Below are 55,897 nucleotides of genomic sequence, written 5' to 3'. Positions count from 1 at the left end.
CGCCGGTTACGTCTGCTGGCGCGGCAACTTCGACGCGCGGCTGCTGGCCGGCCCAGGCGAGGGGCCCTGGCCCTCCGACACGGTGGCGACGGTCTGCTTCCCCGGCGGCAGCTGCGTGGTCTACCGCATCCCGGGCCCCGACGGCCCCCGCGTGAACTGGGTCCTGTACGCGGTGCCCCCGCCCGGTTCGGGGCTCCGGCTGGACGACCCGACGAGCTTCCCGCCCGGCCGGCTCACCGAGGCCCTCTCCGGCGCCCTGGCAGGCCTCCTGGAACGCCGCTTCCCGCCCTACTGGGCCCGGGTCCTCTCGCTCACCCCGGCGCGGGACACCCTCGTCCAGCCGATCTACGACCTGGAGACCGCCCGGGTGGCAGGCGACGGCCTGCTGCTGGCGGGCGACGCGGCCAGCGTGGTGCGCCCGCACAACACCAGCGGGGCCGCCAAGGCGCTCCAGGACGCCGGCGCCTTCGAGGCGGCCTGGCGGGCGGCCGGCACCTGGGCCGAGCTCCAGGCCCGCTACGACGCCGCCCGCGGCCCGGCCGGCCGCGAACTGGTCGCGCTGGCCCGCCGGCTCGGCCGCGCCCAGGTGGAGCGCACCCCCGCCTGGACCGACCTGACCGCGGCGGACACGGCCGCGTGGTGGCGGCACCAGTTGGGCGGCGCGGCCGGCATCGGCGGCGGCACCCTGCGCACATGAGCCCGTGCGTTCGGCTCACCGACGCCCACCGGCGGGAGCCGACGGCCGCCGACGCCCACCCCCTGGAGGAGAAGTGAAACGCCGTGTCCTGAGCGCCGTGCTGCACGTCCCGCTCCCGCCCGAGGCGGCCTTCCGGCTCTTCACCGCGCGGGGCGAACGGGACTGGGTGCCCGGCTGGGAACCCGTCTTCCCGGTCGAGGCGCCGGACGACACCGCCCCGGGAACCGTCTGGCTCACCTCCTCGCACGAAGAGGAGACGACCTGGGTGGTCGTCGCCCGCGACGTCCCGCACACGGTGTCCTACGCCCGGATCACCCCGGGCGTACGCGCCGGGACGGTCACCGTCGCCCTGGCCGCGGCCGGAGCGGGCAGCGAGGTGACGGTCACCTACGACATGACGCCCCTCACGCAGGCGGCGGACGAGGCGCTCGGGGAGTTCGCCCGCGACTACCCGTCGTTCATCCGCTCCTGGGCGGAACTCCTCACCGCCCACCTCGCCTGACCGCAAGAGCGGTGTTTGGGACCGGACTCGCCGGTCATACGCGCCGAGTCAGGCTGCCCGGGCGCAAGGGCCCGGGCGCCGGAGCGGGGGGCCGCCCCGCGCGACGCGATCCGACGAGGAGGCTACGCACATGGCCGGCATAGGCGGCTGCATCGCCCTGATCGTGGTGGGGGCCGTCCTCACCTTCGCGAGCGACTGGCAGATGGAGAGCGTGAACCTCGACGTGGTCGGACTGATCATGATGGGCGCCGGTCTGCTCGGCCTCGGCGTGTACGGGAGCGTCCTGCGCCGGCGGCGCGTGCCGGCCGCCCTCCCGGTGGTCGACGAGACCCGCGACCGGACCTGACGCCCGCCCGCCCCACCCCGTCCAGTGAAGACCAGGAGGCAAACGGAGATGACGAACGTGACGCGGCTGCCGGGCCCCGCCGAGTACCTGTGGCAGTGGCAGACGCAGGCGGCGTGCCGCGGGCTGGAGCCGGAACGCTTCTTCCACCCCGAGGGCGAGCGCGGCGACGACCGCGCCGCCCGCGACCGCGCGGCCAAGCGGGTGTGCGAGCGGTGCCCGGTTCGCACCCAGTGCCTGCGGCACGCCCTGCGCGTCCGGGAGCCCTACGGCGTGTGGGGCGGCCTGACCGAGGAAGAGCGCCGGTCCCTGGCCTCACCGCTGCGCGCCACCGCCTGAGCGAGCTTTTAACAGGGTCGTTCCCGCACGTCAAGCCACGTATTGCAGTGGCGTGACCGGGATTCCCGTTCGGGGTTTATTTGAAGCACGCCCCCACCGGGGGAAACGGATCCCCGGAAATCCGGGGAGCGTTTGCCGAATGGCCTTTGTTTCGAATGGAGAATTCCGATGTTCCAGCGTTTCCTGACCCGCCGTGTCGTTCTGTCCGCCTCTTCGCTGGCCCTGGTGGGCGGCGGCATCGCCCTCCCGGCGACCGCGATGGCCGCGCCGGCTCCGCAGGCGGTGGTGACCCTGGCCCCGGCGGACAGCGCCGACGGCATCGGCACCGGCGGCGACGCCAACGCCGAGAACACCACGGTCGGCGGCACCGCCACCGGCGGCAACGCCAACTCCGGCGTCGGCGAGTGCAAGGGCAAGTGCACGATCACCACGGGCAACGCCACGGGCGGCGACGCCAGCGCCGACGCCGTGAACACCGGTGACGCGACCGCGGTCGGCGGCGACGGCACCGGCACCGGCGGCACCGTCACCAAGAAGGACATCAAGAAGGAAGTCAAGGAGCAGGTGAAGAAGAAGCTCGGGAAGTGATCCCGGGCGGACCCCCTGCGGACCCCCTGCGGACCCCCTGCGGACCCCGCGGGTGCGGGAAAGGCCGAGCGGCCTTTCCCGCACCCGCGGGGTCTGCGGCGTCAGGTGCCCAGCGGGCTGCCGGTCCACTGCTGGTTGGTGTGCGTCGGGGTGCAGTCCCAGATGCCCAGGCGCGCACCGTTGCCCGTGGCCCAGCCCAGCGCGTCGAGGCACTTGCCGGAGTGCAGGCTGCGCAGCAGACCGCCCGGGAGCACCTCCCACTTCTGGTTCAGGCCCTGGTGACAGGAGTTGAGGCCGAGCAGCGAGCCGTTCTCGGTCTTCGCGTACTGCACGTCCATGCACCGGCCGAGCGCACGGAGCGTACCGTCGGCCTCCAGCCGCCACATCTGCGCGTCGGTGCCGTTGCAGTCGTACAGCTGGATCGGGGCGCCGTCCTTGAGGCTGGCCCCCTTCACGTCGACGCACTTGCCGGAGTGGACCCCGACGATCCGGCCGGAGCCGGGCGGCGGCGGTGCGGAGCAGTAGATCTCCACGAGCACCTGGTAGTAGTCGCCGCTGCCGATCTGCTGGGCCCGCGGGCCGGCCGAGCGGCTGCACCGGTTGGTGTCGTAGCCCTCGTTCACGGCCTGCGAGTAGGCCGAGTTCCAGGCCGCCTGGACGGCGATGTTGTACGGGCCGTAGCCGGTGCCCAGGAAGTACTTCGGGCCGGTCGGCGCCAGGGCCGCCGAGGCCGCGGCACTCGACGCGGTGTCCGCGGCGCCGGACACGGACGCGGAGGCCGCGCCGGACGCCGACGCCGTTCCGGCGAAGAGCGCCGTCGCGGCGAGGAAGGCCATGGTCGTGGTCGACAGCCATCGAACCAGCTTCACACCAGGCTCCTTTCAAAGGTGTGGGTGACCGTGCAGGTGGGTGTGTGCCGCCGGGGCCCCGCGGACGGCTCGACCCTAGCCGCGGCACGCGGACCCGGAGTCTCACGTGAGTATCAACTCCGGCCACAGATCGGCCGGTTGTGTGCTGACCCGGTCGGACGGCGGGTGGGTATCGTCCCGGATCCGTGAAGATCACCCATGGCCTCGACGCCCTGCTCGCCGCGGTGGCGGCGCACCCCGTCGTCAACCTCTGCGGCGGGCTCGGCACGGGCAAGAGCACCCTGGCGCGCCGGCTGCCGGCGACGGCGGCCGTCGACCTCTCCGGCCTGCCCGCGGACCGGGCGCGGGAGCGGACCGCCGGGCTCGCGGCGGCGCCCGGCGACGGGCTGCTGCTGGTCGACGGCGTGGACGGCCCGGGGCACGCGGAGGCCGTCGCCGAGGCGCTGGACGGGCGTGCCCGGCCGGTCCTGCTGGTCAGCCGGCGCCCGCTGCGAGCCGCCCCCGGCTGGGCGCGGCACGACCCCGCCACCGTGCCGCTCGGCCCCCGCCCCGCGGCGGCCGTCGAGGAACAGGTACGGGCCGCCGGCCTGACCGACCCCGAGGCGGTGGCCCTCGCGGTCCGCCTCGCCGGCGGACTGCCCCTGCTGGCCGAACTCGCCTGCCGGGAGCTGCTGTCGGGCACGCCGGCCGACGCGCCCGGGGCGGTCGCCGATGCCGTGGCCGAGGAGGTCGTACGCCGGCTCGACCGGGAACACGCCAGGCCCGGCGGCCGCCACCGGCACGCGCTGCGCCTGCTGGCGACCGTACGGGCCGGGGACGAGCGGCTGCTCTCCGGCGGCCCGGACCTCTTCTCCGCGCTGGCCGGGCTGAGCGTGGTGCGCCGCGAGCCGCTCGGGCTGGCGGTGCGCGAGCCGTACCGGAGCCTGCTCGAACTGGCCTACGCCTGGCGGCGTCCGGGCGCCCACGAAGGCGTGCGCAAGCGTGCCGCCGACTACCGCCGGGCGCTGCTCACCGAGCGCGCGGAGCCCCGGGAGCAGGCCCGGCTGGTGGAGCAGGGACTGTTCCTCTCCGGCGACCCGGTGCTCCGCGACGCGCTGTTCCCGCCCGTGGACGACGCGGCGCTGGTCGGCCCCGCACGGCCGGGTGAGGCCGACGCCATCGGGCGGCTGATGCGCAGCTGGGCGGTGCGCAGCGGCTTCGACACCCGGCGCGCGGAGCGCGTCACGGAGCGCTGGCTGGAGGACGGTGCGTCGTCGTTCCACCTGGCCAGGGACCGGGACGGCGCCCCGGTGGCGCTCGCCGCGCTGCTGCCGGTCGGGTCGGAGACGGCGGACGGGATCGAGCCGCTGCTCCAGCAGCACGCGGCCGGCACGGTGCCCGCCGGCGGGCTCTTCCTGGGCGCGGCCTTCGGCACCGATGCGGGCGCGCACGCCCAGATCCTGCGGCACGTGCTGGTCCGGTCCGTCTTCGCCGGGCACCTCGTGGTCTCCACCGCGAGCCCCGACTACCAGCTCCTGCTGCGCACCCTGAGCTTCCGCCCGCACGGCGCGGTGCGGGACGACGTCTACCGCTGCGGGCGGCCCCCGGAGGTGTACAGCCACGACTTCGCGGCCGCCGGTCTGCCGGGGTGGATGCGCCGGCTGGCCCCCGGCGCGGGACCGGGCCCGGCGCCGGACCTGCCCGCGCTGGTCGCGGCGGCGCTGGCCCGGGTACGGGAGCCGGACCGGCTGGCGGACAGCCCGCTGCTCACCCGGCCGGGGCTGGCCACCCCGGGATCGCTGTGCGACTGGCTGTACGCGGCGGTACGAGCCCTCGCCGCCTCGGGGGACGCCGCCGACGCGGAGGCAGGCGCCATCCTCGCCGCGTACTACCTCGGGCGGCCCCGTACGCACCACCAGGTCGCCCGGAGCCTCCACCTGAGCCGGGCCACGTACTTCCGCCGGCTGCGCCGGGGCCTGGCCCTGCTGGCCGGCCGGCTGCCGGTCACCCCGGGCGCCGTACCCGCGCCGGGGCCCGCGACGCACGGGAGCTGAGCGGTGCGTGCCCAGGCGCGGGCCCTTCCGCGCCCGGGCGCGTGCCGACCGGCGCGGGAGGCAGGTCGGTGAGGGCCGGGCACCGGTCGGTCAGCGCGGTGCGCGGGCCTCCCCGGCGCCGCGTCCCGCCCGGCGCCGTGGCCGGGACTCCGGCCGGCCGTGCCCGCTCAGCGCGGCACGCCGACCGCCGGGCGGCTGGCGAAGTACCCGGCCGCCATGTCCTTCTCGCCGTGCCCGGCCTCCGCCGCGCGCCGGAACCGGGCGCCCGCCGCCTCCGCCATGTCGACGAAGACGCCCGCGCCCGCCGCGGCCTCGGCGATCAGCCGGGTGTTCTCCGCCGCGTGCCGCACGGTGAAGCTCGGCTGGTAGTCGCCCTCCAGCACGGCCTTCGACTTGGTCTGCACGTACACGTTGTCCATCGGCCCGCCGGTGACGGCGGTCAGGAACAGCGAGGGCTCCACCCCGAGCCCCTCGGTCAGGGCCAGGGCCTCGCCGAGCGCGGCGGTGAGGTTGAGGGCGAAGCCGACGGTCGCCAGCTTCAGCCGGGTCGCGGCGCCGGCCTCGTCGCCCACCCGGACGGTCCGGCTGCCGACGGCGTCGAAGACGGGGTCGAGCCGCGGGTCGGCGGGCCCGGCGGCCAGCACCACCAGGGTGCCCGCCTCGGCCGGCGCCCGGGTGCCCTGCACCGGGGCGTCCACGAAGACCAGCCCGTGGTCCCGGGCGAAGGCGGCCAGCTCGTCGAGCGTGCCGACGCCCACCGTGCCCATCTGCGCCCACACCTGACCGGCCGTCAGGGCGTCGGCGGCGGACTCCATCACCGCGCGGACGGCGCCGCCGTCGCCGAGCATCGTGATCAGTACGTCCGCGCCCGCGACGGTCTCGACGGGCGTCCCGCAGACGACGGCGCCGTGTTCGGCGAGCGGGAGCGCCTTGTCCTGCGTCCTGTTCCAGACCCGGACGGTGAGGCCCGCGGCCAGCAGGTTGCGCCCCATGCCCGCGCCCATGATCCCGGTACCCAGCAGTGCGATGGTGGTCATGCCCACCAGCGTAGGGGCGGCCGCGCCGGCGGCCCCCGCACCGTGCGGGCCCCCGGCGTGTTGGCGGCACGACCGCGCCGCCCGGATCCGGGCGGCGCGATCGAAGGGGTGCGGCGGAGGGAGGAGGGGCGGCTCACCGGGCCGGGGTGACGTGCCGCGGCGTGGTGAGCACGACGGAGGGGACGTGCTCGGCGGGCCGGTTGGCCATCAGCCGGGCGTACGCCTGCCGGAGCTCCGCACCGCGTACGGGCCGCCGGGCGGCCAGCGCCGACAGGTCGCCGGGACACTGGAGTTCCCACCGGGGGAAGCGCCGGCGGTCGCCGGCCACGCGCGCGTTGGGCGCGAAGTAGAACATCGTGGTGTTCTCGTGGGGGTTGTGGGCGGAGCCCTCGAAGAGGAACTGGCCGGCTGTCTCCAGTCCGTCGATCAGCCCGCCGATCACCTCTTCGTCCGGGGTCTCCAGGAACAGCCCCACGTGGTTCTCGAAACCGTGCGCGCGCTCCTGCGCGCCCACCTCGTCCCGGTAGCCCGGGCCGGTGGTGGGGAAGAGGAAGACCTCGACCTCGGGGCCGGGGCCGGGCGTGACCCGGAGCCGGGTCACCCACACCTCGACGTCGTCCGGAAGTCCGTGGCGTTCCACCAGGCGCCGTTTCACCAGGACGCTCGGTATTATCGCCGCAGCGGACCAGCCCTTTTCCTCGAAGTGGTCGAGCGCGGAATCCGCGGTCTGCGGGAAGAGCAGTGTCGCGCAATGCGAGACAATGCAGCGGAAGCGTATTTCCCGTTTCAGCCCGCCCGGTATCCAGGGTGGCAGGAGATTGTCCAGGGAACTCTCGGACGCATGGTGCGCGTAATCGACAGCATGCTGGAGGCGTTGGATGTCGCGCGCGTCGAATGCCACGTGTTGCATGTCGCAGCCTTTCTGTTGCCGACACCCGATTAAAGGCATGTCACCCGAGAGGAGGCGCGCAGTTGTAGGCTGGTCGGGTGAACGCGCCGGGGCTGTCCTGGGCCGATGCCGGGACCGTGGCGGGCCCCGCTTGTGGCATCCGGCCGAGTGGCGCATTTTCGGGAAGGGGTCCTTTCCCGGAAGGTGCGGAATATGCCGCCGTACAGCGGAAGAAATACCCCGAGGATTCTGGTCGCCGGAGCCGGAATAGGCGGTCTCACGGTGGCACTCAGCCTCCACGCCGCGGGCTTCGACGACGTCCTGCTCGTGGAGGCCTGCCCCCGGCTGCGGCCCGTCGGCGCGGGCATCAACCTCCAGCCGGCCGCCGTACGGGAACTCACCGAACTCGGCCTGGGGGACGCCCTCGACGCCGCGGCGGTGGCGACCTCACGTCTCCAGTACCACCACCGCTACGGCGGCCTCATATGGTCGGAACCGCGCGGGCGTGCCGCCGGCTACCACTGGCCGCAGTTCTCGATCCACCGGGCGCGGCTCCAGGAACTGCTGCTGGCCGCGGTGCGCGAACGGCTCGGCCCCGGAGCGGTCGTCACCGGCCGCCGCCTCACCGGGTACCGGCAGACCCGTACCGGGGGAGTGCCGGCCGTACGGGCCCTCGCCGCCGGGGAGTCCACCCCGTACACCGGTGACCTGCTGATCGCGGCGGACGGCGTCAACTCGGCGGTGCGCGCCACCATGTACCCCGGCGAGGGGCCGCCGGTCTCCAACGGCATCTGCATGTGGCGGGGCGTCACGGAGGGACCGGCCTACCTGGACGCGCGGACGATGACCATCTTCGGCTGCAACTCCCGCGTGAAGGCCGTGGTCTACCCCGTCACCCGGCCCGACGCCGCCGGGCGCTGCCTGCTCAACTGGGTGGTCGAGACCCGGGAGGACAGCGGCCCGTCGGACGGCGGCCCGTCGGACGGCGGCCCGTCGGACGGCGCCCGGCCCGACGGCTCGTCCGAGGCCGACTGGGACTCCGCCGCCTCCCCCGACCGGGTCCTGGCCCATCTGGACGGCTGGCGGACCGGGTTCCTCGACCTGCACGCCATCGTCGGCGCCGCCCCGCGCATCCTCCGCTACCCGATGATCGACCGGGACCCGCTGCCCAGCTGGGTCGACGGCAGGGTCGTGCTGCTCGGCGACGCCGCCCACCCCATGTACCCGACCGGGTCCAACGGCGCCTCGCAGGCCATCGTGGACGCCCGCGTGCTCGCGTACGAGCTCGCCCACCACGACGTCGACGAGGCCCTCGCCCGCTACGACGCCGCACGCCGCCCCGAGACCTCCCGGCTGCTGGCCGCGCACCGGCGCCTGGAGCCGGACCCGCTGCTCCATCAGGTGGAGCTCCTCGCCCCGAACGGCTTCTCCGACATTCGGGAAGTCCTACCGGCGCACAGACTGGCCGACATCAGGTCCTGCACGCGCCAGGTGACGGGCGTGGACGCGGCGGGGCTCAACGCACGTCCCTCGTGGAACGTCCCGGCACGAACGGCTCCGGTATGCGCCTGGTCCACGCCGCAGGGCTGACCTCCGCGGCCCTGCTGGCCGCCCTGCTCCCCGCGGCGGCGGCGTTCCCCACGCCGTCCGCCGCCCGTCCGCCGTCCGCCGCGGCGGTCCCGGAGGACTGCGGGCCCGGCGCGTCCGGGACGTGCCTCCGCCGGGGTCCGGCGCAGCGGCTCGGCGACGGCCTGGTCCGCGTCTACACCGAGTACGCCGACGACCGGCCCCGCACCGTCGGCGTCGAACTCTCCGCCGGAGCCCTCGACCGGCTGCCGTCCACCCCCACGGACGGCGCGCACTGCCACGACGCGGACGGCGACGGCGTCCGCGACCCCGCCCACGAGTGCGTCGGCGGCCACGGCCGCGAGCTGGCGCTGCCCGCCACCCCGCCGGACCGGCCCCCGCTGCCCTTCGACTGGGTGCTGTTCAACTGGAACCCGCACGGCCACACCCCGCACGGCCGGTACGACGTCCCGCACTTCGACGTGCATTTCTACCTGGTGCCCCCGGAGGAGCGCGCGGCCATCCGGGTCGGCGGCTGCGCACTGATGATCGACTGCGGCCAGCTGGCCACCGCCTCGCGGCCGGTGCCCGCCGCCCACCTGCCGGCCGGGTACCCCGCGTCCAGCCCGCAGACCGCGGAGGGCGCGATGGGCTCCCACCTGGACAGCAGACCCCCCAGCACGGGGACGCTGGCCGGACAGACGCTGATCTACGGGGCGTACGGCGGGCGGCTGATCTTCATCGAGCCGATGCTCACCAAGGTGTTCCTGGAGCGGCAGCGGACCGTGCCCGGCCACCGGACCTGCGAGCCGGTGCCCCAGCCGGCCGTCTGGCAGACCCCCGGCTGGTACCCGACGCGCTACTGCACCGCCTACCGGCCGGAGACCGGCGCCCACACGGTCTCGCTCACGGACTTCGTCCGCAGCCCCGCGCACTCCGCGGCGGGCGGCGGCTGGTCCGCGCCGTACGGGGCCTGGCCGGCGGCGTACGCGCGGACGCGCTAGCCGCCGCCGGGCCGCCGCCCCGGGGGGAACGGCGTCGTCCACCCCTCAGTCCGCGCGCGGAACGGCGTCGTCCACCCCACCGCCCCGGGCGGAACGGCCTACTCCGCCGGCTGCCCCGCGCGTCGCGCGGCGGGGTCCGCGCCGCCCCTCCTACGGTGCCGGTATGTCAGACCTTCCGGCCGACCGGCCGGCGGCCGGGGTCCGCGCCCCCTCGCCCGAGATGCTCGAAGCCCTGCGCGAACGCCTCAAGGAACGCATCTACGCGGCCATCACGATGCTGGCCGTCGTCGTCGGACTGGCCCAGAACCCGCACACCGGGCACGCCACCGCCGCGGTGTACGTGACGTGCACCGCCGTGGGGCTGTGGCTGGCGACGCTGGTCGCCGACGCGCAGGCGCACCGCGTCGTCCACCAGCGCCTGCCCGACCGGCGGGAGGTGCGGCACTTCCTCTTCGTCAGCAGCCCCCTGCTGGGCAGCGCCCTCGGACCGCTGGTGATGGTGGCCCTGTCGGCGGCGGGGGCGCTCGGCCTGGAGACCGCGCTGTGGGTGGCGGTCGGCGTGGACGTCGCCTCGCTCGCGGCCTGGGGATACACCGGAGGCCGCCGCATGGGCGGCGGCCTCCTCGTGTCGGCCCTGGCGGGTCTGGTCGACGCGGCCATCGGCCTCGGGGTGGTGACGGTCAAGCTCGTCGCGGGTCACTGACCGGCGGGCGCGGGCCCGCGGCCACCCGGCCCGAAGTCAGCAGGCGCGGACGGGCTTGAGGTTGTGCACGTAGCGGGCCGAGACCCAGCCGTTGACGTTCTGCAGCCGGTACCAGACCGGGTTGCCCTGCACCCAGCCGCCGCGCTTCTGGCAGTTGAGCAGCACCTTCTGGTGGGGCTTGAGGGTCTTGACCGTCTTCGAGTACACGGTGGGCTTGCTGCGGACGTTCAGGCCGCTCTTGGAGAGGACCACGCCCTCGGGGTACCCGGCCTTGGCGGCGACGTGCCCGGACCGCTGTTCTCCGGCCGCCCGGCCGTCGGCCGTCCGGCCGGGCGCGGCCGCCTGGTCGCCGGCCGCCCAGCCCGCCGCCCCGAGCACCAGTCCGGCCGCCACCACGGGTGCCAACGCTGCCGTCTTCATCGTCATCTCATCGCTCCAGCCTCGTGTGCCCGGCCGGTGCACCGGCCGGGTCCGCCTGCCCGACTATCCGGTCCCGCCCCGCGCGCGCGGCGAGGACACGCGCGGGTAGGCCCGTACGGGGGAGCGCCGCCACCCGCGGCGGGCAGGCGTACCGCGCCGGTGCGGTCCTCAGCCGCGGAGGCTGCGCGCGCCGCGGCCCAGCCGGTCCCGCAGGAGCGCGCGGAGCGGGCCGGGGCTCTCGTAACCGACCCGGCGGGCCACGGCCGCCAGCGGCAGCGAGGTCGTGCGCAGCAGGTGCTCGGCCTGCTCGACCCGGAGGTTCTGCACGAGGCGGATGGGGGAGCAGCCGACGGTACGGGTGACCGTGCGCTGGAGGGTGCGCTCGCTGACCCCGAGCGCCCGGGCGGCCTCCGCGATCGACAACGGCTCGCCCATCCGCTCCCGCACCCACCGCTCGAACGCCGAGACCAGCGGGTCGTGTTCGGCGAGCGCGCTCGGGATCGCGTACGCGGCCTGGGCGGCCCGGTCGTCGACGACCAGGTAGCGCCGCACCAGGTCGGCGAGGGCGGGACTGCGCGTCCCGACGATGGCCAGCGCCAGGTCGAGGTGGCTGAACGCGGCGCCGGCGGTGGTGATCCCGTCGCTGGTCGTGACCATCCGGCTCTCGTCCACGTGCACCCGGTGGTACCGCTCCCGGAACACCGGCGCCAGCCACCAGCTCGTCGTGGCGCGCTGCCCGTCCAGCACACCGGACTCGGCCAGCAGGAACGTCCCGGTACAGGCCGTGGCGAGCGGGGTGCGCCGCTCCCGGGCGCGTACCACCGCCTGCCGGGCCTTCCGGTGACCGGCCGACGCCACCAGCCCGACCAGGTCCTCGGGCCGGCGCTCCATCAGCGCGGGCACCACCAGCACGTCGGCGTCCTCGGCGGCCGCGAGGTCCTCGGTGTCGATCCGGTGGCCGAGGCCGGTGCGGACGCGCCGCCGTACGCCGACCGTGCGGATGTCGAAGGGCGGGGGCGTGGCCCCGGCCAGGCGGCCGCGCAGGGCGTCGGCGGTGTGCAGGACGTCGAGGACCCCGGTCACTCCGGAGTCGAACGCCCCGTCAAGGACGAGTACGGCTGCTTTCACCCCGCCCACCCTAGCGGTCCCACCGGTGTCGGAATCCATGCGCAAGGTGCCGGTTCCGCCACTTCCGGGGCCGGGCCTGAGCTTCGTACGGTCGGGCCATGACCACGCACCAGACGATCACCACCGGCCCCGTCCGCACCCGTACCCACAGCTGGCAGCCGCGGCCCGAGGCCACGCCCGAGCTGCTCTCGATGAGCGGACTGGACATCCTCCGGGCGGCGCTGAAGGGGGAGCTGCCCGCGGCCTCGATGACGAGCACGCTCGGCTTCCGGCTGACGGAGGTGGGCGACGGCCTCGCGGTCTTCGAGGGCGACCCGGGCGACCACCTGCTCAACCCGATGGGCACCGTGCACGGCGGCTTCCTCGCCACGCTGCTGGACTCCGCGCTCGGCTCGGCCGTGATGACGCGCCTGCCCGCCGGCACCACGTACACCACCGTCCAGCTGGGCGTGCACATGATCCGCCCCGTCCTGGCCGGCACCCCGGCCCTGCGCTGCGAGGGCGTGGCCCTCCACGTGGGCCGCACCACGGCCACCGCGGAAGCCCGCGTCACCGGCACCCACGACGGCAGGCTCTACGCCCACGGCACCACCACCTGCGCCATCCTGCGCGCCTGATCCCCGGAGCCGAGCAGGGCGACCGCCGTCGCGCCCGGCGGGGTCCGGCCTCCCGACGCCCGACGGGTGATGTTCGTGCGGGTCGCCGTCCGCACGACCGGTCCCCGGGGGCACCCTGCCGATACTGCGGGCATGAGAGCCACCCGCCCGTCCTCCCTGCCGCGGCTCGCCGCGGCCACCGCGGTGACCGCGGTCAGCGCCCTGCTCGCCCTCACCGTGCCGGCCGCGGCCGCCGGCGGCGCGGGCGGCGGTGACGGAGGCGGCCACCGTCGCCCCTGTGCCACGTCCCGGATCCCGGACCGCGGCCCCGCCCGCGACATCCTGCGGATCGCCGAGCAGGCCAAGGCCGAGATGGGCCTCAAGTCCGTGATCCTCAAGGTGACCGCGGACGGCCGCGAGGTGGTCACCTCCGCCATCGGCGAGTCGATGACCGGCGTCCCCGCCGACCCCGCCATGCACTTCCGCAACGGCAACATCGCCATCAGCTACATGGGCACGGCGCTCCTGCGCCTCGTCGACCAGGGCAAGGCCGGCCTCGACGACCCCATCGCGCGCTGGCTGCCCGACGTGCCGGACGCCGAGCGGATCACCCTGCGCATGCTGGCCGCCTCCACCACCGGGCTGGTCGACTACGTCCGGCTCCCCGAGTTCCAGCAGGCCGTCTACGCGAACCCGTTCCGCCAGTGGACGGCGCAGGAACTGGTGGCCCTCTCGACGAGCAAGGACCGCTGGTACGACCCCGGCACCAACTGGAGCTACTCGCACGCCAACTTCGTCCTCCTCGGCGCCGCCCTGGAGAAGATCACCGGCACCCGGCTGGACATCCTGCTCAAGCGCCAGATCCTCGGCCCGCTCGGACTGCACGAGACCCGCAACAGCTTCACGCCCGACATCCCGGCCCCCGTCCTGCACGCCTTCACCGACGACCGCGGGACGTACGAGGAATCCACCTTCTGGAACCCCTCGTGGACCACCGCGCCCGGCGCCGTCGAGACCACCGACATCTGCGACCTGGCCCGCTCGGCCTCCGGCATCGGCTCGGGCGAGCTGCTCTCCCCGGCCTCGTACCGGCAGCTGCTGAACCCCGGGACGGTCGGCCTGGGCCACGCCACCGAGAAGTGCCCCGCGACGGTCTGCATCGCCCAGACCGAGAAGACCCACTACGGCTTGGGCGTGCTCATCCTCGGCGACTGGATCTCCCAGCACCCGCTGTTCTTCGGCTACTCCGCCTCCATGGACTACCTGCCGTCCGAGCGGCTGTCCATCGCGGTGTCGACCACGCAGGGCCCCACGGCCGTGGACGGCCACAGCGCCCACACGATCGCCCAGCGCATCGCGGCGCACCTCACGCCCGAGCACCCCATCCCCGACTTCGGCTGACCCGGCGGCCCCGCGGCGCACGGCGCCGGCCGCGCGTCCCCGCGCCCGGCCCCCGGCTCGCCCCGGTCCACCCCTCCGGCTCCACCCCTCCGGCTTCCCCCTCGCCTCCACCCCCTCTGGAGACACACCCGTGCCCACCCCTCGCCATCCCGCACCCGCGACCCGTTCCACCGGCGGCCGTCGCCTGCGCGCCGGGCTGACCGCCGCGGCCCTGGCCGCCGTCACGCTCGGTACGCTCCTCCAGCCCGCCCGGGCGGCCGCCGGCGGACCCGACCCCGCGGGGGGCAAGCCGTACGACGACGCCCGCCTCCAGCGCCAGCTGGAGCAGCTCGTCGCCCAGGACGACGGCCCGCCCGGCGTGATCGCCGCCCTCACCAGGGGCGGCCGGACGAAGACCTACACGGCCGGCGTGGGCGACATCGCCACCGGCCGCCCGCCCCGGCTCGACGACCACATGCGCGTCGCCAGCGTCGCCAAGGCGTACAGCGGGGCCGTCGCCCTCCGGCTCGTCGACCGGGGCGAGCTCTCCCTCGACGACACCATCGGCGAGGTGCTGCCCGGCCAGCCCGCCGCCTGGCACGAGGTGACGCTGCGCCAGCTGCTCCAGCACACCAGCGGCCTGCCGGACTTCTCGGCGTCGCCGGAGTTCCGGGCGATCCTGATCGCCGACCCCCACCACGTCTTCGACTCGCGCAGGCTGCTCGACTTCGTGGCGGACCAGCCGCTGCTCTTCCGTCCGGGGGCGCTGTACGAGTACTCCAACTCCGACAACATCGCCGTCGCGCTGATGGCCGAGGCCGTCACCGGCCGCCGCTACGAGGACCTGCTCAGGGAGCTGGTGTACCGCCCGCTGGGGCTGCGCCGGACCAGCCTGCCCGAGGGCTTCCGGCTCCCGCAGCCGTACATCCACGGCTACGAGACCACCGTCGAGCCGCCCGAGGACGTCAGCGAGCTGTTCGGCACCTCCGGCTCCTGGGCCTCGGGCGGCGTCGTCTCCACGCCCAGGGAGCTGGGCGTCTTCATCCGCGCCTACGGCGGGCCCACCCTGCTGTCCGAGAAGACCCGCAAGGAGCAGCTCACCTTCCGCCCCGGCGACTCCTCGGAACCCGCGGGCCCCGGCACCAACGCCGCCGGCCTGGCGATCTTCCAGTACACGACCCGCTGCGGCGTGCTGTACGGCCACACCGGCAACACCGCCGGCTACACGCAGCTCGCCGCCACCACGCCCGACGGCACCCGGTCGCTGACGTTCTCCGTCAACACCCAGACCAGCAAGAGCAACAAGCCCGCCCTGCTCGCCCGGCTCCGCACGGTCCAGGAGAACTTCGCCTGCGCCCTGCTGAAGGGGCACTGACCGCGTCCCGCTCCCCCTCCGGCAGGACGCACCACACCCGGTTCCGCCCGGGCGGCGGTGCGTCTTGACGGAGGACGGGGGGTGGGCGAGCGTGACAGGAGGCCGCGCCCGCCCGCCGGACGCGCCGGACCGGAGGTCGCCCGTGGGCGAGAACAAACGCCGGATGCTGGCCGGTGACTGGTACCTGCCCGACGATCCCGAACTCGGTGCCGACGCACGCCGCGCCGCCGGGCTGTGTGCCGCCTACAACGCGCCGGACCCGCCGCCCGAGCGGCGCGACGCCCTCCTGCGGGAGCTGCTCGGCTCGGTCGGCGAGGGCGTCCGCGTCCGGCCGCCGTTCCACTGCGACTTCGGCCGGCTGATCACGATCGGCGCCGGCACGTTCGTCAACTTCGGAGCCGTCTTCCTCGACACCGCTCCGATCACCCTGGGCGCGGACGTGCAGCTCGGCCCGTACGTCCAGCTCCTCACCCCCGCCCACCCCCTGGAGGCCGGGCGCCGGCGGGCCGGCTGGGAGCGGGGCCTGCCCGTCACCCTGGGCGACAACGTCTGGCTGGGTGGCGGCGTGATCGTCTGCCCCGGCGTCACGATCGGCGAGAACACCGTGGTCGGCGCCGGATCCGTCGTCGTCGGGGACCTCCCGCCGGGCGTGCTGGCCGTGGGGAACCCGGCGCGCGTCGTCCGGACCCTCGAACCCTCTCCACCACCCTCATCCGCCTGACCCCGGAGTGACCCGGAGGCCGGCCGTCGCGGCGTTGCGGATGCGCCGGGTGCGGCCGTGGACCGCGAGGAACGCCAGGGCGCGGGGCGAGCCGGACTCGGCGGACACCTTGCGCTGGAGCCAGTCGGACGCCCCGTCCAGGTCTTCCGCGCGCCAGTCGAGGGCCAGGGCGACCGACCGGAACAGGTCCCACTCGCGCAGCCGGCGGGTCAGGAAGGGGTCCCCGCCGACGGCTCCGGCCATCGACGCGGACCACGCGTCGAAGCCCGGGTCCGGCAGCAGGCCGGCCGCCCGGTGGTCCAGGTGGCGGACGACGGCCGACCGGGCCATCACCGGGTCCGGGTCCGTCAGCACCTCGCGCACCGTGCCGGCTTCGCCGGCCGGACCCGTCGCCGCGAGGGATCGCAGGTGGGCCCTGAACCTCAGGTGCTCCGGGGGCTCGTCGTCGGGATCGCCGGACAGGGCGGCGTCCGGTTCCGGGGTACGGATCATGGGTCCGATCCTCGCGGCCGGGGGCCGGTCCGCCAACGGAATTGACGGAATCCCGCCGGCCGCCGAGCGAGGTCAGGGTCCCCGCCAGATACGGCGGTAGGCCTCCTGGTAGCCCGGCGGGTCCCAGGACGTGGCGCCGCCGCTGTTCCGCACCGTCGCCACGTGGACCGGGGCGACGTAGCCGCTGGGCGGGCGGCCGGCCAAGGCGCGGTTGAGTTCGTCGACGATCTGCCAGCCCTGCTGGGCCAGCGGTTCCGGCACCGTGGCGGCCTGGTACGCGCGGCTGTTGATCCGCTGGAACGCCGACGGGTCGCCGTCGCCCGCCCCGATGTTCACCGGCGGCCCCTCGCCCGGCAGCCCCGCCGCCCGCAGCGCCGGGGCCGCGTCGGCGAAGTACAGGTCGTTGATCGCCACGGAGTGCGTCCACCGGTCCCCGAAGCGCGAGACCAGCGACGAGACCTCCTGCGGGGTGCGCTGGGTGGCGTCCGGGATGGGGATGTTCTCGGTCGCCAGCAGCCGCAGCCCGGGGCAGTCCGCCAGCCGGCGCTTGATCAGCTCGGACTTGGTGCGCGCGAACGGGATGGAGTCGTCGGTGAACACGACGACCCCGCCGCCGCCCCCGGACTCCGCGATCACCCAGTCCGCACTGATCCGCGCCACCTCCGCCACCCGGGTCGTGATGTTGGTGAAGAGCGGCGGCCGGGTGCTCGGCCCGGGGGTGCTGACGGCGTGCCAGCCGACCACCGGGATCCCGGCCGCCCCGGCCCGCCCCATCTGCCGGGCCGTCAGCTGCGGGTCGAAGCCGCCGATCACGATGCCCGAGGGCCGCAGCGTCACCGCCTGGCTGAGCGCGGCCTGGAGGCCCGCCGGGGTGCCCTCCCCGTCGATCACCCGGACCTGCCAGCCCACGACCGCCGCGGCCTCCCGCACCCCGGCCGCCACGCCGGCCACCCCGGGGTTGGTCATGGTCTGCGCCACGTACACCAGGCTCCTGCCCGGTGCCGCCGGGGGGCCGGTCGTGGGACCGCTCCAGGCGGGGTCCGTACGCTCGGCCCGCGCCACGGCCGCCCTCGCCGCCTCCAGCGCCGCAGGGCAGCCCGCGGCCGCCCGGGAGGCGCCGGTGTCCGGGCCGCCGGACGTGCCGCCGCCCCCGCAGCCCGCCACCAGAGCGGCGGTGGCCACGGCGGCGACGGCGGCCCGTCGGCCCGGGGAGCGGAAGGCGCTGCGGTCCGGTTTCACGGTGCTCCTGTCCGGGTCGGGGGCGCGGCGACGTCCGGCGCCCGACTGCGCAGCCGCCGCCGGGCCGCGTACCCGGCCAATCCGACCGCCAGCAGCAGCGTGGCGCCGTTGAACAGCGGGGTGGCCCAGAACTGCGCCCCCAGCTGGCCGATCCCGGCGAGCCCGACGGCCAGCAGGGTGACGGCCACCAGCGTGCCCAGCGCGTTCGCGCGGCCCGGCCGGACGGTCGTGGAGCCGAGCAGCGCGCCGACGAACGCGGGCAGCAGGTAGTCCAGGCCCACGCTCGGGTTGCCGATCTGCTGCTGCGCGGCGAGCAGCACCCCCGCGACGCCCACCACCAGGCCGGACGCGGTGAAGGCGTACACCGAGTACCGCCGGGTGGGGATGCCGAGCATGCGGGCGGCGCGGGGGCTGGAGCCGACGACGTACAGGTACCTGCCCAGCGGCAGCCGCTCCAGCGCCACCCAGATCACGAGCGTGGCCGCCAGGACGTAGTACGCCGGCACCGGCAGACCGAGGAGGTCCGCGTCGTACAGGGCGGTGAACGAGGGCGGCAGGCCCTCCGGGCCGGGCACGATCCGGCCGCCGTCGGTGAGCCATCCCGTGAGCGCGTACATGATGCTGCCGGTGCCGAGCGTGGCGATCAGGGAGTCGATCCTGGCGAACTCGACCACGACCCCGTTCAGGGCGCCGACCAGCGCGCCCCCGCCGACCACGGCCAGGCAGGCCAGCGGCCAGGGCGTGCCCTCGACCACGATCAGGTGCAGCACCAGTACGTGCGCCAGCCCCAGCCCGTAGCCGATGGACAGGTCGAACCTGCCGGCCGCGATGGGGACCGTCGCGCCCAGGGCGAGCAGCGCGGGGATCGACTGGTTGGACAGGATCGAGGACACGTTGTCCCGGGTCGGGAAGGTGTCCGGCAGGGCGGCCGAGAAGGCCAGGAACAGCACGGCCGTCAGCGCCGGCAGCCCGTAGCCGCCGATGAGGTGGTGCCCGCGCGGCGACCAGCGCGTCACGGGGCGGTGCCTCCGGTGACCGCGGGCACGGCCGACGCCGCGCGGGTCAGCGCGGCGGGCGTCAGCGCCGCCCCCGCCAGCTCCACCGCGACCGTCCCGCGGACGAACACCAGCGCCCGGTGGCAGAGGTCCGCGACCTCCTCGAAGTCGGTGGACACCAGCAGCACCGCCAGACCGTCCGCGGCCGCCTCGTCCAGCAGCCGGTGCACGGACGCCTTGGCGCCCACGTCCACGCTGGCGGTCGGCTCCTCCAGGATCAGCAGCCGCGGCCGCCCGCGCAGCCACCGGCCCAGGACGACCTTCTGCTGGTTGCCGCCCGACAGGGTGGCGAACGGCACCTCGCCGTCGCGGGGGCGCACGCCGAAGCGGTCGATCAGCGCCGCCGCCTCGCGCCGCTCCCGGCGCGGGGACAGCCACCGCCAGGCCGGCACCCCGGCCGCCCTGGGGTTGGCCAGGAAGTTCTCCCGGACCGTCAGGTCGGGCGCGGAGCCCTCCTCCTGACGGTCGACGGCGACGAAACCGACCCCCCGCCCCACGGCGGCGGCCACGGAGCGCGGGTCGTAGGGCCGGCCGTCGAGCAGCACCCGCCCGCCGCGCCGCGGGAGGGCACCGGCGAGCGCGCGCCCCAGGTCCATGTGCCCGGCGCCGGTCAGGCCCACCATGCCGAGGATCTCCCCGGGCGCCAGCTGCAGGCTGACGGGTCCGGTACGTCCGGTCCGTACGGCGTCCAGGCGCAGTACGGGCCGCCCGCCGCCCGGCACGGCGGCCGCGGGCCCCCGGCCGGCCGGCATCCCGCCGGCGGCCGCCCGCCCGGCCGGGGTCCCGCCCACGGCGGTCCGGCCGGCCGGCAGGCCGCCCGCGATGTCCCGGACCAGCCGGTCGGGCCCGTACCCGGCCAGCGGCCCCCGGCTGACCAGCCGGCCGTCGCGCAGTACGGCGAACGCGTCGGCGACCCGGTACACCTCGTCCAGCCGGTGGGTGACGTACAGGACGCCGTGCCCCCGGTCGCGCAGCGCGTGCAGGACGCCGAAGAGCCGGGCGCAGTCGGCGGCGGGCAGCGTGGCCGTCGGCTCGTCGAGGACGAACAGCTCGGCCCGGCGCGCGAGCGCGCGGGCGAGGGCGACCAGGGAGCGCTCGGCGGGGGCGAGGTCCGCGATCCGCGCCCCGGGGTCGAGGTGTCCGGCGACGATCCCGAGGGCCTCGGCGCAGCGCTCCCGGGTGCGCCGCCAGGAGATCAGGCCGCGGCGGCGGGCGTAGCCCGTGCCCAGCGCGATGTTCTCGGCGACCGTCATCCACTCCACCAGCCCCGGGTCCTGGTGGATGAACGACATCCGCGCGGTGGCGGCCTCCGACCCGAGCGGGTGCCCGGCCACCGTCACCGAGCCCGCGTCGGCCCGGTGGACCCCGGCCAGCACCTTGATGAGGGTGGACTTCCCGGCGCCGTTGGGCCCCAGCAGGGCGAGCACGCTGCCGCGGTGCACGTCGAGGCTGACCGCCTCCAGCGCCACCGTGCCGCCGAAGCGCTTGCCGAGACCTCTCGTCCGCACGAGCGGTTCCTCGCCCGCGGGCCCGGGCGGCCGGCCCTGCGGGGTGTCGGAAGGGTCAGGGGCGTCGGTCACGGGACGTCTCCGGGGCCGGTCTCGGATCTGCCTGGGGGAGTGCGGGTCAGGCAGATGCTACTGGCCGTTCCCGTACATTCCGGGATGCAAGGGGCGTCAGGCGGCGTCCAGGGCGCATTCGGCCCAGATGACCTTGCCGCGTGGCGTGTACCGGGTTCCCCAGGACTGGGCCAGCTGGGCGACGAGGAACAGGCCGCGCCCGCCCTCGTCCGTGGTGGCGGCCCGCCGCAGGTGCGGGGCGGTGCTGCTGCCGTCGGAGACCTCGCAGATCAGGGTGCGGTCGTGGATCAGCCGCACCCGGATGGGTTCGGTGCCGTAGCGCATCGCGTTGGTGACCAGCTCGCTCAGCATCAGTTCGGCCGCGAAGCCGAGTTCCTCCAGACCCCATGCGGCGAGCCGGGCGGTGACGGCGGTCCGGACGTCGCAGACGCGCGCCGGGTCGGCCGGCACGTCCCAGCCGGCGATCCGGTCCGCGGGCAGGGTGTGCGTACGGGCCACGAGCAGCGCGATGTCGTCGGCGGGGTGCTGGGGCGCCATGTCCTCCATGACGGCCCGGCAGGTGTCCTCGGGGGTCCGGCCCGGGTGGGCCAGGACGGACCGCAGCCGGTCCAGGGCGAGGTCGACGTCCTGGCGTCGGCCTTCCACGAGCCCGTCGGTGTACAGCACCAGCGTGCTGTCCTCGGGGAGTTCGAACTCGGCCGTCTCGAAGGGCAGCCCGCCCAGGCCCAGGGGAGGCCCGGCGGGCAGGTCCGGGAAGGTCACCTCCCCGTCGGGGCGGACCAGTGCGGGCGGGAGGTGGCCGGCCCGCGCCATGGTGCACTGCCGGGTCGTGGGGTCGTAGACGGCGTACAGGCAGGTGGCGCCGGCGATGCCCGTGCTGCCCGCGGCGCCGTCGTCCCCCTCCTCGCGGTCCAGCCGGACGAGCAGGTTGTCCAGGTGGGTGAGGAGCTCGTCGGGGGCGAGTTCGAGCTCGGCGTACGTGCGCGCCGCGGTCCGCAGCCGGCCCATGGTGGCCGCGGCGTGCAGCCCGTGGCCGACGACGTCGCCGACCAGCAGGGCGACCCGGGCGCCGGACAGGGGGATGACGTCGAACCAGTCGCCGCCCACCCCGGATTCGGCCGGCAGGTAGCGGTGCGCCACCTCGACGGCTCCCTGCTCGGGGAGGCCGCGCGGCAGCAGGCTGCGCTGGAGCGCCAGGGCGAGGGTGTGCTCCCGCGTGTACCGGCGGGCGTTGTCGATGCAGAGGGCGGCCCGGGCCGCCAGCTCCTGGGCCAGCCGCCGGTCGTCGTCGCCGTACGGTACGGGGTCCCGGGCGCGGTAGAAGCTCGCGATGCCCAGCACCACCCCGCGGGCGAGCAGCGGTACGGCGATCAGCGAGTGCACCCCGTACGCGAAGACCCGGCGGGCGCGGTCGGGGCTCTGGGCGATCCAGCCGGTCGCCGCCTTGAGGTCGGGCTCCAGCACGGCCTCCCGGGTGGTCAGGCAGCCGAGCAGGGGGGTGCCGGGGTGGAGGTCCAGGCGCTGCCCCGCCGGGAAGAACGGGCAGTCGTCGCGGATGCCGTGGACCACGGTGCGGTGCAGGTCGGCGCCGGGGTCGGCGGCCTCGTCGCCGCGCAGCACGGCCTCGGGCAGGTCGACGGTGACGTAGTCCGCCAGTCGCGGGACCGCGATCTCGGCGAGTTCCCGGGCGGTCCGGCCCACGTCCAGGGTGGTGCCGATCCGGGTGCTCGCCTCGGCCAGCAGCTCCAGGCGCCGCCGCGCCTCGACGGCGTACTTGCCGACCTCGGGCTCGCCCACCAGGACCAGCCCGCGGACGGTGCCGGGGCCGTCGGGGGCCGAGGGCGGGGCGGCGGCCGGTGCCGGCCCGGCGGATGTGCCGGGCGGGGACGGGACGTGGGCGGCGGGTCCGGCCGGAGCGGTTCCGGCGGCGGGGGCGCCGTCCGCCCCGGCCGGCGCCACGCCCGGCGGGTGCGGGAGGGAGAGGTGGTGGACCGGTGGGGTGTCGCTGCCGATCACGGCCTCGACGACCATCCCGCGCACGCCCGAAGGGCTCGTCACCGGCCGGCTGAGCAGCGTGGCCCGCCGGCCGTGGGGGAGCGCGACGCCGACCGCGGCGCGCCGGGACGCGGAGATCAGCTCGGTCGCCTTCTCCTTGAGGACGTCCCGGTCGTGCGGGTCCAGCTCCAGCTCGACGGTCTCGACCAGTTCGTCGAGCCCGGCCGCCCCGCCCGCGACCGGGGAGCCGACGTGCAGGCCGTTCGGGGCGGCCCGGCCGGTACGGGCCAGCCGCTCGGCGTCGGCGTACGCGTGCAGCAGCCCCCGCTCCCGGGCCGAGCTCTGCTCCATCAGCCGCCGCTCGATCCGCCCGGCCGCCCGGCGGGCCAGGGCGGTCAGGGCCGGCCGCTCGCAGGCGTGCGGGTAGCCGAAGCAGAGCACGCCCTCGATGCGCCCGCTGAGCGGGTCGCGGATCGGCACGGCGCAGCAGGCGTTCCGCTGGGCGCGTTCGGCGAAGTGCTCGGCGCCGTACACCTGGACGACGCGCCGCTCGGCCAGTGCCAGGCCGATGCCGTTGGTCCCGCCGTACCGCTCCGCGAAGACGAAGCCCGGCACGGTCTGGATGGCGGGCAGGGTGCGGGCCATCGAGGGCTCGCCGAAACGGCGTTGCAGCACCATGCCCTCGGCGTCGGCGACCGAGATGTTGATCTCGCTGCCGGCGAACCGCTGCTGGAGCCGGTCGAGCACCGGCGCGGCCGCCCGGACCAGCCGCCCGTCGGGGTCGAAGTCCTGCCGGAAGGGCAGGTCGGACCGGTCGGGCGAGAGCCCCAGCAGCCGGCAGCGCAGCCACGAGTCCAGGATCGGGCGGCGGACACCGGTCCTGACCGGTTCGCCGACCAGGAAGCGCTCACGGGAGCGTGCGGGGCCGATCTGGTCTCCCGTGACCGCCATCTGCATCACTTCCCTCGCCGGTGCGGCTCCGGCCGGGACGGCCGGCCGTGGCCCCGTGCGTGAAGTTGAATCGGATCGCTTTGAGTATATTCCTGGTGTTTTACGGCTTCACAGCACGGCGACGGGATTGACCGGCGAGCCCGTCCCGCCCGGCACGTTCAGGGGCGTGACCACGAGCAGGAACTCGTACCGTCCCGCGCCGGCGCAGGCGACCGCCAGCGCCTCCAGGTCCAGGTTGTCCAGCAGCGGCACCCCCATGGCCGCGACGGCGAGGGCGTGGACGGGCGAGTGGACCCCCTCCACCGGCGAGGGCCGCAGGTCGTTGTCCCCGTCCGCGCCGAGCAGCGCGATGCCGCGCTCCGCCAGCAGCGGCACCGCGTCCACGTGCAGCCCGGCACCGGCCGCGGCCACGTCCCAGGGACCCAGCTCGCGCCGGCGCCGGAACCTGCCGGTGCGCACCAGCACGGCGCAGCCCTCGTCGATCCGGACGCCGAGCGACCGCTCGGCCCCGGCCAGGTCCCGCGCGTGGACCGGCCGCCCGGGTTCCAGCCAGTCGGCGCCGACGACGGCGGGCAGATCCAGCAGCACGCCCCGGGTGACCAGCGGGCCGAGTGCCGCGACCGCCCCGAACCGGGCGCCGGCCGCGCCGATCACGTCCCGGGCCGGGTGGCCCCCGTACAGCTGCCCGCGGTAGGCCACGTGCGACAGCGCGTCGAGGTGGCTGACGCCTTTGCCGTGGTAGTCCGCGCCCAGGAAGTCCTTGTGGGTGGCCGGCTCCGGCGGTTCGACGTCGCCGAGGTCGGACATGTAGTGCAGGGCCGGCCTCGGGTTCTCGGGGCCGGGCCGGGTGTCCCAGGGGAGGCCCAGCTGCACCGGCGTGCCGTCCCGTACGAGGGCAGCGGCCCGGCGCACGTGGTCGGGGGTGACGCGGTTCCAGGCGCCCCGGCCGGCGGGGGACCAGCGGCCCCACGTGCGGAGCGCGGCGAACAGGGCGTCGAACTCCCGGCGGGAGACCGGGGGAACCGCGGGGTCGGTGCTCATCGGGTACGGACTCCAGGGGCGGCGTTGACGGGCTCGGGGGTGGTGGTCACGGCGCGGACGGCGCCGGAACCCCCTTCCGCATCGCTACCCCCCGGCCGGGCCGTGCCCGGCACCCGTCGGAGCGACGGCCGGCGCGCGCAGGGCCCGGGGAACGGGGTGGCGGGTGGAAGTGCAGGTGGGCGGCCGGTCCGCGGCCCGCCGGCCCGTTCGGAGGGGCCCGGCGCAAGTGGCGGCCGTCCGCCGGATGGAGGCACGCTTGTAGTCATGAGAGCGCCGTTGCGCTCGCCCCCGGGCCCGGGAGCCGGCCACCACCAGGTCCTCTACTTCCTCGCGGAGTGCGTCCCCTTCGCGATCGCCCTGGTGGTGCTCGCCATCGAGCTGACCCCCGCGCACGTCGTGTACACCGGACCGCTGCTGGTCGCGACGCCCGCGCTGGCGGCGGTGACGATGGGCCCCAAGGGCACGCTCGCAGCCCTCGGGGTGGCCGTGGTCGTCAGCGTGATCACCGCGACCCACAACGACGCATGGGGCGGCCAGCAGGTATACACCAATCTGGTCGCCCTCTGCCTGGTGGGTGCCGCCAGCGTCGTCACCAGCCGGGCCGTCCAGACCCGCCGGGAGAGCGAGCTCGCCCAGGTGCGCCGGATCGCCGCGGCCGCCCAGGAGGTCCTGCTGCGCCCGGTGCCGGCCCGGCTGGGCCCCGTCCGCGCGGCCAGCATGTACCTGGCGGCCGAGACCGGGGCGCAGATCGGCGGCGACCTGTACGACGCGGTGCAGACCCGGTACGGGGTGCGGATGATCGTCGGCGACGTCCGGGGCAAGGGGCTGCCGGCCGTACGGGCCGCGGCGGTCGTGCTCGGCGCGTTCCGGGAGGCGGTGCACTACGAGGACGACCTGGTGGAGGTCATCAGCCACTGCGGGGAGGCGCTGCGGCGGGACGCGGCCCTCGCCGGGGCGGGAGCCGCCGGCGACGACGCGTTCCGCGAGGCCTTCGTGACCGCCGTGGTGGCGCAGATCCGGGAGGACGGCACCGTCGAACTGATCAACCGCGGCCATCCGCCGCCGCTGCTGATCGGCGAGGGCTCGGCGCGCTGCCTCACGCCGGCCGTCCCGCTGCCGCCGCTCGGTCTGGAGGAGTTCATCGGCGGTCCGCCCGGGCGCCTGGAGAGCTATCCGTTCGTCCCGGGGGACCGGCTGCTGCTGCACACCGACGGCGTGATCGAGGCCCGGGACGGACACAACGTCTTCTTCGACCTGGCCACCGCGATGGAGACGATGCGCGGCCGCACCCGCCAGGCCTTCCTGGAGGACCTCCGGGACGCCCTGCTGGCCCACACCAAGGGCAGCCTCTCGGACGACGTGGCGCTCATCGTGGTCGACCGCGTGGACCGCTCCGACCCGGTCAAGGGCCGCTGACGCCCGGACCGGCCCCGGCCCCGCGGTGCCGCCACCCCGCCCAGGCCCCGGCCGCGCCATGCCCCCGCGCGCCGCACGTGCCCTGGCAGCGGGCCCCGGTCCTGCGCACACCGGACCGCCGGTCCGCCGGGGCCGGGCCCGGGCCTAGGACCTGTCCGGACGATCATCTGGTAAGGCAGCTCGGTGATACTTTGGCCGGAATCGTGGGAGGGGTAGGCGAATCCGTGGACAGTGACCTGCGGCGTGCGGTCGTCGTGACGCTTGGCGAACTTGGGCGAAGCGACGACTGGCGTGACCGGGCGGATGCCGGTCACAGCCTGGCAGGGTTCGCCGAAATGCAGGAGGCCGTAGCGCCGCTCCTGGAGCTTGTGCTCGATCCTGGTGACACCTTCGTCACCCGACGGACCGCTGAAGGCTTGCTTCGGCGAAAGGACAGGGCCGGACTGACGATAGTCGCGTCCGCATTGGCAGTCGCCGACGACAATCATGCCGATTGGATCCACACCGCGCTTGTCGATGTCTTCAGCATCTTCTCGCAGGACCTGGACGAGGCTCTACGGCTCTGCGAGGAGATGTCGGGCGACGCTGACGCTCGTGTTGCTCAGGGGGCCCGCCGACTGCACGAGGGGCTTGCAGTGATCGATCCCGTTCTTCGCCCCGCATAGCAGGGGGCAATCGCTGTTGTGAGGGTGCAGATCCTCAACGGCAGGGGCAGCGCGGGGCACGTTGTCGGCGATCATGTTCGGAGTCAGATCGTGAGAGGAGCCAGATCGTGAGAGCTGCCACGGTGGCGGTGCCGAGGAAGATGTAGCCGCGCTTGTCGTAGCGAATGGCGACCGCCCGGGACTGCTTGAGGCGGTTGATCGCCCGCTCGATGGTGTTGCGCTTCTTGTAGCGGTCCTCGTCGAAGCCGGGCGGCCGTCCACCGCGGGCGCCTTTGCGCAGGCGGGCCGCCTGGCTGTCGGTCTTCTCCGGGATGGTGTGGCGGATTCCCCGCCGTCGCAGGTACTCGCGGATGGGGCCGTTGCTGTAGGCCCTGTCGGCCGCGAGGCTGTCGGGCTTCTTGCGTGGTCGTCCCAGGCCCGGTCTGGGCACTCGGATCTTCTTCAGGACCGGCTTGAACTGGGTGCAGTCTGCTCGCTGACCAGGGGTGACGATCAGGGACAACGGGCGGCAGCGGCCGTCCGCGCTCAGGTGGAGCTTGCTGGTGAACCCGCCCCGCGAGCGGCCCAGGCCCTCACCTCCCGCACCACCTCCACCAGGCGGGCGAGAAGGCTCTGCCACGGCATCTCGTCCTGGTGTTCCATGCCTGCGGCCCCCTTTTGTCCCGGGACCGGCGGTGGGTCGGTGCGGGCACCGGCCGCGTGCTGATGCGCGCGGACGATGGTGGATTCGACCGAGATGTCCCAGTCGATCTCGCCTGCGGCGTCGGCCGCGGCCTGGACCTGCTGGAGGAGACGTTCCCAGGTGCCATCGGCCGACCACAGGCGGTGGCGTTCGTAGACGGTCTTCCACGGTCCTAACCGTTCGGGCAGGTCACGCCACTGCACCCCGGTCCGCACCCGGTGCAGAATCCCGTCGATCACCTGCCGGTGATTCCGCCACCTGCCACAGCGCCCGTTAGAGACCGGCAGGAACGGCCTTAGCCGTTCCCACTCGGCATCACTCAGATCACCCCGCCCCATGCCCACAGGAACGACTCGGGCACGGAGCAGTCACATGATCGGCCGGACAAGTCCTAGGTGCGCCCCGGGACCGTCCCGGCCCGTCAGCCGGGCACGCCTTCGCCGCCCTCCGCCCGCAGGGCCAGGATGCGGCCCGCGCGGACGCCCGCGGCGGCGCAGCCGAGGGCCGCCACGGCGAATGCCAGGATCGGCAGGACCGCGGCTGCCGAGTCGTACGAGTTCGACTCGACCATCCGGTGGAACTCGACCGGCGTGGTCCGCAGCAGGTGGGAGTCCGCCTTTCCGCCCCCGGAGCGAGTGGTCCAGTCTCCGGCAACCAGCCAGAACCCCGCCAGCACCGCGGCTTCCGCCAGGGCCGGTACGAGGGGCGGCAGCCACGCCGAAGGGGAACGCAGCGACGGCCGGTAGGCGCCGCCCAGAGCGTAGGCGCGCCGCGCCAGGACCGCCCCGGTGCCCGCACTCGCCAGGCCCGCCAGCTGGGTCAGCGAGACCGCCGCGTCGTACTCGTAGCTGGAGTTCCACCATGTGATCCAGACGAGGGCCACCGGTACGACCGCCCAGGCGGCCGGAACCGCGAGCGCCCGCAACACGGCCGTCCACCGGGCTCGCGGGCCCAGCCGGACCGCCTCGGCCGCCAGGCGCGCCCGTTCCTGCGCGTCCGCGCGCTCCCGTGCTGCCTGCCGCTCCAGGTCCCGCTGCCGCGCCGCGTCGTCCAGCCGCCTCGCCCGCTCGGCGGCGAGCCGCGAGGCCCGGGCCTCCTCCTGGACCAGGGGGACCAGGTCCGCCGCGAGCAGCCGGCCCGGGGGCGCGTCCGGGCCGCCGGCCGCCCGCAGCAGGGACTCGTACCAGTACGGGGGTTCCGGCGGGGGCGTCGCGTCGGGCAGGCCGGTGAGGGCGTCGGCGACCGCGTCCGCCGGCAGCAGCCCCGCCAGCAGCGCGCCCGGGGCCACCTCCTCGGCCCAGCCGCGTGCCTCCGCCGGCCACCACCGGTCCGGGCGCACCGCCGTCGCCCAGTCGTCGAGGGCGGCCCGCCACCGGGCCCGCACCTCCCGGAGCGCGGCGAGCCCGTCGAACCCGGCCAGCACGTCCAGGAGGGGCGTGCCGGCGAGTTCGGCCACCAGTGCCCGCTCGGCGGCCGACCCGTGCCGGCCCGCGAGACAGGCACGGGCGAGGGACCCGTACGTGACCTCGCGGCCGCGGTGGACCACCGGGCCGGCGGGGTCGAGCCAGCGGAGCAGGCACAGCAGCTTCAGCTCCGGGGACAGCCCGTCACCGGTCAGGTGGTGGTCGACCAGGGCGATCCGGCCCTCGATGTCGTCCGTGTGCGGATTGCCGAACTGCTTCAGCCAGGAGAGGAGGTCGGACCAGCCCTCCGAGGGTGCGGCGGGGGTGCCCATCCGCACGAAGAAGCGGTGGGCGGCGTCCGGGCCGTGCCGGCGGAGCGCATTGGCCAGTTCCCGCCGGTCGGAGTACAGGGCTCCGCCCAGTGCGAGCGGTCGCGCGACCCCGACCGGGGCGGGCACGGGCACGGGCACGGGCGGCGCCGGCGGCAGGGGCGGCGGAGGCGGCACGGGCGGGCCGGAACGCGCGCCCCCGGCCGTGCCCGGCGCCGCCGCGTTCCGGGTCAGCGCCAGCAGCCCCGCCGACCCGCCGGCCCGTACCTCCGGCAGGGGCAGGCCCCGCAGCAGGGCGCGCCGCCGGACCGCCCGCGTCACGTCGTCCAGCGGCAGCAGCGCCCCCGCCTCCGCGACCCCGCTCCGCAGGACGTAGAGCAGTTCACCCGTGAAGCTGGTGTGCAGCGCCCCCTCCGGCGCCAGGGCCGTCGCGGTCGCGGGCGTGGCCGTCAGGACGTAACTGCCCTCGATCTCCAGCTCCTCCGGGGAGGCCACGGGCCCGCCGCCCATCCCCTGGACCGCCCAGCCGCTGAAGCAGCAGTCCAGGATGACCACCTTGTTGGCGGCCGTGGACCCGCCCACGACCTCCCGCAGCAGGTCGTACGCGAAGCCGGTGACGGCGAGGTCGGTGCGGCGGGTGGCCGGCAGGCCGAGGTACAGCTCGCCCGCCCGCCGCACCATGCCGTGCCCCGCGAAGTACACCAGCAGCGTGTCCAGCGCCTCGTCCGCGTGCCGGCGCAGCTCGTGGAAGACGTCGACGGTGCCGGCCGGGTCCAGGTGCGTGGTGCAGTGCTCCGGGGCGAAGCCGCCCGACGGGCCGGTCAGGAGGGCGCCGAGGTCCCGTACGTTGTGGGCGACGGCCGGCAGGTCCGGCACCTCTTCGTGCGCGTACGTGGCCGCGCCGAAGAGGTAGGCGCGGGACAGCGCCGGGTCAGGCAGCCGGCTCATCGTCACCGTCGGCGGAGCCGGATGCGGCAGTGCCCGTGCCGGTCGTACCCGCACCGCCCGGCCCGTCTCCGAGGTGCTCGGAGAGGGCCGCGACCAGGCGTGCCACCTCGTCCGGACCGCCGTTGAAGTCGAAGCTCACCCCGTCCGGCCGGGTGACGCGCACCGCGGGCGCACCGCCGCCCCGCCGGGCCGGCCGCTGGCCCAGCCACAGGTCGACGGCCGCCACCACGGAACCGAGCACCGCGACGCCCAACTCGGCTATCGACAGCACGAGTTCGACGTCGGCCCCCATGGTCCCCGGCTGCGGCTCCGCGGCCCGGAGCTGTACCCGCCCCCGCAGGGCCCGCTCCGCCCGCAGCCACGCGCCGAGGTCCTCCAGCGCGACCGCGTCCCCCGGGACGTCAATCCGTACGTACATCCTGCCGGTGCTCCCTTCCCCCGATGTGCGCGCGGCAGGGGCGGTCCCCCAGCCGCGTGATCATCGTAGGACCGGCGCCTCGGCCGGGGGTCGGGAACCGGCCGCGCCGCCCGCACGGCCCCCGGGGGCGGTGCGGACGGCGCGGCGGTGCGGGGCGCGGGACCGGAGCCGGGGCCCCGGCCCGGGCTCAGCGCCCCGTGGACGACCAGTGGTTGGCGTCCTTCTCCGGCGGCGAGAAGTGGATGACGCCGTACGTGGCGCCCACCGCGATCAGCTTGGCGTTCAGCCCGCTGCGCGGGGTGGTCGTGATCCTGACGCGCTCGCCGGACGCCTTGGCGACGGTCACGCCGGGCGCCGTCCAGGTCGTGTTCATGTCGATGGCCAGGCCCCGCGTGTGCAGGCTGTTCAGGGCCGGCGCCACCTTCAGCTTCGGGTCGATGCCGAACGCGGTGACCAGACGCTGGGCGGCGGCCACCGACGCGGCCGGGTCGAAGGCGCCGTTCGCGTCGGTGTGCTGCCAGCACACGTCGACGCGGTCCTGCCCCTGCGCGGGCTTGAAGGCCGGCACCTTGCCGGCGGACATCTTCTTCTTGGCGACCAGCCAGGCGTAGTGCATCAGGTACGCGCGCTGCGGCGGCCGGAGCGTCGCGACCGGCGTCACGCTGATCCCGCCGTTCCGCATGGCCTTCACGAAGGCGTTGACGTCGCCCCGGAAGCCGTCCGCCAGGTCGGCGGTCCGCGTGCTGGTCGGGAAGCGGGCGGCCCAGGCCCTGCCGCTCAGCGCGGTGGAGGCGCAGGTGCGGACGAAGGTGAGGGTGCCCGAGCTGGGCAGGCAGGTGGTGCCCGTCAGGACGGTGACGGCCCAGGTGATGGCGTACGTCCTGGGCGCGGTGAACGGGCTCGGCTTCGTGTACTTGTGCTTCACCGGCAGCAGTTCGGTCCCGTTCGGACCCCCGCTGAACTCGCGCGTGCTGCTCGTCCCGTCGCCCCAGGTGGTCTTGAGGGAGAAGGTGCAGGCGCTGGTGTCGCCCCGGCTGACGAGCCGGAAGGACACGTTCGGGTCCGCACTCGTGCAGTGCGGATAGGACTTCTTGAAGCAGTTGGGGTCGTCCGCCGTGAGCCTCAGGTCCTGGTCGGTCAGGCTGACGGTGCCGGGCGGCGCGGTGTCCGTGCGTACGGCCGCGGACGCGGTCCCGGCGGTCACGGCGAGTGCGGTGACCGCCAGCGCGGCGGCCCAGCGGCGCATGGCTGAGCGCAGGGTCAAGGGAGTCCCCCCAAGGGTGTGCGTGGACGTACGGGTGCCAGGGCTCCGGCATCCCCCCACAGCGGTGAAATCCGGTCAGCCGGAGCCGCGGGAAGCGTAACGGCCCTTCCGGTGTGCGGGGTTGGCCGTCCACGCGGAGCCGGAGCCCGTACGGCGTACCCGGCCCCGGTACCGGGCCGGTGTCCGCCCCCGCCCCACCCCGCCGGCCGCTCCGGCCCGGACCCGGAGCGGCGCGGTGCGCCCCTGCTCAGCGTGCCGAAGTGCGTCCTGCCGGCCCGCGCGTGGCTCCGGTCCGCCGCGCTCCCGCAAGGGCCCGGCACGCACTCCCGTCGCCCTAACGGGCAGCCCCGCCTACGCCATTGGACGGACCCCCCGACGCGCACGATTCGCGCCACACCACCCACCGGCGTCCACCCCGGACACCCGTGCGACGGGCCAGGGGTACGAGAGGGAACGGAGGTGCGGGCCCGAGCCGGCGGGCCCCGGAGTCTCAGCCCGCCGGGTGCCACTCGGTGAGGAGGATGGTGGCGTCGTCCCGCAGCCGGTGTCCCTGGTGGACCAGGACGTCCCGGACGAGCCGCCGGAGCGCCTCCGGGGCGCTCTCGCCGGACGCCGTGGACCGGATCACGCTGTCGGTGAGCCGCCGCTCGCCGAACAGGTCTCCGTCGGGGGAGCGGGCCTCGGTGATGCCGTCGCTGTGCACCAGGACCCGGTCCCCGGGCTGCAGCCGGGCCCGGTCCACGGCGGGCGGTTCCGGGCCGTGGAACCCGAAGCCGAGCGGAAGGCGGGCCGGGCGCTCCAGCGCGCCGGGCACGACGCGGCCCGCGCGGATCAGCAGCGGCGGCGGGTGTCCGCAGTTGACCCAGGCGAAGTCCCCGTGTTCCGTGTCGAGTTCGGCGATCACCGCGGTCATCAGCCGGTCGGGGATCCAGCGCACCAGCGCCCGGTCGATGGCCGTGACGATGTCGGGGATCGATCCACCGGCGCGGCGGGTGGACCGGCACGCGGCCAGCCCGGCGGCGCTCATGCCGCCCGAGGCGAGGTCGTGCCCCATCGCGTCCAGCAGCGTGAGGTGCAGCGTTCCGTCGATGAAGCAGTGGTCGAACGCGTCCCCGCCGATGTCGTACGCGGGTTCCAGCACCGCGGCCGACGTGGCGTGCCGGGTGCCGATGGTCCGCGGGGGCAGGAACGCCCACAGCAGCTCGGCCTGCAGGGTCATCGGGCGGACGCGCTGCCGCCGCACCAGCAGTTCGTGGTGCGAGGACTTCGACACCACCAGGAGGGTGGCCAGGCTCGCCAGGGCCCGTGCGGCCGCGGTCAGCCGCGGGTCCTGGCCCGCGCCGGTTAGCCGCAGCAGACCCACCCGCTCGACACCGTCGACCATCGGGAACCAGGCCACCGCCTCGTCGCGGGCCTGCTGGACGCGCTGACCGCGGTACGCCAGCCCCGCCAGCGACCCGTCGATGTCGATGCCGTCCCCGTCCTCCGCGGCCAGGCCCGGCTGGGGGAGGGGCACCAGCCGGCGCTGCTGTACGTCCACCAGGTACAGGCGGCTGCCGCCCGCGCCCAGCATCCGGGCGGCCTCGTCGATCAGACCGGCCATCTCGACGGCCGACGCGCCGTGCGACCGCTCCAGCACTCCGGCCAGGACCGCCCCGAGACGGTCCGGGACCGCGGCCGACTCGTACCCGGTCACCGGACGCTCCCTCCGTGACCCCCATGGGCCCCCGCGCTCCTCATCACCGCCCGCCCTTCACACGGCGGCCGGTACGGCGCGGCCGCCGGGCGTGAACGCACGGTCCACGGCGGCCAGCCGCAGGCCCTCCAGCAGCGCGATCTGCCGCTCGGCGCGGGCGGCGAGCCGGTGCATGGCCGCCCGGTCGACCCGGCTGTCGGTCCGCGCGACGTTCCCCAGGGAGCGCCACAGCGCCAGTTTTCCCTGCACGCCCAGCAGCATGGCCTCCAGCTCCAGCACGTCGCTCAGGGGCGAACGCGCGACGAGGCGGCCGTTCGGCTTGGCCCGGCCGGCCTTCTCGGCCAGCCGCATGAGCAGCGACTTCACGTGCCCGACCGGCACGTCGAAGGCCTCCATGACCTCCATGAGGCTGTCCTGGTCCTCCTCGACGTCCCGGAGGAGGGCGACCAGCCGGGCCGCCGCCGGGGTGCCGCGATGGGCACGGACCATGCGGCGGAGCAGCGCCACCCCGGCGGCCGAGCCGGCCCGGTGGTCGTTGAGGTAGACGCCGAGAAGGCGTTCCGGGCCGGGGGAAGGTGCGGAACGGCCGGTGTCCGGTGCCATGTCACCATCTCCGATCGCGTCGTGCGGGCCGGCCCCGCCCCCCGCCGCCGGTTCCGGCGCTCCTCCCCGCGGAGGAGCCACGGGCACAGCGCCCCTACCCGCACGCGCCGGGATCATGGCGCCCCGCCCGGCACCGGGCCCGCGTCGCGGACCGCAGGTTTCGTCCGGCCCCCGCCGGTTAGGCGCGGGGCACGGCCCGCACCGGCACCGCGCTCCGCGCGTGTCCGGCCGGGCACCGCGCACGACCGACCAGTGCGGAGGCACCCATGCGCGCGCTGACCTGGCAGGGCCGCGAGGACGTCCGGGTGGAGACGGTCCCCGATCCCCGCATCGAGGACCCCACCGACATCGTGGTCAAGGTGACCACCACCGGCATCTGCGGTTCCGACCTGCACCTGTACTCCGTGCTCGGCGCCTACCTCGACCCCGGTGACGTGCTGGGCCACGAGCCGATGGGCACCGTGGTGGAGACCGGCCCCGAGGTGCGGACGCTCGCGCCCGGCGACCGGGTGGTCGTGCCGTTCAACATCTCCTGCGGCAGCTGCTACATGTGCGACCGGAACCTCCAGTCCCAGTGCGAGACCACCCAGGTCCGCGCCCACGGCAAGGGTGCGGCCCTCTTCGGCTACACCAAGCTGTACGGGCAGGTGCCCGGCGGCCAGGCCGAGTACCTGCGGGTCCCGTTCGGGGACACGCTGCCGGTCAAGGTCCCCGAGGGACCGCCCGACGAACGCTTCGTCTACCTCTCCGACGTGCTCCCCACCGCCTGGCAGGCCGTGGAGTACGCCGGCCTGGCCCCGGGCGGCTCCCTCACGGTCCTCGGCCTCGGCCCCATCGGGCAGATGGCGGCCCGCATCGCCCTGCACCGCGGCGCCGGCCTCGTCATCGGCGTCGACCTCGTGGACGCCCGGCTCGCACGGGCCCGCAACGCCGGCGTGCACACCCTCGACCTGCGGCAGTACGACGGCGACCTCGGCGACGCGGTCCGCGACCTCACCGACGGCCGCGGCACGGACGCCGTCATCGACGCCGTCGGCATGGAGGCCCACGGCAGCACCAGCGCCTCCCTCGCCCAGAAGATGACGGCCAGGCTGCCCGACGCCCTCGCCCGCCCCCTGATGGAACGCGCCGGGATCGACCGCCTGGCGGCCCTGCACACCGGCATCGACCTCGTCCGCCGCGGCGGCACGCTCTCCGTCTCCGGCGTCTACGGCGGCGCCGTCGACCCGATGCCGCTGCTCACCATGTTCGACAAGCAGCTCCAGATCCGGATGGGCCAGGCCAACGTACGCGCCTGGACGGACGACATCCTGCCCCTGCTGACCGACGAGGACCCGCTCGGCGTGGAGGGCTTCGCCACCCACACCGTGCCCCTGGACCAGGCCCCCGACGCGTACGCGCGCTTCCAGGCCAAGGACGACGGCATGATCAAGACGCTCCTGGTGCCGTGAGCGGACCGCGCCTGCGCACCAGCGACCCGCACCGCCCCGGCTGGCGGCGGGTCAGGCACGGCAAGGGGTTCCGCTACCTCGACGCGGACGGACGCCCGCTGGACCGGGAGCAGCGCGACCGGATCCGGGGACTGGTCATCCCGCCGGCCTGGGAGGACGTGTGGATCTGTCCGTGGCCCAACGGCCACATCCAGGCCGTCGGGACCGATGCCGCCGGACGGCGCCAGTACCTGTACCACGCGAAGTTCCGGGAGCGGCAGGACGCGGCCAAGCACGAACACGTCCGCAGCGTCGCCCGCGGACTGCCCCGGCTGCGCCGGGCCGTGGCCGAGGACCTCGCGGGGCGCGGGCTCGGCCGGGACCGGGTACTCGCCTGCGCCGCCCGCCTGCTCGACCTCGGCTTCTTCCGGATCGGCGGCGAGCGCTACGCCCGCGACCACGACAGCTACGGACTGACCACCCTGCTGCGCGAACACGTCACCTGCCGCCGCGGCGAGGTCTGCCTCGACTTCCCCGCCAAGTCCGGCCGCCGGCAGAACCGGACGCTCGTCGACGACGACGCGCTGGCCGTCGTCCGCGCCCTGCTCCGCAGGAAGGATCCGGGACCGCGGCTGTTCGCCTACTGGGAGGGGCGCGCGTGGCACGAGGTGCGCGCCGCGGACCTCAACGCCTACCTGCGGGAACGCTCCGGGCAGGACATCACGGCCAAGGACTTCCGCACCTGGCACGCCACCGTCCTGGCGGCGGTGGCGCTCGCCGTCTCCGCCCGCGCGGCCCGGGCGGCCCCGTCCGCGCGCAAGCGGGCCGCCGCCCGCGCGGTGCGCGAGGTCAGCGAGTACCTCGGCAACACGCCCGCCGTCTGCCGCGCCTCCTACATCGACCCCCTGGTCTTCGAGCAGTTCGAGGACGGCACCACCATCGCCCCCGCCCTGGACCGGCTGGGCGAGGACACCCCGATGGGCACCCCCGCCACCCGGGGCCCGACCGAACGCGCGGTCCTGCGGCTCCTGGAGGAGTAGGCCCTGTCTTTCGGATCACGCCGGGCTCGCGGGGCCCAGGCGCCCCCGCCCTCAGCCGGTGTGCAGGACCCGGAAGCCGTCTCCCGCGGAGCCCGCCGGGTCCCGGTCGACGACCTGGACCGGCGGCCGCCCCCACTGCCACACGCCGGTGCCCGGGGTACGGGAGAACGTGATCCGGCCGCGGGTCCCCTCGACGTCGACGGCCGGCCAGGCCGCGGCGACGCGCGACCGGTCCGTACCGTGCGCGCGCAGCACCGAGGCGAGGACGGCGACCGCGTCGTAGCCCTCGAAGGCGACGAACGACGGCGCCCCGCCCAGCCGGGCGCGCAGGGCGGCCCCGACGCGCTCCCCGAGGGGGCCGGGGCGCTCGGGGAGGTAGCGCAGGAACGGGATCCCGGCGCCGTCCCGGCCGAGCGCCGCCGCCCACTCCGCGAACTCGGGCTGCCCGGCCGGGGCGCCCACCAGGACCTGGGCGAGTCGCGGGTCGGCGCGCACGGCCTTGACGAGCGGGACGGAGGGCTCCGGGGAACCGGCCAGGAGCAGCAGGGCCGTGGCCCCCAGCGCGGCGAGCTCGTCGCACAGGGCGGAGGGGTCGAGCGCGCGCACGTCGAGTGCGGTGACGGCGCCGCCGTGGGCGGCGAGGTGGTCCCGGAGGATGCGGATGCCCGACTCCCAGTACACGCTCGGCTGGACGGCCGCGGCGATCCGGCGGTGACCCGCGCCGAGGAGGAAGTCGGCGTACACCCGCCAGCCCCGGGACTGGGGCGGGGGAAGCCGCGCGACCCACTCCGCCGGTTCGTCGACCAGCGCGTCGATCACCGCGGACGAGCAGAGGAACGGCAGCCCGAGGGCATCGGCGCGGGCGGCGGCCGCCCGGGCCACGACGCTGTGGTACTCGCCGGTCACGGCCACCACACCGAGGCCGGCCAGCTCGTCCACGGCGGTGACGGCCCGCTCCGGGTCGGCGGCGGTGTCCCGCACCAGCAGCTCGACCGGCCGGCCGCCGATCCCCCCGCCGTCGTTGACCTCGTGCACGCCGAGCTCCAGGCCCGCGAGCAACTGCCGCCCCGCCTCGGCCCATCCGGGCCGGCTCAACGGCACGAGCGCCCCGACCCGCACGGCCCCGCCCCCGGTCCGCGGCCCGGCTCCGGCTGTCGATGTCGGCGTACTCATGCGCGCGTGTCTCCTGTGGTCGGTCCGGGCTCCGGTGCTGGTGCGGATGCTGGTCCAGAAGGGGTGCGCGGGGCAACCGAATTGACCCTCCGCAGGCGTCAGGCGTCAGGCGTCAGGCGTCCGGCGTCCGGCGTCAGGCGCCCGTGCGGCTGCGGACCGCCGACTGCCAGTCCGGGACCGGGGTTTCGGGCCGGGCTTCGGGGCGCCGGCCGCCGCGGGCGAAGAAGTCCGCCAGCGGCTGGATCGCGGCGCCGATGGTGACCGCGTCCGGGCCCAGCGTGCCCAGGCCGATGGAGGCGCGGGAGGCCGGGTAGCGCAGCGCGTTGGCCGCGGCGTACTCCTTCACCCGGTCCAGGAAGCGGGTGCCGAGCTGGAGGCCCGCCCAGCCGCCGACCAGGATGCGGTCCGGCTGGAAGAGGTTGATCAGGTCCGCGAAGCCGGCCCCCAGGTACTCGGCCGTCTCCTCCAGTACGGCGGCCGCCGCGGAGTCCGGCCCGCCGCCGGCCGTGGCCGAGGGCTCCGGCCCGGCTTCGGCGTCCTCCGGATACGCTGCCGCCAGCAGTGCCGCCAGGGCCGTCTCCTGGTTCGCGCCGGCCGGGGGGTTGCCGCCCGCCTCGCGCCAGCGCTCCAGCAGCGCCTCGGCACCGGCGTACGCCTCCAGGCAGCCGCGGGCACCGCAGCGGCAGCGCCGCCCCCGTACGCGTACGGTCAGGTGGCCCCACTCGACGGCCCGCCCCGGGCCCATGTCCTCGGTGACGACGCACGCGCCCACGCCCGACCCGAACAGCACGAACACCGCGTTGCCCGCACCGCGCCCGGCGCCGAACCACATCTCGGCCTGGCCGAGCGTCTTCGCGCCGTTGTCGATGCAGTACGGCACCTCCGGCGGCAGCTCCACCGCCTCCCGGAGCAGCCGTTCCAGGGGTACGGCGTCCCAGCCGACGGTCTGGCCGTGCACCACGGCGCCGTCCTGCGCGGTGTGCTCGACGATGCCGGGCACGCCGACGCCCACGCCCAGCAGCCGCCCGGCCGGCACCCCGGCCGTCGCCAGCACCTCGGCGATGCCCTCGCGGATGTGGTCCACGACCACCGACACCTCGTACGGGTCGTGCGCACCCGGCCCGGCGGCGGCGAGCGGGCGCTCCACCCGGGCCAGCTCGGTGAGCGCGAGGTCGAACAGCTCGATCCGGATGCGGGTCTCGCCGACGTCCACCCCGATCATGCAGCCGCTGTCGGGGCTGATCCGGAGGAGGGTCCGGGGCCGGCCGCCCGCGGAGTCCACGCTGCCGGCCTCCTCCACCAGCCCCTCGGCCACCAGCTCGGCGACCACGTTGCTCACGGAGCCCGAACTCAGCCCGGTGGCGGGTCCGAGGGAGAAGCGGCTCAGCGGACCGTCGAAGTACAGCCGCCGGAGCACCTCCGTGCGGTTCTCCCGGCGCAGGTCACGAACCGTCCGCCCGCTTCTCGCTTCCAAGCCTGCCCCCTGAATCGCCCTCGGCCGCCCTTGGCCGACGCTGCCCTGCTTGCACGATACCGCTGTCAGGACCCTTGACGCGACCTTCTCTTGCGATTTAACTCACGTCCTAAATTAAGTCGCCGTCCGGCACCCGCACCCCCGTCACCCACGTTCCGAAAGGTTCCGACGAGCCATGCGCAGAAGCAGGAACAGAGCCGCCCTCACCGGCGCCGTCGCCCTCTCCCTCACCCTCGCCGCCACCGCCTGCGGAGGCGGGACCACCGGCGCCTCCGGGTCCGGCGGGAGCGGGAAGAAGACCCTGACCTACTGGGCCTCGAACCAGGGCGCGAGCATCGAGGCCGACAAGAAGGTCCTCCAGCCCGAGCTCGACCGCTTCGAGAAGGAGACCGGCATCGAGGTGAAGCTGGAGGTCGTGCCCTGGTCCGACCTGCTCAACCGGATCCTCACCGCCACCACCTCCGGCCAGGGCCCCGACGTGCTCAACATCGGCAACACCTGGAGCGCCTCCCTCCAGGCCGGCGGCGCCCTGCTGCCCTGGGACGCGAAGGCCTTCGGGAAGATTGGCGGCCGCGACCGCTTCGTCGAGTCGGCACTCGGCTCGACCGGCGCCCCGGGCAAGGACCCCGCGGCCGTCCCGCTCTACTCCATGGCCTACGCCCTCTACTACAACAAGGAGATGTTCCGGCAGGCCGGCATCACCAAGCCGCCCGCCACCTGGGACGAGCTCGTCGCCACCGGCAAGCGGCTGACCGCGAAGGGCGGCTCCGCCATCGGCGTCGAGGGCGGCAACCTCTCGAACAACATCCACCAGGTGTACGTCCTCGGCAAGCAGCACGGAGCCGACTTCTTCACCCCCGACGGCAAGGCCGACTTCACCTCCGACGGCGCCGTCGCCGCGGTGAAGCAGTACGTCGACCTGATGGCCGCGCACAAGCTGGTCGCCCCCGGCAACGCCGAGTACGCCCAGAACCAGTCCCTCAGCGACTTCGCCAAGGACCGCACCGCCATGGTCCTGTGGCGGACCCCCTCGGCCACCTTCGCCTCCCAGGGGATGACCGAGGACGAGTGGGGCGTGGCCCCCGCACCCGTCCCGTCCGGCAGCCCCGGCCAGGGCACCTCGGTCAACTCCATGGTCGCGGGCATCAACATGGCCGTCTTCCGCAACACCAAGAACCTCGACGGCGCCTTCCGGTTCGTCAAGTTCATGACCAGCGACGAGGAGCAGAAGACCCTCAACAAGGCCTACGGATCGATGCCGCCGGTCAAGGGCGCCCAGGCGGACCCCGCCTTCGCCACCCCCTCCCTGGCCGTCATCCGCGACACCCTGGCCACCAGCGCCGTCCCGCTCCCGCAGATCCCCGAGGAGTCGCAGTTCGAGACCGTCGTGGGCACCGCGGTCAAGGAACTCTTCGCCGACGCCGCGGCCGGCCGCCCCGTCACCACCGCGTCGGTCCGGGCCAAGCTCGACAAGGCCCAGCAGCAGATGCCGAACCAGTGACGGACACCGCGATGACCACCACCGCCACCCCACCCGCCGGCGGGCCGGCGGTGCGGGCGGGCGGGCCCCGGGCGGCGCACACCGCGCGCCGCCCCCGGCGCCGCGTACCGCTGCCCCACCTGCTCCTGCTGCCTGCCCTGCTGCTCGAACTCCTCGTCCACCTCGTGCCGATGCTCATCGGCATCGTCATGAGCTTCAAGGAACTGACCCAGTTCCACATCGCGCACTGGAACGGCGCGCCCTGGGCCGGCCTCGACAACTACGCCGTCTCCGTGGACTTCGACGCCCCCGTCGGCGCCGCGCTCCTCCGGTCCTTCGCCACGACGTGCGTGTTCGCCGTGTCCTCGGTCGCCCTCTGCTGGCTGCTGGGCACCGCCGCCGCGCTGTTCCTCCAGGACTCCTTCCGGGGCCGGGGCCTGCTGCGCACCCTGTTCCTCGTCCCGTACGCCCTGCCCGTGTACGCCGCCGTGATCACCTGGGCCTTCATGTTCCAGCGGGACAACGGCCTGGTGAACCACGTGCTGCACGACCAGCTCGGCCTCGGCGAAAGCCCCGCCTTCTGGCTGATCGGCGACAACAGCTTCTGGGCCCTGCTGGCCGTCTCGGTCTGGAAGGGCTGGCCCTTCGCCTTCCTGATCGTCATGGCCGGCCTGCAGAACATCCCCCGCGAGCTGTACGAGGCGGCCGCCCTGGACGGGGCCGGCGTGTGGCGGCAGGTCCGGCACGTCACCCTGCCCGCCCTCAGGCCGGTCAACCAGGTCCTCGTCCTCGTCCTCTTCCTCTGGACCTTCAACGACTTCAACACGCCGTTCGTGCTCTTCGGCAGGGCCGCCCCGGAGGCCGCCGACCTGATCTCCCTGCACATCTACCAGTCCTCGTTCCAGACCTGGAACTTCGGCACCGGATCGGCCATGTCCGTGCTGCTCCTGCTCTTCCTCCTGCTCGTCACGGGCGGGTACCTGCTGCTCACCACCCGGGGGAGGAACTCCGCCGATGTCTAGCCCGCCGACGTCCACCCGGCCGGTGACCCGTCCGCCGACGTCCGTCCCCGCTCCCCGCACCGCCCGGTCGCCCATGGCGCCGCCCCGCGGCTTCCTCCGGGCCCGCCGGGTCTTCCTCACCCTGCTCACCGGCTTCGTGCTCCTGCCGGTCTACGTCATGGTCTCCAGCTCCCTCAAGCCGCTGGAGGACGTCTCGGGGAAGTTCCGCTGGCTGCCCTCCGGGCTCACCGTCCGCCCGTACCTCGACATCTGGCGGACCGTGCCGCTCGCCGACTACTTCGTGAACTCCCTGGTGGTGGCGGGGCTGGCGACCGTCTGCTCGGTGACGGTCGCGGTCCTCGCCGCGTACGCCGTCAGCCGCCACGCCTTCCGGGGCCGGCGGGTGTTCACGGTCACCGTCCTGTCGACGCAGATGTTCCCCGGCATCCTCTTCCTGCTGCCGCTCTTCCTCCTCTACGTCAACATCGGCAACGCCACCGGGATCGCCCTGTTCGGCTCCCGCGGCGGCCTGGTCCTCACCTACCTGACGTTCTCGCTGCCCTTCTCCATCTGGATGCTCATCGGCTACTTCGACTCCATCCCGCGCGACCTCGACGAGGCCGCCAGGGTCGACGGCTGCGGCCCGCTCGGCGCCCTGTTCCGGGTGATCGTGCCGGCGGCCGTCCCCGGGATCGTCGCCGTCGCCGTGTACGCCTTCATGACCGCCTGGGGCGAGGTGCTGTTCGCCTCCGTGATGACCAACGACACCACCCGCACCCTCGCCGTCGGCCTCCAGGGCTACGCCACCCAGAACGACGTCTACTGGAACCAGATCATGGCCGCCTCGCTGGTCGTCAGCGTGCCCGTCGTCGCCGGCTTCCTGCTGCTCCAGCGCTACCTCGTCACCGGCCTGACCGCCGGTGCCGTCAAATGACCCCCGCCGACCGCCCCGTCACCCGAGAGGCCACCGTGACCGCACCCGCCACCGTCCCTTCACCCGACCTCGCGGCCTTCCCGCCCGGCTTCTCCTGGGGCACCGCCACCTCCGCGTACCAGATCGAGGGCGCCGTCACCGCCGACGGCCGGGGCCCGTCGATCTGGGACACCTTCTCCCACACGCCCGGCGCCGTCGACAACGGCGACCACGGGGACACCGCCTGCGACCACTACCACCGCTGGCCCGAGGACATCGCCCTGATGCGCCGCCTCGGCACCGACGCCTACCGCTTCTCGATCGCCTGGCCCCGCATCCTGCCCTCCGGCGACGGCCCGCTGAACCCCGCCGGGCTCGACTTCTACGACCGGCTGGTGGACGCACTCCTCGACGCGGGCATCACGCCCTCCGCCACCCTCTACCACTGGGACCTGCCCCAGGCCCTCCAGGACCGCGGCGGCTGGACCGTCCGGGAGACCGCCGAGCGCTTCGCCGCCTACGCCGGCCGCGTCGCGGCCCGCCTCGGCGACCGCGTCACGCAGTGGGCCACGCTCAACGAGCCCCTCTGCTCCGCCTGGATCGGCCACCTGGAGGGCCGGATGGCCCCCGGTCTCACCGACCTCACCGCCGCGGTGCGCGCCTCCTACCACCTGCTCCTCGGGCACGGCCTGGCCGTCGCCGCGGTCCGCGCGGCCGCACCGGCAGCGACCATCGGCCTGGTCACCAACCACTCCACCGTGACCCCCGCCTCCTCCCGCCCCGAGGACGTGGCCGCCGCGGCCCGGGTGGACGGCCACGTCAACCGCTGGTTCCTCGACCCGGTGTACGGCCGGGGCTTCCCGGCCGACATGCGCGAGCTGTACCGCGTCGACCTGCCGGAACGGCCCGGCGACGAGGCCGTCGTCGCGGCACCGCTGGACTGGCACGGCGTCAACTACTACTTCCCGGTGACCGTCGAGGACGACCCCGCGGGCCCGGTCCCGTACGCCCGCGACGTCCGGCAGCCCGGCCTGCCGCGCACCGCCATGGACTGGCCGGTGGACCCCGCGGGCCTGGAGTCGCTGCTGCTCCGGCTCACCGAGGAGTACGGGGTCCGCCGCCTGTACGTCACCGAGAACGGCTCCGCCTTCGACGACCGCCCCGCCCCGGACGGCTCGGTCGACGACCCGGAGCGCGCCGCCTACCTGGAGGACCACATCGCGGCCTGTGCCCGCGCGGTCCGCAGGGGCGCCCCCCTGGCCGGCTACTACGCCTGGTCCCTGCTGGACAACTTCGAGTGGGCGTACGGGTACGCCAAGCGCTTCGGCCTGGTCCACGTGGACTACGCCACCCAGCGCCGCACCGTGAAGTCCAGCGGCCTCAGGTACGCCGACATCGTCCGCCGGCACCGCGCACAGGCGGACTGACCGCACATCCCCCCACCTCCGAGAAGGAGAGCCGCAGTGTCATCTGTCATGCGCATGCTAGAAATCTCGCCCCCACCGGGTGGCCGCCGCCCCCGCTCGCGGTCCCCCCGCCCCGCCCGCCGTTCCCTCGCCGCGGGCCTGGTCACCGCCCTCCTCGGCGCCCTGCTGGCCCTGGCCCCGGCCGCCCCGGCCGCGGCCGCTCCCGTCCTGCTCTCCCAGGGGAAGCCGGTCACCGCCTCCAGCACCGAGAACGCCGGCACCCCGGCGGCCGCCGCCGTGGACGGCGATCCGGGCACCCGCTGGTCCAGCGCCTTCGCCGACCCCCAGTGGCTCCAGGTGGACCTCGGCGCCCCCGCCCTCCTCGACCACGCGGCCCTGCGCTGGGAGACCGCGTACGGGAAGGCGTACCGCATCGAGACCTCCCTCAACGGCACCGACTGGAGCACCGCCTACAGCACCACCACCGGCCCCGGCGGCACCGAGACCGTCTCCCTGTCCGGAACGGCCCGCCACATCCGCCTCACCGGCACCACCCGCGCCACCGGATGGGGCTACTCGCTCTGGGAGTTCCAGGTGTACGGCACCCCCGACGGCGGCCCGACGCTGCCCGGTGGCGGCGACCTCGGCCCCAACGTGCACGTCATCGACCCCGCGACCCCCGACATCCAGGGCAGGCTCGACGCCGTCTTCCGGCAGCAGGAGTCGGCCCAGTTCGGCACCGGACGGCACGCCTTCCTCTTCAAGCCCGGCACCTACAACGGCCTCAACGCCCAGATCGGCTTCTACACCCAGATCGCCGGCCTCGGCCTGCGCCCCGACGACACCCTCATCAACGGCGACGTCACCGTCGACGCCGGCTGGTTCGGCGGCAACGCCACGCAGAACTTCTGGCGCTCCGCCGAGAACCTCGCCCTCAACCCGGTCAACGGCACCGACCGGTGGGCCGTCTCCCAGGCCTCGTCCTTCCGCCGGATGCACGTCAGGGGCGGCCTGAACCTCTCGCCCGACGGGTACGGCTGGGCCAGCGGCGGCTACATCGCCGACTCCCGGATCGACGGCCAGGTCGGCAACTACTCGCAGCAGCAGTGGTACACCCGCGACAGCTCCATCGGCGGCTGGTCCAACAGCGTGTGGAACCAGGTCTTCTCCGGCGTCCAGGGCGCTCCCGCGAACTCCTTCCCCGAGCCCCGCTACACCACCCTCGACACCACGCCGGTCTCCCGCGAGAAGCCGTTCCTCCACTACGAGGGCGGCGAGTTCAAGGTGTTCGTCCCCGCCAAGCGCACCAGCGCCCGCGGCGTGAGCTGGGCCGGCGGCACCCTCGCGGGCACCTCGGTCCCGCTGACCCGGTTCTACGTCGTGCGGCCCGGCACCACCGCGGCGACCATGAACCAGGCCGTCGCCCAGGGCCTCCACCTGCTCTTCACCCCCGGCGTCTACCACGTGGACCGCACGGTCGAGATCAACCGCCCCGGCACCGTCGTGCTCGGCCTCGGCCTCGCGACGATCATCCCGGACAACGGGGTCACCGCGATGCGCGTCGCCGACGTCGACGGCGTCCGGCTGGCCGGGTTCCTCATCGACGCGGGCCCCGTCAACTCGCCGACCCTGCTGGAGATCGGCCCGCAGGGCGCCTCCGCCGACCACTCCGCCGACCCGGTCACCGTCCAGGACGTCTACATCCGCATCGGCGGTGCCGGACCCGGCAAGGCCACCACCTCGATGGTGGTCAACAGCGACGACACGATCATCGACCACACCTGGGTCTGGCGCGCGGACCACGGCGACGGCGTCGGCTGGGAGACCAACCGGGCCGACTACGGGGTGCGCGTCAACGGCGACGACGTCCTGGCCACCGGCCTGTTCGTCGAGCACTTCAACAAGTACGACGTCGAGTGGTACGGCGAGCGCGGCCGCACGGTCTTCTTCCAGAACGAGAAGGCCTACGACGCCCCCAACCAGGCCGCCATCCAGAACGGCTCCGTCAGGGGCTACGCCGCCTACCGCGTCGACGACTCGGTGACCACCCACGAGGGCTGGGGCCTCGGCAGCTACTGCTACTACAACGTCGACCCGACGATCCGGCAGGCCCACGGCTTCCGCGCCCCGGTCAGGCCCGGCGTCCGCTTCCACAGCCTGCTGACCGTCTCCCTCGGCGGCAACGGCCAGTACGACCACGTCGTCAACGACACCGGCGCCCCCACCTCCGGCACCTCCACCGTCCCCTCGACGGTCGTCTCCTACCCCTGACGGCCCGGGCCCGGACAGACGGACACCCCGCCGGCCGCCGCTGCGGCCGGCGGGGTGTCCCGCGGTCACGAGGTGCGCTTGAGCGTCCAGGTGTTGGCGCTGAAGCTGGGCACCGAGGAGTAGCGGCAGCCGCTGGAGTAGTACGAGCTGGTGATCGTCCAGCCGGCGGGCGGCCAGGTGGAGGCGCAGGCGTTGACCTGGGTGCCGACCGGGTATCCGGTCAGGTCCTTTATCTGCTTGCTGTTGGGGTTGAAGCCGGAGCCGCAGCCGCTGCTGTTCCACCACTGGACGTCCACCCAGCCGGCCGGGGTGAGCGTGCTGGAGCACATGTTGAGCGTGTCGCCGGGCGCCGCCGAGGCGGGGCTCGCGGTGAGCGCGAGGGCGGCGCAGGCCAGGGCGGCGAGGGCGGATGCGGAGCGGGTGCGGATCACGGACGTCCCCTTCTTGGCAGGCCGGAGCGGCCGCCGACGGTCGGCGGCGCGTCATCCGGGAAGCAGGACATTGGTATCCGATATCCGGACTTGGCAGACAGTCACCTTTCGGGCACGACCGGGCGGCGGTTTACGGCCGCCCGAGCTGCCCGAGCTGCCCGAGCTGCCCGAGCCGCCCGTGCCGCCCGTGCCGCCCGAGCCGCCCGTGCTGCCGGGGCGGCGGGGCGCCGGTGCGGGGCGCCCGGGCGCGGGCGCCCGCCGGTCACTCGTACTCGGTGCCGCCCTTGCGGGTCAGGTAGGCCGGGCTGACCGCCTTGGCGATGGCCCGTCCGCCCGTCACCGGGCTGTACCGCTCGGCGGCCGGGCGTACCACGACCCCCTCGCGGACGTGGAGTCCCCGGCCGGAGACCGTCTCGCGCCCGGTGGCCGTCTCCAGCACCGTGGCCTGGTCGTACGGCCCCTCGTAGAGCCGCGGCACCAGCGGGAGCTCGCCGTCGAGCACCGCTGCCGGGTCCAGCCAGCGGACCTCGCCGCCGATGTCGGCGGACACGTCGAAGACGGCGTAGCCGGGCCCGGTGGTGCGGGCGTCGGACCCGTACGCGAGGTCCTGGACGCCGGCGCCGAAGACCTCGCCGAAGATCCCGACCCGGGCGGCGCCGAGCCGCTCGGCCAGCCGGGCGGCGGCCTCCGCGACCCCGTGCCTCCGCACGGCGCGCCAGTAGACGTTGCCCTCCGCCTCCTTGAGCGCCAGGCCGCGCGAGCCGAACCCCTTGGAGGAGACCAGCACGCGGCCGTCCGCCGCCAGGTAGGTGAGCAGGCAGGCCGTCCCGTGCAGCTTCTCGGTCAGCACCACGGGCTCGCCCGGCTCGAAGATGTGCGGGTACCGCTGGAGGTTCTCGATGTCGACCCAGGGCAGCAGGTCCGGGGCGGACTCGACGTCGCCGCTCATCGTGGTCGGCACCGGGGGCACCCATTTGGTGACGCCCAGCAGTCCGGCGAAGTCGTCGCCCTGCGCGGCCGCGCGGTGCAGGTCGGTGCCGGCGACGGCGGCCGGCACGCAGACCAGGCCCTGCGACAGCTCCCCGCGCAGCCGGACCGCCTTGACCCGGTTGGCGGCGGCGCCGGCCAGCCGGCCGGTGAGCCCCAGCTCCTCGATCAGGGCGTCCGGGAGCACCGCCTGCTCGGGGATGTACAGGGCGACGTCGCCGGTGCGGAACCGGCCCTTCGCCACCACGGCCCGGTACAGGCCCACTTGGGCGAGTTCGAGGGCGTCGGCGTCGGGATGCTCGTGGACGGTCAGGACTTCTGCGGTGACGCGGAACGTGGACATGCGCCCACCCTGGCCGTCCGATATTCGGCGCGCGAGGTGTTTTCCCTCTGCTACGCGGCAGGGGCGGACCACTCCCCGGCGGTGGTCCACGGGCGTGGGTCCGGCCGTTACTGCAGGCCGATCCGGGCGCAGGCGGCCTTGAGCCGCGGGGTCGTGCAGATCTCGTCGACCGTGTAGATGCCGTCGCTGACGACCGTGCTCTTCACGGTGTCCCTGGTCACGGAGATGCCGGGCACCAGCACCGCCGGGACGCGCCGGCCGCCCGCGCTGCCGACCATCTGGTTGATCATTCCGTCGAACTTCTGCCCCTCGGCGAGCAGGACGGCCAGCTCCGCCGCGGCCGACGCCTCGCTGACGTACGGCTTGTAGACGCTCATGTACTGCTCGCCCAGGACGATCCGCTGGACGCCTGCCAGTTCCGCGTCCTGGCCGGTCACCGGGGGCAGCGGGCTCACGCCGGCCGCCTTGAGGGCGGAGATGACGCCGCCGGCCATGCCGTCGTTCGCCGAGTACACGCCGACGATGGAGTCCTTGCCGAGCGCGGCGAGGGCGGACTCCATGTGGGCCTTGGCGTTCTCCGGCTTCCAGTCCGCGGTGTCGTACTCCTTGCCGACCGTCACCTTGCCGTCGAGGACCGAGCGCGCCCCGGACTTGAACGCGGCCGCGTTCGGATCGGTGACCGCTCCGTTGATCATGACGACCCGGCCGCTGCCGGCCTTGTCGCCGAGGGCGTCCAGCAGCCCCTGGCCCTGCACCTTGCCGACGTCCTCGTTGTCGAACGAGGTGTACACGTCGACCGGGCCCTCCGCGAGGCGGTCGTAGGCGATCACGGGTATGCCGGCGTCCTTCGCCCGCTTCACCGCGCCGGCCACCGACTTCGCGTTCACCGGGTCGAGGATCAGCACGTCGACCTTGGCGGCGATCATCTCGTTCACCTGGCCGTCCTGCCGGGCCGCGTCACCCTCGGCGTTGGCGTAGACCACCTTGCCCTTGCCGAAGGTCATCCGGTCGACCTTCTTCTCGATCAGCGGCTTGTCGAACCGCTCGTAGCGCGCCGTCTCCGTCTCGGGCAGGAGGAGGCCCACCTTGATCGCACGGCGGCCGGTGCGGTCGTCCCCGTCTCCGCCGGAGTCCGAGCCGCAGCCGGTGAGGGCGGTTGCCCCCACGGCGGCGGCGCAGACGGCGACGGCGATGCGAAGGCGATGTGCGTTCACGTGCGGAACCTCTCCGAAGGGCCATGTCTTTCGTGGCCGAAGTGGAGGCAGTCAACTCCGCCGCGGAAGCCCCGTCAAGGTATTGATTCTTAACGATCCCGCAACCTGCCGGAGAGGTGATTGGCCGGAATTCACGCCATATTTGCGCTTCTTCCGCAGGGGGTGAGGGCGGAGCCTATTTCAAGCTCTGAATGCAAGTCGCCCCCGCCGGAAGCCCCTTCACGCCTCCCGGCGCAGCCGGGCCTCCACGAACCCGTCCACGAGGCGGGTCTCGAACGACGGCTGCGGGGCCGTCGCCGGTCCGCGGACGTTCCACCCGTCGGCCAGCCGGAAGACGCTCCCGTGCCACGGGCAGCGGACGCAGCCGTCCACGACCTCCCCCTCCGACAGCGGTCCGCCCATGTGGGCGCAGCGGTCGGCCAGGACACGCACCTCTCCGCCGGCCCCGCGCACCGCGAGCACGTCCACCCCGTCGACGGCGGCCCGCACGGCCCTGCCCGCCGGGAAGGCGGCCACCGGGCCCAGCCGGTGCCAGCCCGGCCCCACCAGGTGCGGCACCGCCTCGGCGTGGTTCGCGCCGGCCGCCTGGCGGTACGCGAGGTGCCCGCCGAGGGCCCCGCCCACGCTGACGCAGGCCAGCCCGGCCAGCGCGAGGAGCTTGCCGCGGCCGGTCCGGCCGCGCACGCGGTGCGCGAGCGAGGCGGCGTACAGGGTCACGGCGCCGGTGTTCGACAGGGCGTGGACCAGTCCCACGCGGGCCTGCTCGGGCGGCAGCTCCGCCCAGTCCGTCCATCCCGAGAGCGCGGCCGGCCCGGCCGAGGCCAGCCCCACCCCGATGAGGGTGCGCGCCCCGCGGGCCTCGCCGGGCACCAGATCCAGCACGGCGGCCGACAGCCAGGCCCCGATGGGCACCTGCACGAGCAGCGGGTGGACCGGGTGCCCGAGCGGGACGCCGTGCAGCACGTCGCGGACGCCCCCCAGCGGCAGTGCCCGCACGGCCCTGCGCACGCCGCCGATCAGGCCGTCCGGGGCGGGCGACCGCTCCAGCCGTTCCACGGCCCGCAGGACGCGGCCCGGCCCGCTCCGGCGGCCCCTCGGTGCTCCACGGTGCGTGTGCGTCGCGCGGTGAGTGTGCATGACCGGCGGCTACCCGGGGCGGATGCCGTGATGCACCCCGGCCGGTGCCGGCGGAGCGGCCGGCACGGCAGTTCGCCTCCGACGGGAACCGAACGCTCCGCCAAGATCGTCACGGCCTTCGTGCTCCCGGCGCGGTGCCGGCGCGCGTACCCGGCGACGCGGCTCGGCCCGCGCCGCCGTACGTGGCCGGGCCCTCCGCCGGGAGCCTGCTCAACACCCGCTCATCGCACGGAGATACGTTTCCCCATGACCACACCGCACCACCCCGCCGGCCACGTCCCCCCGCCCGGCAACCCCTACGCCGCCCCGCCCGGCGGACCCGCCGCCCCACCGCAGGGCTACGCCGCCCCACCGCAGGGCTACGCCGCCCCACCGCAGGGCGGTTACGCAGCCCCTCCGCAGGGCTACGCCGTCCCGCCCCAGGGCGGCTACGCAGCTCCGCAGCAGGCCGGTCACCCCGTCCCCGGACCCGCCGGCCACCCCGCTCCGGCCCCCGGCGGGTTCTTCGTGCCGACCGCCTGCCGGGCGTGCGGGTCCCAGGAGGCCGCGAACGTGAAGGTGCGGGCCCACCTTGGCCTGCTCATCGTGATGCGCTTCGAGCACCTGGACGGGCCCTTCTGCCGCACCTGCGGGATCTCCGTCGTCCGTCAGATGACCACCAGGGCGCTCTGCCTGGGCTGGTGGGGGCCGCTGTCCCTGGCGCTCTTCAACCCGTTCACGCTCCTGTGGAACCTGTACGCCCACCGGAAGTACGCCAAGCTGCTCCCGTCGGAACCCGCTCCCGGCCGCACGCAGCTGGACCCCGGCGCTCCGGTGCTGCGGCGCCCGCAGGCCTACGCCACGCTCCTGCCGCTGGGCTGGGCGGTCTGGGTGGTCACGCAGATCGTGAGCCACGCCTGACCCGCCCCCGCCCCGGGTGATCCTCCGGCCGGCCGGGCGCACCGCCCGGCCGGTCAGTCCGCGGCCACCGCGGCCAGGACCAGCCCCCCGTGGAACCGCTGGTAGACGGGCGTCCCGCCCGGCCACGCCGGGCTGCGCCCGAACGGCACCGCGGCCGGCCCGGTGACCGTCCGCAGGTCTGCCAGCAGCGCCCGCTCCGGCAGCCGGGAGCCGGCGTCCACGAGTACCGGATCGCCGGATGCCAGCGCCTCCGCCACCGTCATCACCCCGACGGTCCCGGGCTCGCGCGCGGCCGCCACCGCCTCCGGCGCGTCCTCGGGGAACTCCTCCCCGGCGTCGGCGAAGTCCCCGGTGAACCAGTTCAGGAAGGCCGTGGCGAAGTCCCCGAAGTGCTCCGCGTACCGGGCGGCGCAGCGGACCACACCGGCCACGCCGACCAGCCAGTGCTGGAACGACGGCGCGACCAGCTCGGCACCGTGGCCCTCGCGGAAGCCGAACACCGGCCCCCACGCCCCCGTCTCGCGGTCGACGTCCACGTAGTACGTCTCGGCGCCCGCGTTGGTGTGGACGATCCGGTAGGTGCCGGGCTCGCCGCACCGCCATCCGGCCCCCGGGCGGCCGGAGTTGGCCGGGTGCGGGGCGCCGAACGCGTCGTGGTCGCCGACCTGGAGGAGGCCGGCCCGGCGGCACACCTCCCGGACCGACGCGGGCACCGGGACGCCCCAGCCGTCCATCTCGGCGTCGGTCGCCCCGTCGCCGAGCCGCACGCTCTCCTCGGCCCGGGCGGCCTCCCGCAGGGCCTCCACCACGTCCCGCCACGACGGCGTCTCAGCGCTCCACATCACGCCCGCAGCCTTTCACAGGCCGGGGCTCCCCCTTGCCACCCGGTCGGCGAGGACGCACACTCCCGCTTCGCGGGCCCGTCCGGGCCGGGAGGAGGCCATGGCCGCGCTCATGCTCTCCGGCCGGCTGACCCCGACCGGCCGGCACGGGATCCGTATCGCCCCCGGCGCCCGGCCGCGTGATGCCGTCGAGGCCGCGGTGGTGAAGGCGTACGGGAACGGCGGCGGCAGGGGACGCGACGCGCGGCAGGTGAGGGACGCCGCGGCCCGCGCCGAGAGCCTGCGCTGGGTCGGCGGCCGCCTGCGGCGCGACGGGCTGACCCGCCCCGGCTACGTGCTGCCCCCGGGCGAGCGGCGCGCCCACTGGGCCCTTCAGGCGTGGGCCGCCCTGTGGGGCGCGGCCTGGACCGGTGTGGCGGTCGCCGAGGACGGCGCGCCGTGGGTCGCGGTCGGCGTGGTCGCCGCCGTCCTGGCCGTGGGGGTCCTCGTCGACCGGCTCAGCACGCCGCGGCGCACGTCCTCGCCGGTGGATCCCACCCCGCGCGGCAGCCGGCTGCTGGACGCCCTGGACGACGACGGCGCCTGGGTCCGTGCCACCCACGCCGGCCGCGACCTCTCGCCCCAGGACGCCCGTACCCTCGCCACGGTCGCCCGGCGGGGCCTGGACGCCCTCCCCGCCACCTCGGACCTGGCCCGGGCGGTCGGGACGCCCAGGAGGGCGTCCCGCGAGGCCGTCTGACGCACCATCACCTGGCCGTGGCCCGCGGACTACGCCTCCCCGGGCAGTTCCCATCTGATCTCGCCGTCGTGCACGTGAGGGGTGGGCGCCAGGCCGGCGGCCGCGGCGACGGCGGCCGACGCGTGGTGGTCGGGGTGGACGTGGGCGCGGACCGTCCGCACGCCCTGCTCGCGCAGCCACGCCACCAGCCCGCGGGCCGCCTCGCGGGCGATCCCGCGGCCCTGCCACGGCGTTCCGACCACCCAGGCGACCTCGGCCGCGCACTCGGCCCCCGGACCGGCGAGGGCCACCGTGGCCTGCACCGTGCCGGCCAGGCGGTCCTCCTCGCGGACCCGGACCACCCAGTTCCACCACAGCACGGCGGGGTCGGGGGAGCCGGCCACCAGCCGGACGTACCGCTCCCGCAGGGCTTCGGGGGAGTAGGGGGCACCGCCGGTGAAATCGTGCAGCGCCGGATCGCCGAGCACCGCGGCCATCTCCTCCGCGTGCTCCACGGCGAGCGGCACCAGGTTCAGCCGCTCGGTCCGGATGGCCGCGATCCGCAGGCCGGCCGCACCGTCCCCGGCGCCCACGCCGTCCGTCCCGCCCACGCCGTCCGTCCCGCCCACGCCGTCCGTCCCGCCCACGCCGTCCGTCCCGCCCACGCCATGCGCCCCGTTCACACCGTCTCCTCGTCCGGGCCCGGCTCCTTGCCGGCCCCGCCGACGACCCTACGGCCCCGCCGTGGAGTCACCCCGGACTGCCCCGCGCGGGCGCGCGCCTCAGACGTGGAGCTCGGGCGGGAAGCCGGTCCAGCGGAGCTCGGCGGGGAGGTGCCCGGTGTCGTTGAACAGCAGGACCGCCGGCGGCCGGCCGGGCGCGTAGCGGATGACCGTCAGCGCCGCGTTGGCGTGGTTGATGCCCAGCCAGCGCCAGTTCGGCGCGTCGAGGGCGGCCCGGACGAGCCAGCCGACGAGGAAGTTGTGCGTGACGAGGAGCTCGTGGCGCGGCTCGGCGCCGGCGACGGGGCCGGTGAACGCGGCGAGCGCCGCCGCGGCGAGCCCCGGGCCCTGCTCACGCTCCTCGGCCGGGAAGCCGTTCAGGAACCCGAGCGTGGCACCGGCCGTCTCCGCGGGCAGTTCCTCGTGGGCCGGGAGGTACGGGATGTAGTCGCCGGCGGCGGCGCTGCACCGCAGCGGCACGCCGTCGAGCTGTTCGCCGACCAGTCGCGCGGTCTGCTCGGCCCGGGGGAGCGGCCCGTGGTGGACCGCCGCCAGCGGAACTCCGCGGAGGCGCTCGCCCAGCAGGGCGGCCTGACGGCGGCCCGCCGCCGTCAGCTCCGTCTCGTCCTCGGAGGCCTCCCCGTGCCGGGTGAGGTACAGGTAGCGGTCGGCCGTGCCGGGCATGCGGGCCCTCCAGCAGAAGTCGATCATGCGGACCTGTGGAGTGACGCGAGCCGGTACGGGCCGGTTCCCGGAAGGTGCGCGCCCCCGCCCGCTGCCGGACGGGGGCGCGCACCCGGGCCCGGCCGGACCCGAAAGACAGGGCCTAGGTGCGCGGCTGCACCCACAACGCCTCGGCTGTGGCGCACAGTTCGCCGTCCGCCGTGGCCAGGGCCGTGCCGACGGCGTACTTGCGGCCCGAGCTGGACAGCAGCCACGCGTACGAGACCAGGCCGGTGCCCACCGAGACCGGACGCAGCAGCCGGGCGCTCAGGGAAGCCGTGACCGCTCCGGCGCCCCGGCCGTCCAGCAGGCGCCCGGCCGCGTTGCCCGGGCAGTCCAGCGCGCCCCACACCAACTCGTCCGGCAGCAGGGAGTCCGCGCCGCCCAGCTCCCGGCCGGGCGTCCAGGCGGTGGCGACCAGGTCGCGGCCCGGCACCACACCGCAGTGCAGGCGCAGCCCGGTGTCGGGCGTCCGGTCCAGACCGCAGCCGAAGCAGTCGACCTGCCCCGGCGGCGGCGCGGCCCGGTACGCCTCGGCCGCGGTCCGCGCCTCCTCCCAGGACGGCGCGCCGGGTACGTCCGGGCCGGCGCCCGCGACCGGGGTCGCCGTGGCCAGCAGCACCTCGTCGGCCGTGAGTGCGCAGCCGCCGTCAGGGGTGCCGGCCAGCCGTACCGGCTGCTCCGTCGGCACCGGGCGCCGGAAGTCGACCCGTACCGTCCCCGCGGCCGCCCGCCCGGCCAGTACACCGGCGACGTAGCCGCCGAACGCCACCCCCGGGTACCCGTGCAGGTGTTCCGGCACCTTGATCGTCTCGAAGTCGTTCATGGCGCCACCCCATCACAGGCGGGGCGCCCTGCTCCAGGGCCGGCCGGCCTCCCGCGGTCACGTCCCCGCCCGCCACGGCACGCCAACGCCGTTGCCCACCCCCGCCCGGCCGGGCACGGGCGGCCTGTGAAACCGCACACCCTCCCTTGACCGGAAAAGGAAGGTTTGCCTAACTTCCTGTGCCATGACCCCCCACGCCCCGATACCAGGACCCGACCGCCCGGACGGCCCCGGCAGACCGCTGACCGGCTTCGACGTCGACTTCACCGGGCACGAGATCGAGCGCCGCGCCCAGATCCTCGCCGCGCTCGGCGCCGACTGGGACCCGGTCGAGGTGCTCCGCGGCGAGGAGGAGGCGTACGACCTCCTGTACTCCGGCCTCGACGCGGAGCAGCAGCGCCGGTACGACGACCTCGTCGCGGCCGGAGTCCTCCCGCGCCGCCCCGGCGGTGGCCGTGCTGCCGCTTGACCCGCAGGCCGACCCGGGCCGCCGGGCCTGGGTGACCTGCCCGAACTGCGACGACGAGCGCGGCTGCGGGCCGTGCACGGCCGGCCGCACCTGCGCCGACCACTGGCGGTACCTCCTCACCCACACCGGCAGCCTCCTGCACCTCCAGTGCCCCGGGTGCACGCACGTGTGGGTCCACGAGAGCGGCTTCGGGGCGACGAGATCCGTACTCGACCACCACGCCCGCGCCCGCACCGACCTGGGCACGGCCTAGGCGGGGACGCGCCGGGCCCGGATGCGGCCGGCCGTGCGGCACGCGCCGGACCCGGGCCGTCGGGGACGACCCGGGTGCGGGCTGCTGTGCCTCGGGAAGGCGGGAGCGGCACCTACTGGGCGACGTTCGGGGCCACCGGGGCGACCGCGGGATTGTGCGGCACGGGGTCGCCGATGC

The 55,897-nt window shown here is 75.0% G+C and carries 53 protein-coding genes and 1 pseudogene (2 of these 54 only partly in view); 26 read left to right on the top strand and 28 right to left on the bottom strand.

Annotated elements, in window-relative coordinates:
• The 5 genes from ACIQUR_RS30375 to ACIQUR_RS30355 all read left to right on the top strand — a co-directional run.
• On the top strand, positions 1 to 697 hold the 3' portion of the coding sequence (locus ACIQUR_RS30375) for a monooxygenase (RefSeq protein ID WP_403671094.1). The gene continues 524 nt to the left of window position 1, outside the view; the window shows 697 of its 1,221 coding nt (coding positions 525-1,221); its start codon lies off the left edge, out of view; its stop codon occupies positions 695 to 697.
• Between the two features lie 73 nt (positions 698 to 770).
• Positions 771 to 1,199, top strand: a complete 429-nt coding sequence (locus ACIQUR_RS30370) for an SRPBCC family protein (RefSeq protein ID WP_403671092.1) — start codon at positions 771 to 773, stop codon at positions 1,197 to 1,199.
• Between the two features lie 130 nt (positions 1,200 to 1,329).
• A complete protein-coding gene (locus ACIQUR_RS30365; protein WP_399949510.1) occupies positions 1,330 to 1,545 on the top strand; it encodes a hypothetical protein in 216 nt (71 codons plus the stop codon).
• A gap of 48 nt (positions 1,546 to 1,593) precedes the next feature.
• A complete protein-coding gene (locus ACIQUR_RS30360; RefSeq protein WP_403671090.1) occupies positions 1,594 to 1,881 on the top strand; it encodes a WhiB family transcriptional regulator in 288 nt (95 codons plus the stop codon).
• Positions 1,882 to 2,049: 168 nt separating this feature from the next.
• Positions 2,050 to 2,469 carry a hypothetical protein gene (locus ACIQUR_RS30355; protein ID WP_403671088.1) on the top strand — a complete coding sequence of 140 codons (420 nt, stop codon included), beginning with the start codon at positions 2,050 to 2,052 and terminating at the stop codon, positions 2,467 to 2,469.
• A gap of 101 nt (positions 2,470 to 2,570) precedes the next feature.
• Here the strand turns inward: ACIQUR_RS30355 and ACIQUR_RS30350 are convergent, their stop codons facing one another.
• On the bottom strand, positions 2,571 to 3,338 hold the full coding sequence (locus ACIQUR_RS30350) for a ricin-type beta-trefoil lectin domain protein (RefSeq protein ID WP_403671085.1): 768 nt from the start codon (positions 3,336 to 3,338) through the stop codon (positions 2,571 to 2,573).
• 185 nt (positions 3,339 to 3,523) lie between these two features.
• Here ACIQUR_RS30350 and ACIQUR_RS30345 point away from each other — a divergent pair, with 185 nt between their 5' ends.
• Positions 3,524 to 5,371: a hypothetical protein gene (locus ACIQUR_RS30345; RefSeq protein WP_403671082.1), complete on the top strand. Its 1,848-nt coding sequence runs from the start codon at positions 3,524 to 3,526 to the stop codon at positions 5,369 to 5,371.
• 167 nt (positions 5,372 to 5,538) lie between these two features.
• On the opposite strand, the gene ACIQUR_RS30340 is transcribed toward ACIQUR_RS30345, so the two are convergent.
• Both ACIQUR_RS30340 and ACIQUR_RS30335 read right to left on the bottom strand, forming a co-directional pair.
• A complete protein-coding gene (locus ACIQUR_RS30340) occupies positions 5,539 to 6,408 on the bottom strand; it encodes an NAD(P)-dependent oxidoreductase (RefSeq protein ID WP_403671079.1) in 870 nt (289 codons plus the stop codon).
• A 133-nt stretch (positions 6,409 to 6,541) separates the two neighbouring features.
• Positions 6,542 to 7,063, bottom strand: coding sequence for a hypothetical protein (locus ACIQUR_RS30335; protein ID WP_403671076.1), 522 nt, complete (start codon positions 7,061 to 7,063; stop codon positions 6,542 to 6,544).
• 447 nt (positions 7,064 to 7,510) lie between these two features.
• On the opposite strand from ACIQUR_RS30335, the gene ACIQUR_RS30330 reads away from it, so the two are divergent.
• The 3 genes from ACIQUR_RS30330 to ACIQUR_RS30320 all read left to right on the top strand — a co-directional run bounded on the left by ACIQUR_RS30330 (position 7,511) and on the right by ACIQUR_RS30320 (position 10,570).
• The gene (locus ACIQUR_RS30330) at positions 7,511 to 8,887 is read left to right on the top strand and encodes a flavin-dependent oxidoreductase (protein ID WP_403671074.1); all 1,377 of its coding nucleotides are present in this window, start codon (positions 7,511 to 7,513) and stop codon (positions 8,885 to 8,887) included.
• The gene (locus ACIQUR_RS30325; RefSeq protein WP_403671071.1) at positions 8,860 to 9,867 is read left to right on the top strand and encodes a hypothetical protein; all 1,008 of its coding nucleotides are present in this window, start codon (positions 8,860 to 8,862) and stop codon (positions 9,865 to 9,867) included. Before ACIQUR_RS30330 ends, ACIQUR_RS30325 begins: the two co-directional genes overlap by 28 nt.
• Before the next feature lie 163 nt (positions 9,868 to 10,030).
• A complete protein-coding gene (locus ACIQUR_RS30320; protein WP_403671068.1) occupies positions 10,031 to 10,570 on the top strand; it encodes a hypothetical protein in 540 nt (179 codons plus the stop codon).
• A gap of 36 nt (positions 10,571 to 10,606) precedes the next feature.
• Here the strand turns inward: ACIQUR_RS30320 and ACIQUR_RS30315 are convergent, their stop codons facing one another.
• Together ACIQUR_RS30315 and ACIQUR_RS30310 are read right to left on the bottom strand one after the other, a co-directional pair.
• The gene (locus ACIQUR_RS30315) at positions 10,607 to 10,996 is read right to left on the bottom strand and encodes an SH3 domain-containing protein (protein ID WP_403671065.1); all 390 of its coding nucleotides are present in this window, start codon (positions 10,994 to 10,996) and stop codon (positions 10,607 to 10,609) included.
• A 162-nt stretch (positions 10,997 to 11,158) separates the two neighbouring features.
• On the bottom strand, positions 11,159 to 12,118 hold the full coding sequence (locus ACIQUR_RS30310) for a GlxA family transcriptional regulator (protein WP_403671063.1): 960 nt from the start codon (positions 12,116 to 12,118) through the stop codon (positions 11,159 to 11,161).
• Between the two features lie 98 nt (positions 12,119 to 12,216).
• Here ACIQUR_RS30310 and ACIQUR_RS30305 point away from each other — a divergent pair, with 98 nt between their 5' ends.
• The 4 genes from ACIQUR_RS30305 to ACIQUR_RS30290 all read left to right on the top strand — a co-directional run bounded on the left by ACIQUR_RS30305 (position 12,217) and on the right by ACIQUR_RS30290 (position 16,190).
• Positions 12,217 to 12,735, top strand: coding sequence for a PaaI family thioesterase (locus tag ACIQUR_RS30305; RefSeq protein ID WP_403671060.1), 519 nt, complete (start codon positions 12,217 to 12,219; stop codon positions 12,733 to 12,735).
• 132 nt (positions 12,736 to 12,867) lie between these two features.
• The gene (locus ACIQUR_RS30300; RefSeq protein ID WP_403671057.1) at positions 12,868 to 14,115 is read left to right on the top strand and encodes a serine hydrolase domain-containing protein; all 1,248 of its coding nucleotides are present in this window, start codon (positions 12,868 to 12,870) and stop codon (positions 14,113 to 14,115) included.
• A gap of 130 nt (positions 14,116 to 14,245) precedes the next feature.
• On the top strand, positions 14,246 to 15,469 hold the full coding sequence (locus ACIQUR_RS30295) for a serine hydrolase domain-containing protein (protein WP_403671054.1): 1,224 nt from the start codon (positions 14,246 to 14,248) through the stop codon (positions 15,467 to 15,469).
• Between the two features lie 142 nt (positions 15,470 to 15,611).
• Positions 15,612 to 16,190: a sugar O-acetyltransferase gene (locus ACIQUR_RS30290; RefSeq protein ID WP_403671051.1), complete on the top strand. Its 579-nt coding sequence runs from the start codon at positions 15,612 to 15,614 to the stop codon at positions 16,188 to 16,190.
• Here ACIQUR_RS30290 and ACIQUR_RS30285 read toward each other — a convergent pair.
• The 6 genes from ACIQUR_RS30285 to ACIQUR_RS30260 form a co-directional block, all read right to left on the bottom strand.
• A complete protein-coding gene (locus ACIQUR_RS30285) occupies positions 16,179 to 16,682 on the bottom strand; it encodes a hypothetical protein (protein ID WP_403671048.1) in 504 nt (167 codons plus the stop codon). The genes ACIQUR_RS30290 and ACIQUR_RS30285 overlap by 12 nt on opposite strands.
• Positions 16,683 to 16,754: 72 nt before the next feature.
• Positions 16,755 to 17,921, bottom strand: coding sequence for a substrate-binding domain-containing protein (locus tag ACIQUR_RS30280; RefSeq protein ID WP_403671045.1), 1,167 nt, complete (start codon positions 17,919 to 17,921; stop codon positions 16,755 to 16,757).
• A complete protein-coding gene (locus ACIQUR_RS30275; RefSeq protein WP_403671042.1) occupies positions 17,918 to 18,937 on the bottom strand; it encodes an ABC transporter permease in 1,020 nt (339 codons plus the stop codon). Before ACIQUR_RS30275 ends, ACIQUR_RS30280 begins: the two co-directional genes overlap by 4 nt.
• Positions 18,934 to 20,556 (bottom strand): sugar ABC transporter ATP-binding protein, encoded by a 1,623-nt coding sequence (locus tag ACIQUR_RS30270; protein ID WP_403671039.1) that lies wholly within the window; start codon positions 20,554 to 20,556, stop codon positions 18,934 to 18,936. The genes ACIQUR_RS30275 and ACIQUR_RS30270 overlap by 4 nt, the downstream gene beginning before the upstream one ends.
• Positions 20,557 to 20,652: 96 nt before the next feature.
• Entirely contained in the window at positions 20,653 to 23,502 is a 2,850-nt protein-coding gene (locus tag ACIQUR_RS30265; protein ID WP_403671036.1) for a SpoIIE family protein phosphatase, read from the bottom strand.
• A gap of 108 nt (positions 23,503 to 23,610) precedes the next feature.
• Positions 23,611 to 24,543, bottom strand: coding sequence for a cyclase family protein (locus ACIQUR_RS30260; protein WP_403671033.1), 933 nt, complete (start codon positions 24,541 to 24,543; stop codon positions 23,611 to 23,613).
• A 264-nt stretch (positions 24,544 to 24,807) separates the two neighbouring features.
• On the opposite strand from ACIQUR_RS30260, the gene ACIQUR_RS30255 reads away from it, so the two are divergent.
• Entirely contained in the window at positions 24,808 to 25,959 is a 1,152-nt protein-coding gene (locus ACIQUR_RS30255; RefSeq protein ID WP_403671030.1) for a PP2C family protein-serine/threonine phosphatase, read from the top strand.
• Between the two features lie 224 nt (positions 25,960 to 26,183).
• Positions 26,184 to 26,624 (top strand): hypothetical protein, encoded by a 441-nt coding sequence (locus tag ACIQUR_RS30250; RefSeq protein ID WP_403671027.1) that lies wholly within the window; start codon positions 26,184 to 26,186, stop codon positions 26,622 to 26,624.
• A gap of 34 nt (positions 26,625 to 26,658) precedes the next feature.
• Here ACIQUR_RS30250 and ACIQUR_RS30245 read toward each other — a convergent pair.
• From ACIQUR_RS30245 to ACIQUR_RS30220, 6 genes and pseudogenes are all read right to left on the bottom strand, one after another.
• Positions 26,659 to 27,644, bottom strand: a pseudogene (locus ACIQUR_RS30245) (IS5 family transposase).
• 83 nt (positions 27,645 to 27,727) lie between these two features.
• A complete protein-coding gene (locus tag ACIQUR_RS30240) occupies positions 27,728 to 29,986 on the bottom strand; it encodes a caspase family protein (protein ID WP_403671024.1) in 2,259 nt (752 codons plus the stop codon).
• Positions 29,970 to 30,404, bottom strand: a complete 435-nt coding sequence (locus tag ACIQUR_RS30235; RefSeq protein WP_403671021.1) for a hypothetical protein — start codon at positions 30,402 to 30,404, stop codon at positions 29,970 to 29,972. Before ACIQUR_RS30235 ends, ACIQUR_RS30240 begins: the two co-directional genes overlap by 17 nt.
• A gap of 187 nt (positions 30,405 to 30,591) precedes the next feature.
• On the bottom strand, positions 30,592 to 31,668 hold the full coding sequence (locus ACIQUR_RS30230) for a hypothetical protein (protein WP_403671019.1): 1,077 nt from the start codon (positions 31,666 to 31,668) through the stop codon (positions 30,592 to 30,594).
• 490 nt (positions 31,669 to 32,158) lie between these two features.
• Positions 32,159 to 33,364, bottom strand: coding sequence for a PP2C family protein-serine/threonine phosphatase (locus ACIQUR_RS30225; protein WP_403671016.1), 1,206 nt, complete (start codon positions 33,362 to 33,364; stop codon positions 32,159 to 32,161).
• Between the two features lie 57 nt (positions 33,365 to 33,421).
• Positions 33,422 to 33,967, bottom strand: a complete 546-nt coding sequence (locus ACIQUR_RS30220) for a hypothetical protein (RefSeq protein ID WP_403671014.1) — start codon at positions 33,965 to 33,967, stop codon at positions 33,422 to 33,424.
• A gap of 266 nt (positions 33,968 to 34,233) precedes the next feature.
• Between ACIQUR_RS30220 and ACIQUR_RS30215 the strand changes: the two genes are divergently transcribed.
• Together ACIQUR_RS30215 and ACIQUR_RS30210 are read left to right on the top strand one after the other, a co-directional pair.
• Positions 34,234 to 35,418, top strand: coding sequence for a zinc-dependent alcohol dehydrogenase (locus ACIQUR_RS30215; protein WP_403671011.1), 1,185 nt, complete (start codon positions 34,234 to 34,236; stop codon positions 35,416 to 35,418).
• On the top strand, positions 35,415 to 36,437 hold the full coding sequence (locus tag ACIQUR_RS30210; protein ID WP_403671008.1) for a DNA topoisomerase IB: 1,023 nt from the start codon (positions 35,415 to 35,417) through the stop codon (positions 36,435 to 36,437). The genes ACIQUR_RS30215 and ACIQUR_RS30210 overlap by 4 nt, the downstream gene beginning before the upstream one ends.
• A gap of 51 nt (positions 36,438 to 36,488) precedes the next feature.
• On the opposite strand, the gene ACIQUR_RS30205 is transcribed toward ACIQUR_RS30210, so the two are convergent.
• Complete coding sequence (locus ACIQUR_RS30205) at positions 36,489 to 37,610, bottom strand: ABC transporter substrate-binding protein (RefSeq protein WP_403671005.1); 1,122 nt, start codon at positions 37,608 to 37,610, stop codon at positions 36,489 to 36,491.
• Positions 37,611 to 37,743: 133 nt separating this feature from the next.
• Entirely contained in the window at positions 37,744 to 39,084 is a 1,341-nt protein-coding gene (locus tag ACIQUR_RS30200; RefSeq protein WP_403671002.1) for an ROK family protein, read from the bottom strand.
• A gap of 175 nt (positions 39,085 to 39,259) precedes the next feature.
• On the opposite strand from ACIQUR_RS30200, the gene ACIQUR_RS30195 reads away from it, so the two are divergent.
• The 5 genes from ACIQUR_RS30195 (at position 39,260) to ACIQUR_RS30175 (ending at position 46,155) form a co-directional block, all read left to right on the top strand.
• Positions 39,260 to 40,585, top strand: coding sequence for an extracellular solute-binding protein (locus tag ACIQUR_RS30195; protein ID WP_403670999.1), 1,326 nt, complete (start codon positions 39,260 to 39,262; stop codon positions 40,583 to 40,585).
• 11 nt (positions 40,586 to 40,596) lie between these two features.
• A complete protein-coding gene (locus tag ACIQUR_RS30190; RefSeq protein WP_403670996.1) occupies positions 40,597 to 41,586 on the top strand; it encodes a carbohydrate ABC transporter permease in 990 nt (329 codons plus the stop codon).
• 73 nt (positions 41,587 to 41,659) lie between these two features.
• Positions 41,660 to 42,499: a carbohydrate ABC transporter permease gene (locus tag ACIQUR_RS30185; RefSeq protein ID WP_403671138.1), complete on the top strand. Its 840-nt coding sequence runs from the start codon at positions 41,660 to 41,662 to the stop codon at positions 42,497 to 42,499.
• Positions 42,496 to 43,905, top strand: coding sequence for a GH1 family beta-glucosidase (locus ACIQUR_RS30180; RefSeq protein WP_403670994.1), 1,410 nt, complete (start codon positions 42,496 to 42,498; stop codon positions 43,903 to 43,905). Before ACIQUR_RS30185 ends, ACIQUR_RS30180 begins: the two co-directional genes overlap by 4 nt.
• 48 nt (positions 43,906 to 43,953) lie before the next feature.
• Complete coding sequence (locus ACIQUR_RS30175) at positions 43,954 to 46,155, top strand: discoidin domain-containing protein (protein ID WP_403670991.1); 2,202 nt, start codon at positions 43,954 to 43,956, stop codon at positions 46,153 to 46,155.
• Between the two features lie 65 nt (positions 46,156 to 46,220).
• On the opposite strand, the gene ACIQUR_RS30170 is transcribed toward ACIQUR_RS30175, so the two are convergent.
• The 4 genes from ACIQUR_RS30170 to ACIQUR_RS30155 all read right to left on the bottom strand — a co-directional run bounded on the left by ACIQUR_RS30170 (position 46,221) and on the right by ACIQUR_RS30155 (position 50,267).
• Complete coding sequence (locus ACIQUR_RS30170) at positions 46,221 to 46,586, bottom strand: hypothetical protein (RefSeq protein WP_403670988.1); 366 nt, start codon at positions 46,584 to 46,586, stop codon at positions 46,221 to 46,223.
• Between the two features lie 262 nt (positions 46,587 to 46,848).
• Positions 46,849 to 47,916: an RNA ligase (ATP) gene (locus ACIQUR_RS30165; protein ID WP_403670985.1), complete on the bottom strand. Its 1,068-nt coding sequence runs from the start codon at positions 47,914 to 47,916 to the stop codon at positions 46,849 to 46,851.
• 107 nt (positions 47,917 to 48,023) lie between these two features.
• Complete coding sequence (locus ACIQUR_RS30160) at positions 48,024 to 49,130, bottom strand: sugar ABC transporter substrate-binding protein (protein ID WP_403670982.1); 1,107 nt, start codon at positions 49,128 to 49,130, stop codon at positions 48,024 to 48,026.
• 219 nt (positions 49,131 to 49,349) lie between these two features.
• A complete protein-coding gene (locus tag ACIQUR_RS30155; RefSeq protein WP_403670979.1) occupies positions 49,350 to 50,267 on the bottom strand; it encodes a Rieske 2Fe-2S domain-containing protein in 918 nt (305 codons plus the stop codon).
• Positions 50,268 to 50,513: 246 nt separating this feature from the next.
• Between ACIQUR_RS30155 and ACIQUR_RS30150 the strand changes: the two genes are divergently transcribed.
• Entirely contained in the window at positions 50,514 to 51,167 is a 654-nt protein-coding gene (locus tag ACIQUR_RS30150) for a hypothetical protein (RefSeq protein WP_403670976.1), read from the top strand.
• Positions 51,168 to 51,220: 53 nt separating this feature from the next.
• Here the strand turns inward: ACIQUR_RS30150 and ACIQUR_RS30145 are convergent, their stop codons facing one another.
• Positions 51,221 to 52,012 (bottom strand): hypothetical protein, encoded by a 792-nt coding sequence (locus ACIQUR_RS30145; RefSeq protein WP_403670973.1) that lies wholly within the window; start codon positions 52,010 to 52,012, stop codon positions 51,221 to 51,223.
• Between the two features lie 97 nt (positions 52,013 to 52,109).
• On the opposite strand from ACIQUR_RS30145, the gene ACIQUR_RS30140 reads away from it, so the two are divergent.
• On the top strand, positions 52,110 to 52,748 hold the full coding sequence (locus tag ACIQUR_RS30140; protein ID WP_403670970.1) for a TIGR04222 domain-containing membrane protein: 639 nt from the start codon (positions 52,110 to 52,112) through the stop codon (positions 52,746 to 52,748).
• A gap of 29 nt (positions 52,749 to 52,777) precedes the next feature.
• Here ACIQUR_RS30140 and ACIQUR_RS30135 read toward each other — a convergent pair whose 3' ends face one another.
• From ACIQUR_RS30135 to ACIQUR_RS30125, 3 genes are all read right to left on the bottom strand, one after another.
• On the bottom strand, positions 52,778 to 53,320 hold the full coding sequence (locus ACIQUR_RS30135) for a GNAT family N-acetyltransferase (RefSeq protein ID WP_403671136.1): 543 nt from the start codon (positions 53,318 to 53,320) through the stop codon (positions 52,778 to 52,780).
• 189 nt (positions 53,321 to 53,509) lie between these two features.
• Entirely contained in the window at positions 53,510 to 54,133 is a 624-nt protein-coding gene (locus tag ACIQUR_RS30130) for a histidine phosphatase family protein (RefSeq protein WP_403670968.1), read from the bottom strand.
• A gap of 142 nt (positions 54,134 to 54,275) precedes the next feature.
• Complete coding sequence (locus tag ACIQUR_RS30125; RefSeq protein WP_403670966.1) at positions 54,276 to 54,998, bottom strand: PaaI family thioesterase; 723 nt, start codon at positions 54,996 to 54,998, stop codon at positions 54,276 to 54,278.
• 184 nt (positions 54,999 to 55,182) lie between these two features.
• Between ACIQUR_RS30125 and ACIQUR_RS30120 the strand changes: the two genes are divergently transcribed.
• Both ACIQUR_RS30120 and ACIQUR_RS30115 read left to right on the top strand, forming a co-directional pair.
• Positions 55,183 to 55,467 (top strand): DUF6400 family protein, encoded by a 285-nt coding sequence (locus ACIQUR_RS30120; RefSeq protein ID WP_403670963.1) that lies wholly within the window; start codon positions 55,183 to 55,185, stop codon positions 55,465 to 55,467.
• Positions 55,454 to 55,720 (top strand): hypothetical protein, encoded by a 267-nt coding sequence (locus ACIQUR_RS30115; protein ID WP_403670960.1) that lies wholly within the window; start codon positions 55,454 to 55,456, stop codon positions 55,718 to 55,720. The genes ACIQUR_RS30120 and ACIQUR_RS30115 overlap by 14 nt, the downstream gene beginning before the upstream one ends.
• A 112-nt stretch (positions 55,721 to 55,832) precedes the next feature.
• On the opposite strand, the gene ACIQUR_RS30110 is transcribed toward ACIQUR_RS30115, so the two are convergent.
• Positions 55,833 to 55,897 carry the 3' portion of a hypothetical protein gene (locus ACIQUR_RS30110; protein ID WP_403670957.1) on the bottom strand. The gene runs 376 nt beyond the window's last position, so 65 of the gene's 441 nt are visible here — the last part of the coding sequence; the start codon falls outside the window, past its right edge; it ends in the stop codon at positions 55,833 to 55,835.

Origin of the sequence: Streptomyces sp. NPDC101132 (assembly GCF_044759225.1) — a bacterium.
Taxonomy (GTDB): Bacteria; Actinomycetota; Actinomycetes; order Streptomycetales; family Streptomycetaceae; genus Streptomyces.
This window is presented reverse-complemented; position numbering and strand designations above follow the sequence as displayed.

Coding starts and splice junctions, on each gene's coding strand:
- ACIQUR_RS30360 (WP_403671090.1), top strand. CDS start 1,594: ATGACGAACGTGACGCGGCTGCCGGGCCCCGCCGAGTACCTGTGGCAG.
- ACIQUR_RS30150 (WP_403670976.1), top strand. CDS start 50,514: ATGACCACACCGCACCACCCCGCCGGCCACGTCCCCCCGCCCGGCAAC.
- ACIQUR_RS30165 (WP_403670985.1), bottom strand. CDS start 47,916: ATGTCCACGTTCCGCGTCACCGCAGAAGTCCTGACCGTCCACGAGCAT.
- ACIQUR_RS30300 (WP_403671057.1), top strand. CDS start 12,868: ATGAGAGCCACCCGCCCGTCCTCCCTGCCGCGGCTCGCCGCGGCCACC.
- ACIQUR_RS30320 (WP_403671068.1), top strand. CDS start 10,031: ATGTCAGACCTTCCGGCCGACCGGCCGGCGGCCGGGGTCCGCGCCCCC.
- ACIQUR_RS30195 (WP_403670999.1), top strand. CDS start 39,260: ATGCGCAGAAGCAGGAACAGAGCCGCCCTCACCGGCGCCGTCGCCCTC.
- ACIQUR_RS30260 (WP_403671033.1), bottom strand. CDS start 24,543: ATGAGCACCGACCCCGCGGTTCCCCCGGTCTCCCGCCGGGAGTTCGAC.
- ACIQUR_RS30180 (WP_403670994.1), top strand. CDS start 42,496: ATGACCCCCGCCGACCGCCCCGTCACCCGAGAGGCCACCGTGACCGCA.
- ACIQUR_RS30220 (WP_403671014.1), bottom strand. CDS start 33,967: ATGGCACCGGACACCGGCCGTTCCGCACCTTCCCCCGGCCCGGAACGC.
- ACIQUR_RS30215 (WP_403671011.1), top strand. CDS start 34,234: ATGCGCGCGCTGACCTGGCAGGGCCGCGAGGACGTCCGGGTGGAGACG.
- ACIQUR_RS30340 (WP_403671079.1), bottom strand. CDS start 6,408: ATGACCACCATCGCACTGCTGGGTACCGGGATCATGGGCGCGGGCATG.
- ACIQUR_RS30235 (WP_403671021.1), bottom strand. CDS start 30,404: ATGTACGTACGGATTGACGTCCCGGGGGACGCGGTCGCGCTGGAGGAC.
- ACIQUR_RS30325 (WP_403671071.1), top strand. CDS start 8,860: ATGCGCCTGGTCCACGCCGCAGGGCTGACCTCCGCGGCCCTGCTGGCC.
- ACIQUR_RS30255 (WP_403671030.1), top strand. CDS start 24,808: ATGAGAGCGCCGTTGCGCTCGCCCCCGGGCCCGGGAGCCGGCCACCAC.
- ACIQUR_RS30125 (WP_403670966.1), bottom strand. CDS start 54,998: ATGAACGACTTCGAGACGATCAAGGTGCCGGAACACCTGCACGGGTAC.
- ACIQUR_RS30355 (WP_403671088.1), top strand. CDS start 2,050: ATGTTCCAGCGTTTCCTGACCCGCCGTGTCGTTCTGTCCGCCTCTTCG.
- ACIQUR_RS30240 (WP_403671024.1), bottom strand. CDS start 29,986: ATGAGCCGGCTGCCTGACCCGGCGCTGTCCCGCGCCTACCTCTTCGGC.
- ACIQUR_RS30130 (WP_403670968.1), bottom strand. CDS start 54,133: ATGCCCGGCACGGCCGACCGCTACCTGTACCTCACCCGGCACGGGGAG.
- ACIQUR_RS30120 (WP_403670963.1), top strand. CDS start 55,183: ATGACCCCCCACGCCCCGATACCAGGACCCGACCGCCCGGACGGCCCC.
- ACIQUR_RS30285 (WP_403671048.1), bottom strand. CDS start 16,682: ATGATCCGTACCCCGGAACCGGACGCCGCCCTGTCCGGCGATCCCGAC.
- ACIQUR_RS30315 (WP_403671065.1), bottom strand. CDS start 10,996: ATGACGATGAAGACGGCAGCGTTGGCACCCGTGGTGGCGGCCGGACTG.
- ACIQUR_RS30175 (WP_403670991.1), top strand. CDS start 43,954: ATGCGCATGCTAGAAATCTCGCCCCCACCGGGTGGCCGCCGCCCCCGC.
- ACIQUR_RS30265 (WP_403671036.1), bottom strand. CDS start 23,502: ATGGCGGTCACGGGAGACCAGATCGGCCCCGCACGCTCCCGTGAGCGC.
- ACIQUR_RS30155 (WP_403670979.1), bottom strand. CDS start 50,267: ATGCACACTCACCGCGCGACGCACACGCACCGTGGAGCACCGAGGGGC.
- ACIQUR_RS30140 (WP_403670970.1), top strand. CDS start 52,110: ATGGCCGCGCTCATGCTCTCCGGCCGGCTGACCCCGACCGGCCGGCAC.
- ACIQUR_RS30365 (WP_399949510.1), top strand. CDS start 1,330: ATGGCCGGCATAGGCGGCTGCATCGCCCTGATCGTGGTGGGGGCCGTC.
- ACIQUR_RS30305 (WP_403671060.1), top strand. CDS start 12,217: ATGACCACGCACCAGACGATCACCACCGGCCCCGTCCGCACCCGTACC.
- ACIQUR_RS30205 (WP_403671005.1), bottom strand. CDS start 37,610: ATGAGTACGCCGACATCGACAGCCGGAGCCGGGCCGCGGACCGGGGGC.
- ACIQUR_RS30330 (WP_403671074.1), top strand. CDS start 7,511: ATGCCGCCGTACAGCGGAAGAAATACCCCGAGGATTCTGGTCGCCGGA.
- ACIQUR_RS30190 (WP_403670996.1), top strand. CDS start 40,597: ATGACCACCACCGCCACCCCACCCGCCGGCGGGCCGGCGGTGCGGGCG.
- ACIQUR_RS30185 (WP_403671138.1), top strand. CDS start 41,660: ATGGCGCCGCCCCGCGGCTTCCTCCGGGCCCGCCGGGTCTTCCTCACC.